The sequence below is a fragment of the Actinomadura sp. 3N407 genome, assembly GCF_052245875.1.
GTDB lineage: Bacteria > Actinomycetota > Actinomycetes > Streptosporangiales > Streptosporangiaceae > Spirillospora.
Window position 1 is genome coordinate 170473 of the sequence record NZ_JBQQBP010000002.1, and the last position, 55113, is coordinate 225585.

Annotated in this window: 55 protein-coding genes (2 of these 55 cut by a window edge); 24 read left to right on the forward strand and 31 right to left on the reverse strand. The window is 71.9% G+C overall.

The features are described 5' to 3' along the window. Positions 1–365, reverse strand: the start of a protein-coding gene (locus ACTWPP_RS04865) for a branched-chain amino acid ABC transporter permease (protein ID WP_443102856.1). Its footprint begins 508 nt before the window's first position; 365 of the gene's 873 nt are visible here — the first part of the coding sequence; the start codon lies at positions 363–365; its stop codon lies beyond the left edge, outside the window. Between the two features lie 122 nt (positions 366–487). Here ACTWPP_RS04865 and ACTWPP_RS04870 point away from each other — a divergent pair, with 122 nt between their 5' ends. Together ACTWPP_RS04870 and ACTWPP_RS04875 are read left to right on the forward strand one after the other, a co-directional pair. Continuing rightward, on the forward strand, positions 488–2098 hold the full coding sequence (locus ACTWPP_RS04870; RefSeq protein ID WP_443102857.1) for a class I adenylate-forming enzyme family protein: 1611 nt from the start codon (positions 488–490) through the stop codon (positions 2096–2098). A 110-nt stretch (positions 2099–2208) separates the two neighbouring features. Then, on the forward strand, positions 2209–2943 hold the full coding sequence (locus ACTWPP_RS04875; RefSeq protein WP_443102858.1) for a FadR/GntR family transcriptional regulator: 735 nt from the start codon (positions 2209–2211) through the stop codon (positions 2941–2943). A gap of 7 nt (positions 2944–2950) precedes the next feature. Here the strand turns inward: ACTWPP_RS04875 and ACTWPP_RS04880 are convergent, their stop codons facing one another. The 11 genes from ACTWPP_RS04880 to ACTWPP_RS04930 all read right to left on the reverse strand — a co-directional run bounded on the left by ACTWPP_RS04880 (position 2951) and on the right by ACTWPP_RS04930 (position 14122). Beyond that, on the reverse strand, positions 2951–3277 hold the full coding sequence (locus ACTWPP_RS04880; protein WP_443102859.1) for a hypothetical protein: 327 nt from the start codon (positions 3275–3277) through the stop codon (positions 2951–2953). 35 nt (positions 3278–3312) lie between these two features. Then, positions 3313–4578, reverse strand: coding sequence for an amidohydrolase family protein (locus ACTWPP_RS04885; RefSeq protein WP_443102860.1), 1266 nt, complete (start codon positions 4576–4578; stop codon positions 3313–3315). Next, positions 4575–5372, reverse strand: coding sequence for a class II aldolase/adducin family protein (locus tag ACTWPP_RS04890; protein ID WP_443102861.1), 798 nt, complete (start codon positions 5370–5372; stop codon positions 4575–4577). The genes ACTWPP_RS04885 and ACTWPP_RS04890 overlap by 4 nt, the downstream gene beginning before the upstream one ends. A 15-nt stretch (positions 5373–5387) precedes the next feature. Then, positions 5388–6614 (reverse strand): ABC transporter substrate-binding protein, encoded by a 1227-nt coding sequence (locus tag ACTWPP_RS04895; protein WP_443102862.1) that lies wholly within the window; start codon positions 6612–6614, stop codon positions 5388–5390. A gap of 11 nt (positions 6615–6625) precedes the next feature. Further along, positions 6626–7825, reverse strand: coding sequence for a zinc-dependent alcohol dehydrogenase (locus ACTWPP_RS04900; RefSeq protein ID WP_443102863.1), 1200 nt, complete (start codon positions 7823–7825; stop codon positions 6626–6628). 36 nt (positions 7826–7861) lie between these two features. Beyond that, positions 7862–8407 carry an HD domain-containing protein gene (locus ACTWPP_RS04905; RefSeq protein WP_443102864.1) on the reverse strand — a complete coding sequence of 182 codons (546 nt, stop codon included), beginning with the start codon at positions 8405–8407 and terminating at the stop codon, positions 7862–7864. Between the two features lie 8 nt (positions 8408–8415). Next, the gene (locus ACTWPP_RS04910; RefSeq protein ID WP_443102865.1) at positions 8416–10080 is read right to left on the reverse strand and encodes a thiamine pyrophosphate-binding protein; all 1665 of its coding nucleotides are present in this window, start codon (positions 10078–10080) and stop codon (positions 8416–8418) included. A 518-nt stretch (positions 10081–10598) separates the two neighbouring features. Beyond that, entirely contained in the window at positions 10599–11975 is a 1377-nt protein-coding gene (gdhA, locus tag ACTWPP_RS04915; protein WP_443102866.1) for an NADP-specific glutamate dehydrogenase, read from the reverse strand. 180 nt (positions 11976–12155) lie between these two features. Then, positions 12156–12809 (reverse strand): DUF4360 domain-containing protein, encoded by a 654-nt coding sequence (locus ACTWPP_RS04920; RefSeq protein WP_443102867.1) that lies wholly within the window; start codon positions 12807–12809, stop codon positions 12156–12158. Positions 12810–12822: 13 nt separating this feature from the next. Then, complete coding sequence (locus ACTWPP_RS04925) at positions 12823–13476, reverse strand: DUF4360 domain-containing protein (RefSeq protein ID WP_443102868.1); 654 nt, start codon at positions 13474–13476, stop codon at positions 12823–12825. Positions 13477–13768: 292 nt separating this feature from the next. After that, positions 13769–14122: a DUF488 domain-containing protein gene (locus ACTWPP_RS04930; protein WP_443102869.1), complete on the reverse strand. Its 354-nt coding sequence runs from the start codon at positions 14120–14122 to the stop codon at positions 13769–13771. Positions 14123–14226: 104 nt separating this feature from the next. Here ACTWPP_RS04930 and ACTWPP_RS04935 point away from each other — a divergent pair, with 104 nt between their 5' ends. Then, positions 14227–15471, forward strand: a complete 1245-nt coding sequence (locus ACTWPP_RS04935; RefSeq protein ID WP_443102870.1) for an MFS transporter — start codon at positions 14227–14229, stop codon at positions 15469–15471. Between the two features lie 22 nt (positions 15472–15493). Here ACTWPP_RS04935 and ACTWPP_RS04940 read toward each other — a convergent pair whose 3' ends face one another. After that, entirely contained in the window at positions 15494–15802 is a 309-nt protein-coding gene (locus ACTWPP_RS04940; protein ID WP_443102871.1) for a hypothetical protein, read from the reverse strand. An 85-nt stretch (positions 15803–15887) separates the two neighbouring features. Between ACTWPP_RS04940 and ACTWPP_RS04945 the strand changes: the two genes are divergently transcribed. Beyond that, positions 15888–16085, forward strand: coding sequence for a hypothetical protein (locus tag ACTWPP_RS04945; RefSeq protein ID WP_443102872.1), 198 nt, complete (start codon positions 15888–15890; stop codon positions 16083–16085). 65 nt (positions 16086–16150) lie between these two features. Here the strand turns inward: ACTWPP_RS04945 and ACTWPP_RS04950 are convergent, their stop codons facing one another. The 3 genes from ACTWPP_RS04950 to ACTWPP_RS04960 all read right to left on the reverse strand — a co-directional run bounded on the left by ACTWPP_RS04950 (position 16151) and on the right by ACTWPP_RS04960 (position 19380). Beyond that, on the reverse strand, positions 16151–16951 hold the full coding sequence (locus ACTWPP_RS04950; RefSeq protein ID WP_443102873.1) for a hypothetical protein: 801 nt from the start codon (positions 16949–16951) through the stop codon (positions 16151–16153). Positions 16952–16960: 9 nt separating this feature from the next. After that, entirely contained in the window at positions 16961–17236 is a 276-nt protein-coding gene (locus tag ACTWPP_RS04955) for a hypothetical protein (protein WP_443102874.1), read from the reverse strand. A 218-nt stretch (positions 17237–17454) separates the two neighbouring features. Continuing rightward, positions 17455–19380, reverse strand: coding sequence for an ABC transporter transmembrane domain-containing protein (locus tag ACTWPP_RS04960; RefSeq protein ID WP_443102875.1), 1926 nt, complete (start codon positions 19378–19380; stop codon positions 17455–17457). An 85-nt stretch (positions 19381–19465) separates the two neighbouring features. Here ACTWPP_RS04960 and ACTWPP_RS04965 point away from each other — a divergent pair, with 85 nt between their 5' ends. Next, a complete protein-coding gene (locus ACTWPP_RS04965; protein WP_443102876.1) occupies positions 19466–19882 on the forward strand; it encodes a MarR family winged helix-turn-helix transcriptional regulator in 417 nt (138 codons plus the stop codon). A 216-nt stretch (positions 19883–20098) separates the two neighbouring features. Then, complete coding sequence (locus ACTWPP_RS04970; protein WP_443102877.1) at positions 20099–21325, forward strand: PucR family transcriptional regulator; 1227 nt, start codon at positions 20099–20101, stop codon at positions 21323–21325. Between the two features lie 105 nt (positions 21326–21430). On the opposite strand, the gene ACTWPP_RS04975 is transcribed toward ACTWPP_RS04970, so the two are convergent. Next, positions 21431–22351: an alpha/beta hydrolase family protein gene (locus ACTWPP_RS04975; protein WP_443102878.1), complete on the reverse strand. Its 921-nt coding sequence runs from the start codon at positions 22349–22351 to the stop codon at positions 21431–21433. Positions 22352–22788: 437 nt separating this feature from the next. Between ACTWPP_RS04975 and def the strand changes: the two genes are divergently transcribed. After that, positions 22789–23328, forward strand: coding sequence for a peptide deformylase (gene def / locus ACTWPP_RS04980; RefSeq protein WP_443102879.1), 540 nt, complete (start codon positions 22789–22791; stop codon positions 23326–23328). A 36-nt stretch (positions 23329–23364) separates the two neighbouring features. Here the strand turns inward: def and ACTWPP_RS04985 are convergent, their stop codons facing one another. From ACTWPP_RS04985 to ACTWPP_RS04995, 3 genes are all read right to left on the reverse strand, one after another. Continuing rightward, positions 23365–24981, reverse strand: coding sequence for a CocE/NonD family hydrolase (locus tag ACTWPP_RS04985; protein WP_443102880.1), 1617 nt, complete (start codon positions 24979–24981; stop codon positions 23365–23367). Between the two features lie 77 nt (positions 24982–25058). Next, positions 25059–26195 (reverse strand): hypothetical protein, encoded by a 1137-nt coding sequence (locus tag ACTWPP_RS04990; RefSeq protein ID WP_443102881.1) that lies wholly within the window; start codon positions 26193–26195, stop codon positions 25059–25061. A gap of 59 nt (positions 26196–26254) precedes the next feature. Continuing rightward, positions 26255–26857, reverse strand: a complete 603-nt coding sequence (locus ACTWPP_RS04995; RefSeq protein ID WP_443102882.1) for a DJ-1/PfpI family protein — start codon at positions 26855–26857, stop codon at positions 26255–26257. A gap of 390 nt (positions 26858–27247) precedes the next feature. On the opposite strand from ACTWPP_RS04995, the gene ACTWPP_RS05000 reads away from it, so the two are divergent. After that, positions 27248–27400: a hypothetical protein gene (locus ACTWPP_RS05000; RefSeq protein WP_443102883.1), complete on the forward strand. Its 153-nt coding sequence runs from the start codon at positions 27248–27250 to the stop codon at positions 27398–27400. Here ACTWPP_RS05000 and ACTWPP_RS05005 read toward each other — a convergent pair. Continuing rightward, positions 27384–27965 carry an ATP-binding protein gene (locus ACTWPP_RS05005; protein ID WP_443102884.1) on the reverse strand — a complete coding sequence of 194 codons (582 nt, stop codon included), beginning with the start codon at positions 27963–27965 and terminating at the stop codon, positions 27384–27386. The two genes, ACTWPP_RS05000 and ACTWPP_RS05005, sit on opposite strands and share 17 nt — an antisense overlap. Positions 27966–28296: 331 nt before the next feature. Here ACTWPP_RS05005 and ACTWPP_RS05010 point away from each other — a divergent pair, with 331 nt between their 5' ends. The 4 genes from ACTWPP_RS05010 (at position 28297) to ACTWPP_RS05025 (ending at position 31697) form a co-directional block, all read left to right on the forward strand. Further along, positions 28297–29694, forward strand: coding sequence for a sensor histidine kinase (locus ACTWPP_RS05010; protein WP_443102885.1), 1398 nt, complete (start codon positions 28297–28299; stop codon positions 29692–29694). A 113-nt stretch (positions 29695–29807) separates the two neighbouring features. Beyond that, positions 29808–30677, forward strand: a complete 870-nt coding sequence (locus ACTWPP_RS05015; RefSeq protein WP_443102886.1) for an arylamine N-acetyltransferase family protein — start codon at positions 29808–29810, stop codon at positions 30675–30677. A gap of 203 nt (positions 30678–30880) precedes the next feature. Beyond that, positions 30881–31432 (forward strand): hemerythrin domain-containing protein, encoded by a 552-nt coding sequence (locus tag ACTWPP_RS05020; RefSeq protein WP_443102887.1) that lies wholly within the window; start codon positions 30881–30883, stop codon positions 31430–31432. Positions 31433–31490: 58 nt separating this feature from the next. Next, entirely contained in the window at positions 31491–31697 is a 207-nt protein-coding gene (locus ACTWPP_RS05025) for a hypothetical protein (RefSeq protein ID WP_443102888.1), read from the forward strand. Positions 31698–31819: 122 nt separating this feature from the next. Here ACTWPP_RS05025 and ACTWPP_RS05030 read toward each other — a convergent pair whose 3' ends face one another. Further along, positions 31820–32011 carry a hypothetical protein gene (locus ACTWPP_RS05030; protein WP_443102889.1) on the reverse strand — a complete coding sequence of 64 codons (192 nt, stop codon included), beginning with the start codon at positions 32009–32011 and terminating at the stop codon, positions 31820–31822. Positions 32012–32023: 12 nt separating this feature from the next. Further along, positions 32024–32380, reverse strand: a complete 357-nt coding sequence (locus tag ACTWPP_RS05035; RefSeq protein WP_443102890.1) for a DUF3140 domain-containing protein — start codon at positions 32378–32380, stop codon at positions 32024–32026. A gap of 150 nt (positions 32381–32530) precedes the next feature. Between ACTWPP_RS05035 and ACTWPP_RS05040 the strand changes: the two genes are divergently transcribed. Continuing rightward, a complete protein-coding gene (locus ACTWPP_RS05040) occupies positions 32531–33364 on the forward strand; it encodes a phosphoribosylaminoimidazolesuccinocarboxamide synthase (protein ID WP_443102891.1) in 834 nt (277 codons plus the stop codon). Positions 33365–33375: 11 nt separating this feature from the next. Then, on the forward strand, positions 33376–33741 hold the full coding sequence (locus ACTWPP_RS05045; protein ID WP_443102892.1) for an Mth938-like domain-containing protein: 366 nt from the start codon (positions 33376–33378) through the stop codon (positions 33739–33741). 123 nt (positions 33742–33864) lie between these two features. On the opposite strand, the gene trxA is transcribed toward ACTWPP_RS05045, so the two are convergent. From trxA to ACTWPP_RS05060, 3 genes are all read right to left on the reverse strand, one after another. Then, entirely contained in the window at positions 33865–34179 is a 315-nt protein-coding gene (trxA, locus tag ACTWPP_RS05050) for a thioredoxin (protein WP_443102893.1), read from the reverse strand. Then, entirely contained in the window at positions 34061–34585 is a 525-nt protein-coding gene (locus tag ACTWPP_RS05055) for a MerR family transcriptional regulator (RefSeq protein ID WP_443102894.1), read from the reverse strand. Before ACTWPP_RS05055 ends, trxA begins: the two co-directional genes overlap by 119 nt. Positions 34586–34701: 116 nt before the next feature. After that, complete coding sequence (locus tag ACTWPP_RS05060; RefSeq protein ID WP_443102895.1) at positions 34702–36075, reverse strand: carbohydrate-binding protein; 1374 nt, start codon at positions 36073–36075, stop codon at positions 34702–34704. Between the two features lie 297 nt (positions 36076–36372). Here ACTWPP_RS05060 and ACTWPP_RS05065 point away from each other — a divergent pair, with 297 nt between their 5' ends. Continuing rightward, positions 36373–37317 carry a DUF5996 family protein gene (locus ACTWPP_RS05065; RefSeq protein ID WP_443102896.1) on the forward strand — a complete coding sequence of 315 codons (945 nt, stop codon included), beginning with the start codon at positions 36373–36375 and terminating at the stop codon, positions 37315–37317. 16 nt (positions 37318–37333) lie between these two features. On the opposite strand, the gene ACTWPP_RS05070 is transcribed toward ACTWPP_RS05065, so the two are convergent. Further along, complete coding sequence (locus tag ACTWPP_RS05070) at positions 37334–38329, reverse strand: nitronate monooxygenase (RefSeq protein ID WP_443103407.1); 996 nt, start codon at positions 38327–38329, stop codon at positions 37334–37336. A 146-nt stretch (positions 38330–38475) separates the two neighbouring features. On the opposite strand from ACTWPP_RS05070, the gene ACTWPP_RS05075 reads away from it, so the two are divergent. Beyond that, on the forward strand, positions 38476–39384 hold the full coding sequence (locus ACTWPP_RS05075; RefSeq protein ID WP_443102897.1) for an NAD(P)-dependent oxidoreductase: 909 nt from the start codon (positions 38476–38478) through the stop codon (positions 39382–39384). 12 nt (positions 39385–39396) lie between these two features. Here ACTWPP_RS05075 and ACTWPP_RS05080 read toward each other — a convergent pair whose 3' ends face one another. The 3 genes from ACTWPP_RS05080 to ACTWPP_RS05090 all read right to left on the reverse strand — a co-directional run bounded on the left by ACTWPP_RS05080 (position 39397) and on the right by ACTWPP_RS05090 (position 43036). Continuing rightward, entirely contained in the window at positions 39397–39774 is a 378-nt protein-coding gene (locus tag ACTWPP_RS05080; RefSeq protein WP_443102898.1) for a zinc-binding dehydrogenase, read from the reverse strand. 126 nt (positions 39775–39900) lie between these two features. Next, complete coding sequence (locus tag ACTWPP_RS05085) at positions 39901–41148, reverse strand: cytochrome P450 (RefSeq protein WP_443102899.1); 1248 nt, start codon at positions 41146–41148, stop codon at positions 39901–39903. 121 nt (positions 41149–41269) lie between these two features. After that, positions 41270–43036 carry an acyl-CoA dehydrogenase family protein gene (locus ACTWPP_RS05090; protein WP_443102900.1) on the reverse strand — a complete coding sequence of 589 codons (1767 nt, stop codon included), beginning with the start codon at positions 43034–43036 and terminating at the stop codon, positions 41270–41272. A gap of 91 nt (positions 43037–43127) precedes the next feature. On the opposite strand from ACTWPP_RS05090, the gene ACTWPP_RS05095 reads away from it, so the two are divergent. Beyond that, positions 43128–43859 carry a PaaX family transcriptional regulator C-terminal domain-containing protein gene (locus ACTWPP_RS05095; RefSeq protein WP_443102901.1) on the forward strand — a complete coding sequence of 244 codons (732 nt, stop codon included), beginning with the start codon at positions 43128–43130 and terminating at the stop codon, positions 43857–43859. Positions 43860–44003: 144 nt separating this feature from the next. On the opposite strand, the gene ACTWPP_RS05100 is transcribed toward ACTWPP_RS05095, so the two are convergent. Next, complete coding sequence (locus ACTWPP_RS05100) at positions 44004–44672, reverse strand: lysophospholipid acyltransferase family protein (RefSeq protein WP_443102902.1); 669 nt, start codon at positions 44670–44672, stop codon at positions 44004–44006. A 155-nt stretch (positions 44673–44827) separates the two neighbouring features. On the opposite strand from ACTWPP_RS05100, the gene ACTWPP_RS05105 reads away from it, so the two are divergent. The 7 genes from ACTWPP_RS05105 to ACTWPP_RS05135 all read left to right on the forward strand — a co-directional run. Continuing rightward, positions 44828–45808 carry a hypothetical protein gene (locus tag ACTWPP_RS05105; RefSeq protein WP_443102903.1) on the forward strand — a complete coding sequence of 327 codons (981 nt, stop codon included), beginning with the start codon at positions 44828–44830 and terminating at the stop codon, positions 45806–45808. 86 nt (positions 45809–45894) lie between these two features. Further along, a complete protein-coding gene (locus tag ACTWPP_RS05110; RefSeq protein ID WP_443103408.1) occupies positions 45895–46563 on the forward strand; it encodes a TetR/AcrR family transcriptional regulator in 669 nt (222 codons plus the stop codon). A gap of 21 nt (positions 46564–46584) precedes the next feature. After that, complete coding sequence (locus ACTWPP_RS05115) at positions 46585–47244, forward strand: response regulator transcription factor (RefSeq protein WP_443102904.1); 660 nt, start codon at positions 46585–46587, stop codon at positions 47242–47244. A gap of 147 nt (positions 47245–47391) precedes the next feature. Further along, positions 47392–50076, forward strand: coding sequence for an AAA family ATPase (locus ACTWPP_RS05120; RefSeq protein ID WP_443102905.1), 2685 nt, complete (start codon positions 47392–47394; stop codon positions 50074–50076). 217 nt (positions 50077–50293) lie between these two features. Further along, the gene (locus ACTWPP_RS05125) at positions 50294–52198 is read left to right on the forward strand and encodes a sensor histidine kinase (RefSeq protein WP_443102906.1); all 1905 of its coding nucleotides are present in this window, start codon (positions 50294–50296) and stop codon (positions 52196–52198) included. Positions 52199–52208: 10 nt separating this feature from the next. Further along, complete coding sequence (locus ACTWPP_RS05130) at positions 52209–53126, forward strand: hypothetical protein (protein WP_443102907.1); 918 nt, start codon at positions 52209–52211, stop codon at positions 53124–53126. Then, positions 53123–55113, forward strand: partial view of an HAD-IB family hydrolase gene (locus ACTWPP_RS05135; protein ID WP_443102908.1) — the 5' portion only. It continues 355 nt past the right edge of the window; only the first 1991 of its 2346 coding nucleotides appear in the window; the start codon lies at positions 53123–53125; its stop codon lies off the right edge, out of view. The genes ACTWPP_RS05130 and ACTWPP_RS05135 overlap by 4 nt, the downstream gene beginning before the upstream one ends.

Here is a 55113-nt window from a genome sequence, read left to right on the forward strand (position 1 = left end):
CCCGGCATGAGCTGCCGTCCGAACAGGGTGCCGGCGAGCTGCTCGACCGCGAACAGCACCGCGACCACCGCGATGAGGGACGGCAGTTCACCGCCGCCCGTGCGCGCGTCGATCGGCCGGACGAGCGCGATCTCGGTGACCACCGCGAGCACCCCGGCGATCGCGATGCCGAGCACGGCGGCGAACCCGAGCGGCCAGCCCTGCTTGACCATCAGCCACGAGGCCGTCAGGCCGGAGAACATCGCGAACGGGCCGAGCGCGAAGTTGAAGAAGTCGGCTCCTTCGAGGACGAGGTAGTAGCCGAGGGCCACCAGCCCGAAGAAGCACCCGACATGGACGACCGAGACCCACAGTTGCGCTGACATCACGCTCCTTCCGGCCGTGTTCTGCCGGCCGCGTCTGTGGGATCTTATGTTTAAAAGAAAGCTATGACAATGCTCACGACGCTGCTAACTTCGGGGCAGCGTGCGAACCCGGGGAGGCATCTGTGACCAGTCCTTTCGCGACCGGCCCCTTCGAAGAGGCGACCGTCGCGGCGTACCGGGCCGCGGGCTGGTGGGGGGCGGAGACCGTCGCCGACCACGTCCGGCGGCACGCCGCGGAGCGTCCCGGCGACGCCGCCTACGTGACCCCCGGCGAGACGCTCACCTGGTCGCGGTACGCGGAGAACTCGACGACGCTGGCGCGCCACCTGGCCGCACTGGGCCTGGCGCCGGGCGAGCGTGTCGCGACTCTGCTTCCGGACGGCCCGGCCTGGCATGTCGCGGCCGTGGCCGCGGAGAAGGCCGGGCTGATCCTGGTCGGCGTGGGGGCGCGGGCGGGCCGCCGCGAGCTGCGCCACCTGCTGGGACGGACCGGCTCACGGGCCCTCGTCACCCTCGCGGACCATCGCGGCGGACCGTCCGCCGCCCTGGTGGACGAGCTGCGCGCGGACGGCGTCGACCTCGTCCACCACGTCGTCGTCGACCGCCTCGGCGTCCCCGCCGGCGCGCGAGACGCCGACATCACCGGACGCGCGCTCGGCCCGGACGACTTCTCCATGCTGAACTCGACGTCGGGCACGACCGGGCTGCCCAAATGCGTACCGCACACACAGAACCGCTGGTTCTACTTCCACGAGCTGGCCCGCCGCGCGGGCGCGCTGGACCCGTCCGACGTGTTCATGGGCGCGGTTCCGTCCCCGTTCGGGTTCGGGCTGTGGACGGCGCACTTCTCCCCCGCCGCGCTCGGCGTCCCCACGGTCCTGATGGAGCGGTTCGACGCGCACGCGGCGCTCGACCTGATCGAGCGGCACCGGGTGAGCGTCCTGCACTGCGTGAGCACGCAGTTCATCATGCTGCTGAACGCGCAGGCCGAGCGGGAGCGCGACCTGACCTCGCTGCGCTGCATGTTCACCGGCGGCGAGGCCGTCCCCTACGACCGGGCGGCGCGGTTCGAGGACGCGACGGGCGCGAAGGTCCTGCAGTTCTACGGCTCGAACGAGACGGGCGCGCTCAGCCACACCAGCCTGGACGACACCCGTGAGCACCGGCTGCGCACCGCCGGGCGGATCATCCCGGAGATGCGGGTGCGGCTGTTCGACCCGGCCGACGGCTCCGACATCACGGGCGGCGGCCGTCCCGGGCAGCCGGGCTGCAAGGGGCCCGCGACCTGCCCCGGCTACTACGACGACCCGAAGGCCGACGAGGCTCTGTTCACCACGGACGGCTGGATGCTCATGGCCGACCTCGTGGAGATCGACGACGAGGGTTACCTGCGCGTGGTGGGACGGCTCAGCGACCTGATCATCCGGGGCGGCAAGAACATCAGCGCCGCCGCCGTGGAGGAGGAGGTCTGCACCCATCCGGCGGTCGCGCTCGCGGCGGCCGTCGCGATGCCGGACGAGGTGTTCGGCGAGCGCGTCTGCGTCTACGCCGAGCTGCGTCCGGGCGCGTCGCTCACGCTGGACGATCTCACGGCGCACCTGACCGGACGCGGCGTCTCGCGCGAGTGGCATCCCGAACGGCTCATCGTCGTGGACGATCTGCCCCGCTCGTCCGGCGGGAAGGTCGCCAAGGGCGAGTTGCGCGATGACGTCCGGCGCCGCGTCGCACGCTGAACGGCCACGGGATGGGCGCGGGGCCGCCGTCCCGTGTCTCTCCTTTGCAGGTGCTAAGATTTAGATGTTAACGGTCTGGTTAAGTTCATCTCACTCATGACGGGAGACCGGTGGAGGGAACGCGCCCGGCGCGCATTCGCCAGCCCCGCCTCGCCGACATGGTCGCCTCCGTCCTGCGCGAGCGGATCGTCAGCGGCGAGCTGGCCGACGGCGAGCTCATCGGTCCGCAGGACGACCTGCTCGCCGAGTTCGGGGTCAGCAAGCCGTCCATGCGGGAGGCGCTGCGCATCCTGGAGTCGGAGGGGCTCATCACCGTCCTGCGCGGCAACAAGGGCGGCGCGATCGTGCACGTCCCGCGCACCGAGACGGCGGCGCAGGCCATCGACCTGGTGCTGCGGACCCGCCACTCCGCGCCGGACGACATCGCCGTCGCGCTGGTGCGGCTGGAGCCGGTGTGCGCGGGCCTGTGCGCCGAACGCCCCGACCGGGCCACCAGCGTCGTCCCGGCGCTGGAGGCGGCACAGCGCGACGTGGAGGCGCACCTGGACGACCCGCTCGGCTTCACCCGCGCCGCCCGCGGGTTCCACGCCCAGCTGGTGTTCGGCTGCGGGAACGCCGCCATGGCGGTGGCCGTCGGCGCGCTCGAACGGCTCTGGACCGCCGCCGAGGAGGAATGGGCGGGCAGCGCCGCCGGACGCGGCGAGTTCCCCGGAATCGACCAGCGCGCCCAGGGCATGACCGCGCACCACCGGCTGATCAAGCTGATCGCGGCCGGTGACGCCGCGGGCGCCGAACGCGCCGCGCGGCGTCACCTCACCGCGGCCCAGTGCCACGTCCTCGGCTGACCGGCACCTACGCCGACCAGGCGATGGGGAGGGCGGACGGGCCCCACATCATGAACGAGTCGACGCGTGTCGGCTCGCCGGCCAGGCGGAGGCCGGGTAGGCGCCCGCCGAGCAGCTTCAGCGAGATCCGCGCCTCCCGCCGCGCCAGCGCCGCGCCCGGGCACAGGTACCGGCCGACGCCGGACGACAGGTGACGGCGCCGGGTGAACCGGCGCCCCTCGTGCTCGGCGGTGAGGAGGCCGGTGAGCAGGTCGTCGGGCGGCGCCCCGCACCGCGGGGTCGGCGGCGTTCTGGCCCGCCATGAACCGGTCGTGGTCCCCGGAGGCACCGGCACCCGGCGAGCGCATGATCGTCATGGTGGTCTCCCGGTCAGAACGCGTTCGGGTCGGCCTGGACCTCGGCCGGGACGGGATGCCGGTACAGCTCGGCGGCGTTCTGCCAGGTGAAGCGGCGCACGTCCGCCTCGGGAAGCCCGCCGATCTCCGACTCGATGACGGCCTGGGTGTCCGGCCACGTCGAGTCGCAGTGCGGGTAGTCGCTCTCCAGCAGGATGTTCTCCACGCCGATGCGGTCGCGCTGCACGAACGACGACTGGTCCTCCACGGCGCAGAACCAGAAGTTGCGCTTGAGCACCTCCGCCGGGGTGAGGCCGATGTCGGGCGTCCACGTCCCGTACATGTCGTGGTAGCTGAGCATGTGGTCGAGCCGGTCCATCAGCCCGGCGACCCAGCCGATGCCGCCCTCGCTCAGGCAGATCTTCAGGTCGGGGAAGCGGACGGGCAGCATCGAGTACAGCCAGTCCACGGCGGCGAACATCGCGTACCCGAAGAACAGCACGCCGACCGTGTCCGGCGGTGCGTCGTCGGCGGTGGCGGGTGACGTCCCGGACGACCCGATGTGCAGGTTGACGACCGTCCCGGTCTCCGCGCAGGCCCGCATGACCGGGTCCCAGTACCCGGTGTGCAGGGACGGCAGCCCGAGCTTCTGCGGCGCCTCCGAGAACGTCACCGCCTTGAATCCGCGCTCGGCGTTGCGGCGGATCTCCTCGGCGCCGAGCTCCGGGTCGAGCAGCCACGGGATCTGGCAGGGGATGATCCGGTCCGGGTAGGTTCCGGCCCACTCCTCCAGATGCCAGTCGTTCCAGGCGCGGACGGAGGCGAGCGCCAGCTCGGTGTCGGACGTGGTGAGCTGGAGCCGCTGCCCCGCGAACCCCGGCAGGAACGACGGGAAGTTCAGCGACGCGTAGATCCCGCCGAGGTCCATGTCCTTGATGCGGTGGTGGATGTCCCACGCGCCGCGCCGCATCTCGTCGAACCGGGACGGCTCGAAGCTGTACTCCGACACCGGCCGCCCGACGACCGCGTTGAACCCGACGTTCGGGAAGTCGTTGCCGTCGTAGACCCACACCTCCGCGCCGCCGTCCTTCTCCACGACCTTCGGGGCACGGTCGGCGAACTTGGCCGGCAGCCGCCCCTCGAAGGTGTGCGGCGGCTCGACGATGTGGTCGTCCACGGAGATCACGGTGTAGGCGCGTTCGCGGGGCTCGGGCTCGGGCAGCCACGTGGGGCCCTCGGCGCCCTTGCCTCCGGTGGTGAAGCCGGTGTCGGCCGCGAGGTCGTCCAGGTTGATGCTCATGAGTCCACCACCTCCGGGTGGTCGCGGAGCAGCGCGCGGACCGCGCCGTTCCAGAAGAAGTCGGTTCCGCGTTCCAGGAGCGACGCCTTCATGCTTCGTCGCAGGCTAGGCGCCACGAGGGTGTGATCCCGCCCGGAGACCAGCACGTCGTACATCAGCCGGCACTGCCGGTCGAGGGTCGCGGCCCGGTAGGTCGCCTCCTCCACCGACGGGCCGGTCACGATCACGCCGTGGTTGGCGAGCAGCACCACCGACTTGTCACCGATCCGGTCGGCGAGGTCGGCGCCGAGGTCGGCCGTGGCGACCTCGCCCGTGTACTCGTCCACGAACGCCAGGTCGCCGTCGAACATCGACCCGGTCTGGTGCAGGAACTCGGGCAGCACGCCGAGCGCGGCCAGGACGGTCGCGTGGTACGGGTGGTTGTGCACCACGACCCGCACGTCGGGTCGGCGGCGGTGCAGCTCGGTGTGGATGTGGATGGCGGGCGTGACGTCCCATTTGCCTTCCAGGACCTCCGCGTCCGGCGACACCCGGCAGATGTCGGACGCGGTGATCTCCTCCCACCACAGTCCCCACGGGTTGATCCACAGCTCCTCGGTGCCGTCCACCCGGGCGGTGATGTGGCCCGCGATGTTCTCGGTGAAGCCGGAGCGGCCCAGGATCCGGAACGAGCACGCGAGCTTCTGCCGGTCGCCGAGGTCCCTCCCGATCGGCGGCATCACCTGGGGCGTCCACTCGGCGGCGCCCCCCGCGACCGGGTTCGGCGCGGGCGTGCGCTCGACGTCCGTTGTCACGGCCCCTCCTTTCTGTCAGCCACAGGCCGGCTGGTAAACGGGCCACTGACGGCCCGGTTCGCTGTTCTCGAACTGCATGAGGATCAGGCCGCACAGCCCGTCGGTGCCGCTGTGCTTGCCGGGCTTGAACGACAGCGTGTAACCCTTCTGGCCGAACGAGGCCGGGTAGCCGGACACCTGCTCCAGTCCCTTGTTGATGGCCTCACCGTCCACCTCCGGCCCGGCCTTCTCGATCGCCTTGGCGAGCATCCCGATCGCGTCGTACGCCTGCGCGTCGAAGGCGGTGATCTCGAAGTCCTCGCCGCGCTTGCTCGTCAGGAACTTCTTCAGCGCGACGGTCTGCTCGTTCTCCTCGGTGGTGGACCCGACGAAGACGAGCCCGTCCAGCGCCCCCGGCTTCGCCTGCTTCCACAGCTGGGGCTGGTTGCCGATCGACGCGAGCGAGAAGCGGTCCATGTCGGGGATGAGCTGGTACGCGGTGTTGTGGACGAGCACCTCCATCTGGCCGCCGAGCGCGGCGACGAGCATCGCGTCCGGCCTCGCCTGCTTGATCTTGGTGATCTGCGCGGTGACGTCGCTGGCGTCCACCGGGGCCGTCTCGTTCGCGACGACCTCGATACCGGCGTCGCGGATCGGCGTCATCAGCGCCTTCTCCATCCCGGCGATGGACGCGCTGTCGTCCTTGAGCAGGGCGAGCCGCTTGTACCCGGCCTGCTTGAACGCCTGGGCGTAGACCTTGCCGAAGTCCTCGGTCGGGTTGGCGAGCGAGTACGCGTAGGCGCCCTCGGGGCCGTCCCCGATGCCGGGGGTGATGTTCACCGGCGCGATCGCGGGCACCTTCTGCTGCTTGAGCAGCGTCTGGACCTGCAGGACGGACTGCCCGCCGGAGTTCATGACGATGGCCTGCGCGCCCTCGCTGATCAGCTGCCGGACGACGGTCGGCGCCTTCGTCGCGTCGTTGTCGTCGCTCTTGACGACCAGCTTGAGCTTCTTGCCGCCGATGCCGCCCTTGTCGTTGATCTGCGCGACCGCGTCCTTGATGGTGTCGCCGACGATCCCGGCGTACGCGGCCGCGCCGCCGGAGAGGTCCTCGTCCATCCCGATGACGATGGTGTTCTCGTCGGCCTGCGCCGATCCGGAGCCGGACGCGCACGCCGTGAGCGAGAGCGCGGGCAGCGCCGCCGCGAGCAGGACGGTCGCCTTGCCCGCCCTGCCGCCGGGCCTCGGGGCGATTCTTGCCATGGGGGTCCCTCCTAGGGATGGGTGGGAGTCGGGGGGACGGTGTTCGGGGTGATGGTTCCGGGGGTGATGGAGTCGGGGTCGGGGGTGATGACGACGCTGACCGGGGCGGTGCCCGGACGGTTTCCGGCGAGCGTCTCGATGGCCTCCGCCGCGTCCTGGAGGGCGAAGGTGTGCGTGACGAGGCGGTGCAGCGGGCGGCCGCCCGCCTCGATCAGCGCGACGGCCCGCCGGAACGAGGTGTGCCCGACGGCGCGGACGCCCTGGACGCGCAGCCCCTTGATGACGACGTCGTCGCTGACCCAGCCGGGCACGGGCTTCCCGCCCTTGAGCCCGGCGAGGATGACCGTCCCGCCGGGCCGGACGATCCGCATGGCGTCCAGCACGGTGGTCGGGTCGTGGGACGCGACGTCGATCACCACGTCGGCCGGGGTGCCGCCGGTCAGCTCCAGGACCTTCGCCGGCACACCGCCGTCCCCGGCCCCGTCCCCTTCGCCCGCCACCACGACGGCGGTCGCGCCGAGGTCGAGCGCCAGGTCGAGCTTGTGCCGGTCGGCCGCCAGCCCGGTGACGATCACGGGGTCGGCGCCCGCCGCCCGCGCCGCCGGCACGCAGGCGAGGCCCCGCTGCCCGGCGCCGAGCACGACCACGCAGTCGCCCGCGCGGGTGCCGGGCACCTCCACGCCCCACTCGACCCCGGCGGCCAGCGCGTTGAACGTCGCGGCGACCACCGGGTCCACGGTGTCCGGCACCCGGTGCACGACCGAGTTGGGGTGCAGGTACATGAGGTCGGCGAACCCGCCCCACAGCGCGGGCGGGATCTTGGCGGGGATGAACCCGTAGCTCATCGGATAGTGGTCCCATCCGGCGCACAGCACGTACCGGCCCGTCCGGCAGTCGCGGCACGCGCCGCACGGCAGCGCCGGCTCGACCACGACCCGGTCGCCCTCCGCGAGCCGCCAGCGCCGCGCCGCCCGCGCGCCGATCGCCGCGATCCGGCCCACCGGCTCATGCCCCGGGACGAACGGCGAGGTGGGGCCGATGGAGTCGAACAGCGCTCCGCCGTACTGCTCCACGTCCGTCCCGCAGATCCCGCACGCCTCGACGCGCAGGAGCGCCTCGTCCGGCCCGATGTCCGGGAGCGGCAGCTCCACCAGGTCGAGGCGACCCGGGGAACGCTGGAGGACGGCGTTGGCCGTGCCCGCCCCGCTCATCCGGTGCCCGCCCTGCTCATCCGGTGCCCGCCCCGCTCACTTGGTGATCGTCCTGATGCCGCCGAACACCCGCCGGACGCGCGGCGCGAAGTGCTCCAGCGGCGGGGTGTCGAAGCCGGGGTCGAAGGCGACCTGGTCCCACTCGTCGGCGAACCGGAGGGCCTCGGCGTACCAGGGCTCGTCCCTGAACGCCTCCCGCTCGGCCGGGTCCCAGCCGAAGTGGTGGCCGTAGTGCGCCGCCTCGAACGTCTGGTGGGCATGGACGACCCGGTAGATCTCCTCGCACACGTACGGCCGCAGGATCTCGGCGGCGACCGCCGCGTGGTTGGCCGTGGAGATCACCTTGCCCATGTCGTGGCACAGCGCCGCGACCACCATCTCGTCGCCCGCGCCCGCCGCCTCGGCGTGCGCGGCGGTCTGCAGCGAGTGCTGGAGCTGGTCGACCGCGAACCCGTCGCTGAACGACGACAGCGCGGCCACCATCGGCAGCACCCGGTCGGGCGCCTCGTCCTGCGTCCTGAGGGTCTCGCGGCGGATGTGCATCCACTCCTCGCGGGTGCCCTCGTCCATTCGGGTGAACATGTGCCTCCTTACCGGTAACGCGGCCGGAAGTCCGGCTCCGCGGGGTCGAGCCCGTTCTCGTGCTCGGCGAACCAGCGCGTCCGGACCGCCCGGGTCAGCCGCGTGTCGACGAGCACCGGCCCGGACGGGTCGGCGATCAGTCCCTTGAGGTCGTCCAGCTCACCGGGCGTCCGGACGGTCACGGCCTCCGCGCCGAACGCGCGGGCCACCGCCGCGAAGTCGGGGCGCGGGATCAGCGACAGCCCGGTGTCCATGCCCCGGTGCAGCATGTTGTGGTACTCGTAGCCGAACGCCCCGTCGTTCATGACGACGACCACGAGCCGCAGCTCCCGCCGCACCGCCGTGTCCAGTTCGGCGAGGTTCATCATCAGCGCTCCGTCGCCGGTCACGGCGAGGGTCACCCGGTCGGGCCGGGCGGTCGCCGCGCCGATCGCCGAGGCGAGCCCCAGCCCGATCGACCCGAAGTTGACGGGGAACACGAACCCCGGCGGGTCGGGCACCGACAGGCCCCGGCACGGCTCCGACAGCGCGGCGTGCCCGCCCTCGACCACCAGCGTCCGCTCACGCGGGACGATCCGGTCGAGCGCGGCCACCACCGTGTGCGGGTCGAGGCCCGTCTCGTCGCTGCCATCGGGGTACTCGGACTCGTAGGAGGAGGCGGCGAGCCGCCGCGCCGTCTCGTCCGTCCGCCACCCGGTCTTCGGTGCGGCCGTCTCGGCGAGCATGGTCGCGAAAGCCCCGGCGTCCCCGAGTATCCGCAGGTCGGCGGGCACCCAGGCGCCGAAGACCTCCGGCCGGACGTCGTTGTGCACGATCACCGGGTCGCCGGCGAGCATCCGGCCGCCGTCGACGGTGAACGAGTTCAGTCCGGCGCCCACCGCGAGCAGCAGGTCGGAGCCCCTGATCAGCTCCCGCCCGATCTTCGTGGCGAAGCCCCCGCACACGCCCACGTCGAACGGCTCACCGGCGAAGAGGCCCTTGGCCTTCAGCGTCGTGGCCAGCAGCGCGCCCGCCCGCTCGCCCAACGCGACCAGCGCGTCCTTCGCGGCGACGGCGCCGCGCCCGGCCACGATGACCGGCCGCTCCGCCCGCGCGAGCGCCTCCGCGACCCGCGCGACCTCCTCGGCCCGCGGCGTCGGCGCCGGCGTGCGGTCTTCCCGGAACGTTCCGGGCCCGTCCCCGGCGGCGAGGGCCAGCAGCGGGGTCGGGACGTTCAGGACGATCGGCCGCCGCTCGGTGAACGCCCGCCGGACGGCGAGCACCACGTCCCCCACCGCGGACTCCGCCGAACGCACCCACTGCACGCCCGCCCCGGTCGGCCGGACGACGTCCTCCTGGTCGATGTCCTGCGGGTTCCGGCGGTCTCCCGGTGGCGTGTCGGCGGCGACGAGCAGCATCGGCGTCCCGGCCCGCGCGGCCTCGGTCAGGGCGGTGACCGCGTTGGTGAGCGCCGGGCCGTGCGTGACGGTCGCGACGCCGAGCCGTCCCCCGGCGCGGGCGTACCCGTCCGCCATCAGGACGGCACCGTCCTCCCGCGCCGCGGCGACGTACTCCGCGCCGTGCTCATGGACCAGCACGTCCAGGATCGGCAGGTTCCCGTCGCCGAGGACCCCGAACAGGCACGTCACCCCGTGCGCGGCGAGCGTCCCCGCCACCGCCTCGGCCACTCGCATCCGCGCCTCCCAACGCACACCGCATTGGTAGGGACTATCTTATAAAAGAAAGACATCAGTCAAGGGTTCGTCGCACGGAACCCGTCCGGCTGAGAGCCGCGGACATGGCTGAAGCACCCCGCGCGCACTGCGGCCGGACCTCGTTCACTGCGATGGAGTGCGTGGCCGCTGCGCGGCAGGTGGCGCTCGATGCGGAGAAAACGTCGCCCGGCGAGCTGCGTCCGGGGACGAGAAAGTACTGGGGCGCGGACGTCTTCAGAACGGTGAACCCTCATGGCGACCGTGCGCAGTTCCCCCCGCCCGGCGCCCGGCGGCGCGACCGCGAAATCAGAGTCGCGGTTCAAGGAGGCGCATTGCGGCGGATCGCGATCAGAGGTGATCTTGGGCTTGGGCCGGTGGACGTTCGGTCAGTGTCCAGTTTCGCCGAGTGGCGGGGGATCTTGCGGTGGAGCGTGGTCGCTCCGGTGGGAAGGACGGGGGCGGCGCCCTCGCCGTTGAAGGCGGCCGTTCCGTCCGGGCTAGATGAGGCCCTGGGCGAGCATCGCGTCGGCGACGCGTTCGAAGCCCGCGATGTTGGCGCCGACGACGTAGTCGCCGGGGGCGCCGTAGCGTTCCGCGGTCTCGTAGCAGATGTCGTGGATGCCGATCATGATCCCGGCCAGTTCCTCCTCGACGCGGGAGAACGTCCACGACGCGCGGGCCGCGTTCTGGCGCATCTCCAGCGCGCTGACCGCGACACCGCCGGCGTTGGCGGCCTTGCCCGGCCCGAACGCGACTTCGGCCTTCTGGAAGATGTGGACGGCCTCGGGCGTCGTCGGCATGTTCGCCCCCTCCGAGACGGCCTTCACGCCGTTGCGGACGAGGGTCATCGCCGCGTCGGCGTCCAGCTCGTTCTGCGTCGCGGACGGCAGCGCGATGTCGGCGGGGACGTCCCATACACAGCCGCCGGGTACATACCGGGCCGCGGCGCCGCGCAGGTCGGCGTAGTCGGACACGCGGCCCCGGTCGACCTCCTTGACGTGCTTGAGGAGATCGAGGTCGATGCCCTTCTCGTCCAGCACGTAGCCGGCGGAGTCGGACACGGTGACCACGTTGGCACCGAGCTGCTGCGCCTTCTCGACCGTGTAGATCGCGACGTTCCCGGAGCCGGACACCGCGATCTGCTGGCCGTCCAGGTCCTCGCCGCGCCGCCGCAGCATCTCGGCCGTGAACAGCACGTTGCCGTAGCCGGTCGCCTCCGTCCGGCCCGCGGACCCGCCCCACAGCATGCCCTTGCCGGTGAGCATCCCCGCCTCCCACCGGTTGGTGACGCGGCGGTACTGGCCGAACAGGTAGCCGATCTCGCGGGTCCCGACGCCGATGTCACCGGCGGGGACGTCGGTGTGCTCGCCGACGTGCCGGTACAGCTCGGTCATGAACGACTGGCAGAACCGCATGACCTCCTCGTCCGAGCGTCCGTGCGGGTCGAAGTCGCTGCCGCCCTTGCCGCCGCCGATGCCGAGCCCGGTCAGCGCGTTCTTGAAGACCTGCTCGAAACCGAGGAACTTCACGATGCCGAGGTTCACGGTCGGGTGGAAACGGAGACCGCCCTTGTAGGGGCCGAGCGCGCCGTTGTACTCGACGCGGAAGCCGCGGTTGACCTGGACGCGGCCCTGGTCGTCCTGCCACGGCACCCGGAACATGATCTGGCGTTCCGGCTCGACGAGGCGCTCCACCAGCTTGGCGGCGGCCAGGCCGGGGCGCGCCGCCAGCACCGGCCCGAGGGTCTCCAGCACCTCGTGGACGGCCTGATGGAACTCCGCCTCGCCCGGGTCACGGCGCAGCACCCTGTCATAGGTCTCCTCCAGGGCCGACAACGTCTCGGGTGGGGCCGGCAGGCGGGGGGCCAACGGCATGTGTAGATCCCTTCCTCGAAGTCCCCTCCACTCTAAATCGTGTTCCTCACCGCCTGTGACGGGCCCCTTCGCAGGTCCGGGCCGCTGCGGCCGCGGATCCGGGGGTCCTCCCGGGACGCGGACGGACAGAACCGGGCCGCGCCCTCCCTGGGTGAGAGCGCGGCCCGGCGGGACGGTAGGTCAGCGGGCGGGGCACTTCTTCCACGCGAAGTGGTAGGTGGTCTTGACGCTGCCGTCGGCGGAGTCGAACGCCATGAAGCTGGTCTTCGACGGGTCCGAGCTGCCCCTGTACACGCGCAGCTCCGTGTTGATGTTGAAGTTCCGGTCCTCGCCGCAGGGCTTGTAGACGAGCTCGGTGACGTCGGTCCGGTCGGAGAACTGCCAGTTGTCAGAGAAGCTTCCCTTGATCGTGTGGCCGACCGACGTCGTGTCCGACAGGCCCTGGTGGTAGTAGCTGGCCTGTTCCATGCCGGACGCGCCCGCCTGCAGGTGAGCGAAGCCGCGGTAGTCCGCGCCGGCGATCGCGTACGTGAACCCCTGGGGGACGTGGACGCGCAGGTTGATCTGGCAGTTCTTGCGGAAGTCCGTCGGGTCGGAGTTCCCGCCGGTCTGGGCGAGGTAGTCACTGTAGGTGACGGTGAACGCGGTGTTGTCGCTCGCCGAGGCGACCGCGGCCGTCCCCGCGGCACAGCCGGACCCGTTCACGGTGAGCACGTCGATGACGATCCGGTCCGGCGGCGGGGAGTCGCTCGCGGCGGCGGACGCGGCGGGGGTCGCCGACAGCGGCAGCGCCAGGGCGGCGAGGCCGGCCGCCGACGCGGTCAGTTTGCGCATCGGTTTTCTCCTTTTACAGCGGGGGGCATGTCTTCCAGGCGAAGTGGTAGGTGGTCTTGATGGAGCCGTCGGTGGAGTCCATCGAAATGAAGCTGGTCTTCGACGGATCCGAGGTGCCTCTGAGGACCCGGAGCTCGGTGTTGATGTTGAAGTTGCGTTCTTCACCGCACGGCTTGAAGACGAGCTGCGCCACATCGTTCTCGTCCGTGAACTGCCAGTTGTCGGCGTACTCGCCCTCCAGCGTGTGGCTGATGGCGGACGTCTGCGGCATGCCCTGGAAGTAGTAGCTCGCCTTCTCCATGGCGGTGGCGCCGGGCTGCAGGAAGGCGAACCCCCGGTAGTCCGCGGACGCGATGGCGTAGGTGAACCCCTGCGGGACGTGCACCTTCATGTTGATCTGGCAGTTCTTGCGGAACTCCGTCGGACTGGAGGAACCCCCCGTCACGGCCATGTAGTCGCTGTAGGTGACGGTGAACGCCTCCTTGTCGTCCGACACGGCGACGGCGGCCGTCCCCTCCGGGCAGCCGGACCCGTTGACGGTCGCGATCTCGATCGTGACCCCGTCGGGTCCGGGAACCCGGAACGAGCCGGAGGCGGAGGCCGGTGCCGCTGTAACGGCGGCCAGGGCCAGTGCGGCGGCAGCGGAAATGGCGATCCCTTTACGCATGCGATTCCTCCTCGCTGGAGCCTGCGCAAAGGGAGCGTAAACTTCGCAGATCAGAGCGGTCAATCAGGACTTTTCAACAGTGGAAAAGAATGCAAGATGCCTTGACGGCGCCCCGAGCAGGCAATTTGGAATTTCCAACGCCATGCATTTTGAAAGGAGCGTTCCATTAAGCGCTCCGCCAATTTCAATGGCTGCGTACAGAACGCGTAGAAGACGTCCTCCGGCCCGCCCCGTCTGGTAGAGGGGCGGCGGGCCGGGGGACGGACACCGCCGGGCGTACGGCCGCCCGGCCCTAGCCGCCGCGCAGGCGGGACGCCAGGACGGCGGCCTGGCTGTGGTCGATGTCCTTGGTCGCGGTCAGCAGGGTGACGGGCCCCTGACCCGCGAACTCCCGCAGGCGGTCGAGGGCGGCCGCACGCTCGGGGTCGTCCAGTTCGGCCTCGTAGCGGCGAGTGAACTCGCCGAACCGGTCGACGTCGTGGCCGTACCACTTGCGAAGCTCGGTGGACGGGGCGACGTCCTTCTCCCACTCGTCCAGGCGCGCCTTCTCCTTCGACAGACCCCGCGGCCACACCCGGTCAACCAGGATCCGCCGGCCGTCGCCGGACGAGACCGGGTCGTACACCCGGCGCAGTCGTACCTCCATGTCTCCTCCCAGCCCCGTCTATACCCACACGTCCCACCACCGCCGGCCTGCCGGACACCACCGGCCCCGGGGGTTTGTCGGTGCCGGCGTCTAAGGTCCCGAGCGTGGCGGACGCGGGCAAGGCGCGGGTGCCGCTGTGGCGGCTCACCCCGACGCAGCGGCTGCTCGAAGGGGGCGCGCTGCTCAACTCGCTCGCCTTCTTCGCGGCGATGCCGTTCGCGCCGCTGTACCTGAGCGAGCACACGGGCCTGGGCAAGCCCGCGGTCGGCGCCGTGGTCGGGGCCGTCGCGCTCACCGCCGCGTTGGGGGGGCTGCTCGGCGGGATGATCGTCGACCGGCTCGGCGCGGTCCCGCTCATGCGGGCCGGGCTGGTGTGCTACGTCGCCGTGTACGGGCTGCTGGCCTCGGTCCGCGGCGCCGCGGCGATCATCGTGCTGTTCCTGCTGCTGGGCGGGGCGCGGCTGATGGTGGAGCCGGGCGCGAAGAAGCTGCTGTCGCACGCGGCGGACGACGAGGGCCGCATGTTCCGGGTGCGGTACATGACGCTGTGCGCGGGCGCCATCGGCGGTCCCGCGATCGGCGGCGCGCTCTACCACGTCGGCCCGGTGGCGTTCTTCGCCGTCCCGGCCGTGTTCTACGCGTCCTACCTGGTCCTGGTGCTGGTGCGGAACCGTGATCTGGTGGCGCTCCGGCCACCGGCGGGCGACGGCGCCGCGTCCTCCCCGTCCGCCCGGGAGTCGGCCGGGGCGGTGCTCCGGGACCGGCGGCTGCTCGCGGTCGTCGCCGGCGGGATCGTGGTCTTCTTCGTCTTCTCCCAGCTGGAGTCGATGATCCCCCTGTACATGAAGGGCCAGTACGGCGACAGCACCGAGGCCTACTTCGCCGTGCTGTTCATCGCCAACGCCGTCCTCGCGCTGGCCTTCCAGGTGCCGATCGACCGGATGTCGGGCAAGCTCGGCCGCAACACCATGATCACGCTGGGCGCGGTGAACTTCACGGTCGCGTACGCGTGCTTCTGGGCGGCCCCCTGGGGGGCGGCATGGCTGTACGCCGGGATCGTCTTCTGGACGATCGGCGAGGGCGTCCTGCTGCCGATGCCGGACATGGCCGTCCACGAGATGGCGTCCGACGAGCACAAGGGCGCCTACTTCGGCCTGTCGGAGGTGCGCCAGCTCGGGTTCTTCCTCGGCCCGTTCGCCGGCGGCTTCCTGCTGGACGCCGGGACCACGCCGTACTTCATCGTCATGGGGACGTCCATCTTCCTGTGCGTCCCGCTGCTGATGCGCAGAACCTCCAGGGTGCCGGAGAGCGCCGGGCAGCCCCCGGTGGAGGTGGCGGCGAACGGCTGAGCCGGTCGGCGGCCGGGCGTGGTCACGGACCGGGACGGCGGGCGCCGCCGGGATCGGCTGCGGAAGGGTTCCCCGGCGGAGCGGCCCGGCGGGTGGCGTCCCCGCGGCCGGTGGCGGTCCGGTCGGCGAACTCGGCGGCGGCGGTCCGCCGGGCGAACTCGCCGGCGAGGGCACGGCAGAGGACGTCGTCGTCTGGACGGTTCCGTTCGAGGTATCCGAGGGCCTCGGCGAGTTCTCCGGCGGTCAGCTGCCGCACCGGCTTCACGGCCCAGCGCGGAAGCGCCGGATCCGGACGGCCGGCGGGCGGCGCGGCGCGCGGTTCGGTGTTCACGTTTTCAAAGCCTTTCCGTTTCGGTCTGCGTAACGTGCGGCGCGGCGGCGGGTGACGCATTCGCCGGCTCGAATAGGATCGCCGCGTGCATTGGTGGAGCCAGCAGGCCTGTGACGCGGCCGCGGAGGCACAGGCCGCCGATCCCTCGCCGCGAAACCTCATGGCGGCCGCCCAGGTGCAGGCGATGGTCTCGATGGCGGAGGCGCTGCACCGCATCGCCGCGGCCCTGGAGGAACAGGGCGCCGCCGAAAGCGTCCCGCCAATGCCCGTCCGGCCGAAATAGCACGGGACGAGGTCAGCAAAATACCGGTGCACCCGCCGGGGGGCGCACCGGTATTTCACGCAGTTTCAGGCATCGCTGAACGACTTGCGTTCCGTCCTGCCGTTGGTGCTCGCGGCGAGGCGGGAGGTCTTGGCGACGGGCGGGCGCGGCGGGGCGGTCTCCGTGGCGTACTCGGTGTCGGGCACCGGGGAGGCCGACCGTTCGTCGGACGCGGCCGGGCGGGGCTCCTCGCGCGGACGGTCCCGCAGCCGCCGCGCGGCCTGCCTGAGGGCGCGCTCGCCGACCAGCCGGGTCAGCTCCAGGCCCCAGCAGTCCAGCTTGTCGGCGTCGGTGAGGTCGTCGCGGTGGCTGAGTTCGGCGGCGAGCCCGCCGAGCCGCTGCGCCTCCGACAGCTCGAACTCCCGCATGAGGTGGCAGCACAGTTCGGCGAGGGCAGCGTGGTCGCGTTCGAACGACAGCCCCGACAGGTCGTTGTGCGACAGCCTGCTGAGCGCGCGTTTGCGTTCCAGCTCGCCGTCGGCGATCCGGAGGATGCCGTTGAGGAGGGCGATGGGGCCGGTGCCGATCGCCCTGCTCTGGGCGGGGCCGAACGACATGCGCAGGACGGCCGCGGAGCCGACCCCGGCGGTGATCACCTGGATTACCGCCAGGCTCGCCGGGGGCGTGGTGACGGGCAGGCCGAACGTCCAGCCGGAGGCGGTCACCGCGATCAGCGCGACGATCGCCGCGCTGGCGTTGACGAAGAGGAACAGCAGCCCGCCCGGTGAAAGCATGGCGGCGAACGGCTTGTCGCGGTAGCGCGCGACGAGTTCGGCGAGGCCGATCGCGCCGCCGATCAGGGCGGCGATAAGCATCTCGATGGTCATGACCTTCCTCTACGCGCTGCGGGCGGTCAGCCGGCCGAACGGGGACTCCTCGGGCCTGCCGCGCCGCGACAGCAGGGGCGCGGCGCGTTCGGGGCGCTCGGGGCGCTCGGGGCGCTGCCGGGAGGCGAGTTCGGCGCGCTCGACCTCCAGGAAGACCAGCAGCCATTCCGCGGGGCCGGCGGCGAGTCCGGTGTGGGTGCGCATCGCCTGCTCGCGTGCGCCGAGAAAGGCCAGGAGCCATCCGGTGGGCCCAGACGTCCCGGCGGCTCGAATTCGTGAATACATGGGGGAGACCATTCCGCAGCCAGGCCCGGAAGTCGACTTCCGCCGCGTCAAGTTTTCGCGGCGCGGTCCGTTCGGGTACGCCATTGCCGTTACGCCGGAAACATCCCGCACCGGCCGGCTGATCTTCTCCCCATTGGCCGGTCGACAATTCCGTTTGGACGAGCCCGGGAATTCCTTTACGAAGAATTCCGGTTGTGCCCCGCGGTGGAGATCGCGTTTCAGGCGGCGGTGAGCGTCTCGTCCCGGGAGACGAGCGCGGCGTAGCGGCCGCCGAGCGCGAGAAGTTCGTCGTGCGTGCCGTGTTCGGCGACGCGCCCGTGGTCGAGGACGATGATCTGGTCGGCGTCGCGGACGGTCGACAGCCGGTGCGCGATGGTGATCGTCGTGCGTCCCTCGGCGAGCGCGTCGACGGCCGACTGGACGGCGTGCTCGGTCCGCGTGTCGAGTGCGCTGGTGGCCTCGTCCAGCACCAGGATCGGCGGGTTGCGCAGGATCGTGCGGGCGATCGCGAGACGCTGCTTCTCGCCGCCGGAGAACCGGTATCCGCGTTCGCCGACGAGGGTGTCGTAGCCGTCCGGGAGCCCGCTGATGTGGTCGTGGATCTGCGCGGCGCGGGCGGCGGCGTGCAGTTCGGCGTCGGTCGCGCCGGGCTTGGCGAACCGGAGGTTGTCGGCGACGGACGCGTGGAACAGGTACGTCTCCTGGGAGACGACGCCGACGGCGGCGGCGAGGTCGGCGAACGCCATGTCCCGCACGTCGACGCCGTCGATGGTGACCCGGCCGGACGTGGCGTCGTACAGGCGCGGGACGAGGTAGCTGAGCGTCGTCTTGCCCGATCCGGTCTCGCCGACGACGGCGAGCGACGTGCCCGCAGGGACGGTCACGTCGATGCCGGTCAGCGCGTCCGCCCCGGGCTCGTAGGAGAAGCCGACGCGCTCGAAGCGGACGTCGCCGCGGACGCCCGGCATCGGGCGCGGCTCGGCGGGCTCCTCAAGGTCGGGCTTCAGGTCCAGGTACTCGAAGATGCGGCCGAACAGCGCCATCGAGCTCTGCACGTCCACGGAGGTCTGGAGAAGCTGGACGGTCGGCCGGAACAGGCTCGTCTGGAGGGTGGTGAACGCGACGAGGGTGCCGATCGTGATGAGGGGGCGTCCCTGCGCGGCGGTGAGCCCGGCGGCCAAGTAGGTGAGCGCGGGCATCGCCGACATGACGATCTGGATCGTGGACTGCCGCCACCGTCCGGCCATGCCGGCGCGGATCTCCAGGTCGGCGAGGTCGCGTGACTCGTCCGCGAACCGGTCGGTCAGCGCCGGGGAGCGGCCCATCGTGCGGCCGAGCAGGATGCCGCTGACCGACAGCGACTCCTCCACGATCGCCGACATCGCGGCGAGCTGCCGCTGCCGGCGGGAGGTGATCTTGCGGCGTTCGTTGCCGACGCGGCGGCTGATCCAGACGAAGAACGGCAGGGTGGCGAGGGAGACGAGGGTCAGCCGCCAGTCCAGCGCGGCCATCGCGATGACGGTCGCCGTGACGGAGGTGAAGTTGGAGACCAGGGACGTCGCGGTCGAGGTGACCGTCGCCTGCATCCCGCCGATGTCGTTGGCGATCCGGGACTGGACCTCGCCGGTGCGGGTGCGGGTGAAGAACGCCAGCGGCATCCGCTGGAGGTGCGCGTAGACGGCGGTGCGCAGGTCGTGCATGACCCGCTGGCCGACGCCGGTGGAGATGTAGGTCTGCAGGACGCTGAACACGCTGGTCGCCACCGCGACGGCGATCATTCCGGCGGCGAGCAGGGTGAGCAGGCCGGTCCGGCCCTGCGGCAGCGCGACGTCCAGGATGTGGCGCAGCATGAACGGGGACGCCAGCGCGACGAGCGACGACAGGCCGACGAGCAGGCCGACCACGGCGAGCCGGCCGCCGTAGGGGCGGAAGAGGCGCAGGATGCGCCGGCGGTCGAACTCCCGGAGCTGTGCCGTGTCTCCGGATCGCGCCGGGTCTTCGGTGGGTGTCGGCTCCTCGGACCGGTCCGGCTCTTCGGTTCGCGCCGGCTCTTCGGCGGGCGTCGGCTCCTCGGATCGGGTCGGATCTCGGGGTTTCGCCAGTTCTGGGGGTTCTTCGGGTTCCGTTGGTTCTCGGGGCTTCACGAGCGGCTCCTCCTCGGGGTCGATCCAAGGATAACTGAGCCTGGCTCATAGTTATTCCTCCATATTATGAGCTAGGCTCTGTCGCATGGAGGACGACCTCGCCGACCTGTTCCTGCGCGCGTCCAAGCGGATCCGCCACCACCAGGTCGGGATGCTGGCGCCGCTGGGGCTCACCCCGTCGCAGGCGCGGGCCTTGCGCACCCTCGTCGACGCCGGGGAACCGCTGCGCATGGTCGACCTCGCCGAGAATCTCGGCATCGTCCCGCGCTCGGTGACGACGCTCGTGGACGCGCTGGAGGAGTCCGGGCTCGTGACCCGTGCGCCGGACCCGTCCAGCCGCCGGTCCCTGCTCGTCCGGCCGACCGGGGAGGGACGCGCCGTTCGCGAACGCATGGCCGGGATGCGGCGGGAGGCCGCGCGGGAGGTGCTGTCGCCGCTCTCGGACGAGCAACGCGAAACCCTTCGTGACCTGCTCACCGTCATCGACAGGGCGGCCGGCTGACCGCGGGCGGTCCCGGTGCCGGAGCCGCCGTGTACGTATGCGGGGCCCTCCGGAGACTGTCAGCCGGTTGATAATCGGGCAGCGCCGAAACTTTCCGTCCGCGCCTATCGTGCGGCGTCCTCACGACCGAGCCTGTAAGAGCGGTTGCCCGGGGGTCTGGGGTAACCCAGGACGACGTCCAGAACGTTCGGGGGTCGGTGTTCTAGGAGGGCGCCCATGAGTCGGACCAGCTCGTCCCCTGCCTCGGACTTCCCGCTTTCCGGTGTCCCGGTGGAACTCGCCGACCCGATGCTCCCCCACCTGGAGGCGGCGGCGGTGGAGATGATCGAGGAGATCCAGTCGCTCGTGCCCGAGTACGCGCGGCCGCCGGACAGCCGCTACGGGCGGCGGATGCGCTGGGCCGTGCAGGAGAGCGTCCGGCAGTTCGTGGACGCCATCGGCCGCCCCGACATGGAATGGGCGCCCGTCACCGCCATCTTCGAGGGGATCGGCGCGCACGAGGCCCGCAAGGGGCGCAGCCTGGACGGCCTGCAGTCGGCGATCCGCGTCAGCGGGCAGGTCGCCTGCCGGCGGTTCATCAAGGACGCGCGGCGGCTCGGCTGGTCGCTGGACACCCTCGGCAAGATCACCGAGTCGCTGTTCGTGTACCTGGAGCGCATCGCCAGCGCGGCCGGACAGGGCTACGCGCAGGCGCAGGGCGAGCTGGCGGGCGAGCGGGAGCGGTTCCGGTGGCGGCTCCGCGATCTGCTGATCATGGATCCGCCGGCCAGTGCCGAGGCGATCGGGGAACTGGCGCGGGCGGCCGGCTGGCCGGTGCCGAAGACCCTCGCCGCCGTCGCGGTCGGCCCGGACCCGGCGCAGGCCGTCCCGGTGCTGCCGCCCGCGTTCCTCGTCGACTGGCACGCCCCCGGCCCGTACCTGATCTGCCCCGACCCGGACGGCCCCGGGCAGGACCGGCTGTTCGCCGCGATCAAGGGGACGCGGTCGGCGGCGATCGGGCCGACCGTCCCGCCGTCCCGCGCCGCGCTGTCGCTGCGCTGGGCACGGCGGGGACTGGCGCTGGTCGAGCGGGGCGTGCTGCCCGGCAAGGAGCCGCTGCGCTGCCTCGACCATCTGCCGAGCCTGGTGGCGGCGCAGAGCGAGGAGCTGATCGACGTCGCGCTGGGCTCCCGGCTGGCGCCGCTGATGCGGCTGCCGCCGCACCGGCGGGACGCGCTGTCGCGGACGCTGCTGACGTACATGGAGAACCGCGACAACGCGGTGGCGGCCGCGGAACGGCTCATGGTGCACGAGCAGACCGTCCGGTACCGGATCCGGCGCCTTGAGGAGACGCTCGGCAGCGTCCTGCTCGACCCCGGCCGCCGCATCGAGCTGCTGCTCCTTCTGCACTACCTGGTCCGGCTCGACCCGGGCGACCGGCGCCTGTCTCCCGGCGACCCGTGAGTTCCCGCCCGCTCGCGGGAACGCATGAGCTCGCGGGAGCGCATGAGGAACGGTGGTGACGGCCTCGCGCCGGCCGTCACCACCGTTCCCGGAAACCGGCGGGGGTCAGCCGGTGGGGCAGGTGCCCGCGTATGCGGCGATGTCGCCGTTCGGCGCGGGGGCGGGGCAGAGGAACTGCTCGTAGCGGGCGTCATCGTCGACGAACCGCTTCATCCACGCGATGGAGTACTTCGCGATGGTGGTGTGCGGCGAGTTGAACGTCATGTGCCCGGCGTTCCGCAGTTCCAGGTACGCCTTCTCGGGTGCGGCGGTGAGGCTGCCGAAGAACGGCTCGGCCATCGAGCCGGCCGGGGCGATGAAGTCGTTGTCCGCAGCAATGATCATCGTGGGGACCCGGACGTTCCCCCAGTCGCCGTTGATGTTCCAGGGCGCGAGCGGAATCGCCGCCTGCAGTGACGAGCGGTCGTCGGCGGCCTCCAGCGTCCCGCCTCCCCCCATCGAATGCCCCATGACGGCGAGGCGGGAGGAGTCGACGCGGTCCTTCACCTTGCTGTCGCCGGTGAGGTAGTCGAGCGCGGCGAGGAGCTGCTCACCGCGGGCGGCGGGCACGTCGAAGAGGCTGTTGGTCTCCAGGGTCATGACCACGAAGCCCTGGGACGCCAGGCGCGGGCCGTACCAGCCGATCAGCGCCTCCGGGGAGACGAAGCCGGGCGAGACGGCGATGGCGCCGAAGGTGCCCTGGCTCAGGTCGGTCGGCGCGTAGATCGTGCCCTGGTTGAACCCGTCTCCGCTGCCCGCCGGAACATCGATCTCCTCGATGTCGAACGGGCCCCTTTCCGCCGTGATGCTCCGTTCCGTCGGCGCGGGGCCGCGCTCATACGGATTGGCGGCGAGCTGAATTGCGGCGGGACGTTCGGGGGCGGCGGCGTGGGCGGATACCACGCCTCCGGCGGACAGGACGGCGCCCGCGGCCAGCACGGCGGCCGCGGGGAGCACTCGGAACGCGTGCGCCAGATGCTTGTTCATCGGGGGGCGTACCCTTCACTAGCCGAACCGCGAGGGATGAGAAATTCGCGGTTCCGAGAATTGTGGGACGCCCGGCCGGCATTTACTGCTGACGCGCCGACGCCTTTTCCCCGCAGGCCTTATAGTGAACTTACAAATGCCCCGGAACGGACGGAGGGGTCACTCCCCCCGAAGTGACCCCTCTCCCCCCGTTCCGCCGCGTCGGCCCCGGCGCACACAAAGGACCGGCCGCTCCCCCCGAAGCGGCTCGCGCCGACCGTTCAGCGGATGCGTCGAACGTAGCGAGCCGGAGGCGGCGGCATCGAGGCTTCGAACCTCCCGCGTCGACGAGCGGGCCACGGTGTGCGACGAACAGAACACGCTCCGAGTTCATGCGGGCGTTGCGTTTTTGCTCCATCCTGGGAGAAGGACGTGACGGGCCGGGAGGAGCGCGGGCGATGGCGGGACAGGTGCGACCGATCACGCTGGTGGGGACTCCGGTCCTGCATCAGCCTTGCCGACCTGTCGAGGACTTCGACACGACGCTGCGGGAACTGGCCGACGACATGTTCGCCAGCATGTACGAGGCGGAAGGTGTCGGCCTGGCCGCGAACCAGGTCGGTGTAAACCTGCGCGTCTTCGTCTACGACTGCCCAGATGACGACGGTGAGCGGCACAAGGGGGCCGTCGTGAACCCCGTCCTGGAGTTGCCGGCGCTGGAGAACCGGCGCCTGGATGACGACGACGAGGGTTGCCTTTCCGTACCGGGCCCGCACGCGCGCCTGGCACGTCCCGACCATGCGACCGTGCACGGCTTCGACGTCACCGGACGGCCGGTCACGGTGGAGGGGACGGGCCTGCTCGCCCGCTGCCTCCAGCATGAGACCGACCACCTTGAGGGCAGGCTCTACATCGATCGGCTGTCTGCCCGTTCGCGCAAGAAGGTCCTGAAGGAGTTCGAGGCGCTCCGCGCGGAAGCCGACGCCCTGCCAGGTTGACGCCCTGCCAGGTTGACGCCCTGCATGGGTTGACGTTCAGGCACCCCACACGGGGAGATGGACGGCGGACGGGCGCGCCGGGTCGCGGAAGACCTCGAAGCGGGTGCGGTGCGACGCGACGGCCTGACCGGCGGGTTCGCCGGTGCCGTGGTTGCGCGCGAACCGGGGGAACGCGCCGCCGGCCAGCATGACGCGGAGCCGGTGCCCGCGCAGGAACCGGTACGCGGTCGGATGCATCTCGATCTCCGCCCGGACGATGCCGTCCGGTTGGGTGTGGCCGGGTGTCAGGCGCAGGATTCCGTCCGTGACGTTCCTGGAGACGCCTTCGCGGTCGACGTCGCACAGGCGGATGAACAGGTCGCCGTGGCCGGTGTCCGTGCGGACGTGGACCGTCGCCGAGACCGGCCCGATCAGGTCGAGGTCGCGGTCCAGGGCCGCGCCGGTGAACAAGACCACGTCGTGACGGCGTTCGATCGGGGTGTTGTCGCGCTGTCTGCCCTTGCCCGGCGACAGCAGCGGGCCGCCGACGGTCGGTGTGGGGTCGAGCGGGTCGTACGTGAACGTGGCGGGCCCGAGGTCGGCCTCACTTGGCTCATCCCAGGAGAGGTTTCGGGTCAGGTGGAGCGGCGTGGGTTTGGCTTCAGGCGGAGGCCACTGGTCGAAGTCCAGCCAGCGGTCGGCCTTTTGCAGGTGAAGCCTCACCGGCGATTGGCGTAGCCGGGCCATGTCGCCGTTGAGGTGGGCGTCGAGCCAGGACACCTGGTCGGCGAGCGTCGCGCGGAGGGCTTTCGTGTCGTGTCCCCATGGGCCGATGGTGATGCGGACGTGGCGCCCGGCGGCGTGGAGGGCGGCGAAGTCGCGGAGCTGACCGCGGAGGAAGAGGTCCCACCAGCCCGTCACCATCGTGGTGGGCGCTGTGGTTCCGGGGACCGCGGCGCTGTGGTCGGTGGCCTTCCAGAAGTCGTCGCCGGGCTCGGCGTGGGCGGTGACCTCGCGCAGGAACGGTTCGGGACGTCCGATCGCGGCGATGTCGGCCTCGCCCACCGGCAGGTGCCGCATCGCCCGGCGAACGCGCCTGCTGTGCAGCGGACGCTTCGTGTCGTCCCGGGTGCCCATCGACGACGACCAGACGAGCGTGTTGTGCAGGGCCAGCGCACCACCCGGGTAGAACGAGCTCACGAATTCGGACGCGGTGATGCCGAGCGCCAGCGCCTCCAGGGGCGGGTCCGCGTAAGGCGCGACCGCCCACTCGGTGAACCCGAGGTAGCTCGCCCCGGCCATCGCGACCCGGCCGTCACACCACGGCTGCGCGCGGAGCCACTTGAGCGTCGCGAGGCCGTCGTCCTTCTCGTTGTGGAAGGCGCGGAACTCACCGCCCGATCCGCGGACGCCGCGCACGTTCTGGACGACGACCTGGAGGCCGCGCCGCGCGAGCACCCCCGCGAACAGCCGGATGACCGGCTGCCGTTTGCCGTACGGGGTCCGGATCAGCACGACGGGCAGCGGCCCGGCGCCGCGCGGACGGTGCACGTCGGCGACGAGCGTGACCCCGTCCGGCATGGGCACCCGCAGGTCACGCGCCGTCCCGACGTCCGGTGCCGGCGCTTCGGGGAGGCCGAGGAGGCGGTCCGCGAGTCGTCCCCAGACGGCCATCGGACGCCCCCTCCCGTGGTTTGGATCAACCCGTGGTGTGGATTGACCCCTGGTCACAGCATGGCGGACGCGCGGCACTAACCGGCGCGCTCGCCGCTCTCGGGTGCCAGAAGGCGTTCGTATTCGTAAAGGACGCGGGCGAACTCGCCCGTCGGTATCTCGCAGGCGTGCCCGGGCAGCCACAGATGCTCCAGGCGGACGGTCTGAACGTCCAGCCGTAGATGGCAGGCGTTGCCCGTGTGCTCCCAGCCCGGACGTGCGGCACGCACCACTTCCAGATGGTGGCGGTGGCTCTGGACGTCATGGAGCAGGAACGCGGTCAGGACGTGGCGTGGCCCGTACACCGACGAGGTGAATCCACTCGCGGCCGACGCGGCAGACTGCAGATCGACGCCGGAATCGGCCAGCTCTGGGAAGAACACCCTCACGTGTTGCACGACGCCCCCGACCGCGATCGGCTGGCAGGGGAGGCGCAGTACCGCGTCCGGGTCGATGTAGCCGTGCACCGGGACGCCCGCGACATAGCCGCACCACGCTCCCGGAACGGCCGTGAGGAACCGGGCCTGCGGCATGGCGTTGCCCAGTTCGGCCATGAGCCGTTCTGGGTCGATGCCACGCGGCATGAACGTTTTGGTGCCGCCGCGCAGCCGCGTTCCCGTCTCGTCCAGGACGGCGAGGTCCGCCCAGCACGCACCTGAGCCGGTCCCGAGGACGCCGTGCGGGAGGCAGGCGTCCGGGTGCGGCGTGAGACCGGCCATGTCCTCGAGGACGGCGCGCGGTGTCTGGATGAGGCCCCAGCCCCGCGTCCGGTGGGAGACGGAGCCGAGGGCCAGCGATGTGGCCACCGGCTCCCCGGACCGCGCCTCGCCCAGCGTCCGTTCGAGGCTGCGGCGGCTCCGCAGCGCGCCGACCTCCTGGAGGTACTCGTCCAGGCACCGCCGCAGGACGGCGGGGTCGAGGTCGCACGAGGCCCACCCGCCGACGTCGCGCACGTGGACGATCGTTCCGTCGAAGTCGAGGCGGTGGTAGCGGTAGAGCTCCTCCCATGGCTCGAACCGGTCGCCGCGCAGCCGTCCCTGGGCGCGGACGATCGCGGAGATGTCCTCACCCAGATCGTTGAGGAGGAAGTCGCGCAACGGAGCATGCAGGGGATCGGTCTCCACCGCCACCCGCACCCCGTCGCTGCGGAACCGCACCGGGAGCGATATCGCCATTCGGGTGATTATGCCGATAAGCGAAGATCATCACCGGTTTGGCGGAATGTTCGTTCCGATCACATCGGTTCGTCAGCAAGATACGGCGGGGCGGGCTCGTACTGGATGTAGCGGCGAACCGACCGTGCGTGGTCACGGCCGTGGATACGCCCGATCAGCCAGAGGGCCATGTCGATGCCCGCCGAGACGCCCTGGCTCGTCACAAGGTCGCCGTCCACGACGTAGCGCGCGTCCCGGACGACGGTCACGTCACCGCGCGCCTCCAGGGAGTCCTCCGACGCCCAGTGGGTCGCGACCCTCCGCCCCTTCGCTGGACCCGCGGCGTGCAGCAGGAACGAGCCGGTGCACACGCTCGTCACCCAGTCGGCCTGTTCGGCGACCTTCGCTATCCAACCCGTGACGGACGAGTTGAACGGCTGGGTCTCCCTAGCACCGCGCCCACCGGGGACCAGGAGCACATCCAGCTTCGGGTGGTCGTCCAAGACATGGTCCGGCACGACCCGCATCCCCTTGGCACAGCGCACAGGCTCGGACCGCTCGGCGACCAGTACCGCCCTGTCGTCTTCCTCGCGCAACATCGCCGACGCCGTGAACACCTCCCACGGACCGACGAAGTCCAGTTCCTCCGCGTCCTCGAAGACCAGCAGCCCGTACGTCGTCATGGTGCTCCCCCGTTCCTGTGAACCGGTCTCCGTGGCCGGACCCCGGCGCTCGTGTGCCGACGAGCATGCCCCAGGCTCCTCGCGACCGGGTCACGGCGTCAACGACGGCGGTCTCCACCCGCACGGCACGGCCATCGGCGGATCACCATTCATCCGCCGAAATTAATGGTTGACACCATCGAAGAGCTGTGGCTAACTCTTACCCATGAAGCTTTGATACTTCTCCGGTTGAGCCGCCCGCCGGCAACGTCCCCGGGCCCGCTCCCGTCACTCGGCACCACCGCCACATCCGCATCACACCGGCTGTGACCTGTGCCGCCTTGCCGCACACCCTCTTTTCCATCGGCCCTTTCATGGCCGAATTCAAACATGCCCGGAGGTATTCACTTCATGCGTGCCTTGAACAACCCCGAACCCAATCCCTTCGCCAAGTCCAAGAAGAAGGGAAAGCGGAGGAACCCCGACTTCAGGTCGGCGAATTTCGCGAACAACCGGCGCAACGCCCGGCAGATGCCCACCCGGCAGCTCAACCGGGGCCGCTGAGCGGCACCCGGCCCCGGCCCCGCCCCTCGGCGGCCGGGGCCGGGAACTCCGCCCACACCACCGTCCGGGCACCCTCGACGCGGAACCCCCAGCGGGACGCGAGCGCCTCCACGATCCGCATCCCCCGCCCGGTCTCCGCGCCCACCTCCTCCTTGACGTGCGGCCGTGCCCCGGCCGCCCCGTCGTCGGCGACCTCGAGCCGGTACACCCCGTCCCCGGCCCGAAGGACGAGCGTCACCTCCCCGCCCTCCCGACCGGACGCGGTATGCGTGATCGCGTTGGCGACCGTCTCGCTCGCCACCATGACCATGTCGTCCAGCACCGTGCCGCCCGGGACCGTGCCATCCGCGCCGCCCGCGACCGTGCCATCCGCGCCGCCCGCGACCGCGCCGCCCGCGACCGTGCCATCCGCGCCGCCCGCGACCGTGCCGTCCGGGATCATGCCGTCCGGTCCGAGGCGGCCGCCCACGACCTCCCGGACGAAGCTCCGAGCACACCCGACGGACCGCCGCACCCCCGGCAGCGTGATCTCTCCGATCACCGCGCAGTCCCGTGCCTCGCCCACAGCCCCGCCTCCCCGTCGCCGGGACCGGCCGGCCGCGAGGCCCGCTTCTCCAGCGCCGACCCGACCAGCAGCTCGCAACCCGTCCTCGACGCCCACCGAGACGGCTCCCTTCGCGTCCGGAAAGTCGCCCGTCACCCTCGCTGTACGGCCGGGAACCCGGCTACCGTTCACGCCCCGGCGAACGTTTCCCCAGATCGCACCGCCCGCCCGGCGGCGCGGACGGCACGTCCGTCACACCGGGTGCGGCGGAGGCCCGTGAGCCAGATCACTTACCCTGAGCTAAGGACGGTCACTCTAAGTATCGGACCGTCCGGAATTCGGGGGATCGGCTGTGACTACGGAGAGACGGGAACGCGTCCGCCATTGGCGGGCCCTCCTGTTCTTCTCGGTGCGGGCGCGCGCGACGGTCATCACCGTGGCGGTGTCGGCGCTGATCCTGGCACTGGTGTTCATCCTGCTGATGCTGCTCGCGCGGGACTGGACGGAGAACAGGGTCTGGCGGATGTCGGAACGCACCGTCGAGCGGATCGTGTACGACATCGTCCAGGGGAAGGACGGCCGGGTCCTCGCCCCCCGGCCGGGCGAGACGCCGATGGTGCAGATCGTGGACCCGGAGGGCCGGGTCGCGGCGGCCGGGCCCGGGCTCCGCGGGCGTCCGGCGCTGGCCAAGCGGGCCGTGGCGGACGGCAAGCTGCTCGTCGACGGCAGGAGATGCCCGGACTTCCTGGACGAGTGCGTGTGGGTCTTCGGTCTGCGGGTGCGGACGTCGCCGTGGGGGCCGGGCGTGATGGTCGTCGCGGCGACGCCGCTGCCGAGCCTGCTGAACGTGTGGGTGCTGCCGCTGTCCATCGCGCTGGTGACGGCGGGGCTCCTCGTCCTGATCGCCTGGTGGACGTGGTACACGATCGGGCGGGTGTTCGTCCCGGTCGACCAGATCCGGTCGGGCATGGCGGCGTTCAGTGCCGAGGGCCTCGGCCACCGGGTGCCCGTCCCGCAGACCGGCGGCGAGATCCAGTCCCTCGCCGAGACCGTCAACACCACGCTCGAACAGCTGGAGGAGGCGAGGGTCCGGGAGCGCCGCTTCGTCTCCGACGCCTCCCACGATCTGCGGAACCCGATCGCCGGGCTGCAGATGCAGCTGGAACTCGCGCTGGAGGAGCCGGACGACTGCGACTGGAAGCCGATGGTCCGCTCGGCGCTGCACGACACGCGGCGGCTGAACGACATCGTCATCGACCTGCTGGAGCTGTCCAGGCTCGACTCCCGCTCCCCGGTCCCGGTGGAGCGGATCGACCTCGCCGACCTCGCCCGCCGCGAGGTCGAACGCCGCTCCCCCCGCGTCCCCATAGAGACGCGCCTGGCGTCGGGCGTGACCGTCCGGGCGAACCCGGTGCGGCTGGCCCGGGTACTGAACAACCTGCTGACGAACGCCGAACGGCACGCCGAGACGCGCATCGAGGTGACCGTCGCGCGGGCCGGCGCCGACGCCGTCGTCGAAGTGCTCGACGACGGGGCCGGCGTCCCGGAGGAGTCACGGGAGCGGGTCTTCGAGCGGTTCGCCCGGCTTTCTGCGTCACGCACCCGCGATCCGGAGGGCACCGGCCTCGGCCTGCCCATCGCCCGCGAGATCGCCGAGGTCTACGGCGGCTCTCTCCGCATCGCCGACAGCCCCCGCGGCGCCCGCTTCGTCCTCCGCCTCCCCCTCGCCGACCGGCAGCCCGCCGCCTGACCGGGTACATCCGGCGGGCCGGGCCCGGAGGCCGCCACGAGGATGACCGGGAGGATTCCGGCGGATTCCGGTGTTGGCACCGGCATGAGCGCGGTTCGAGGCGAGAGGAAATCATGACCGAGGATCTCGGATACGGGTGGCAGGGCGACCTCATCGACCTGCCCGCCTATCTGAAGCGGATCGGCCACGACGGCGACCTGGCCCCCACGGACGGCACGCTGCGCGCCCTGCACCGGGCCCACACCACCACCATCCCGTTCGAGAACCTGGAGATCATGCTCGGCCGGCCGGTCGACCTGTCGCTGGACGCCGTCCAGGCGAAGCTCGTGGAACGTCCGCGCGGCGGCTACTGCTTCGAGCACAACCGGCTGTTCGCGGCCGTCCTGGAGAAGCTGGGGTACGAGGTCACCGCGATGTCCGGGCGGGTGACGCTGGGGGCGCGCGGCACCCGCCCGTCCACGCACGCGCTGCTGCACGTCCGTCCGCCGGGCCGGTCGCGGGACGAGCCCGCCTGGCTGTGCGACGTCGGTTTCGGCGCCGGGCCGCTGGAGCCTCTGCGGTTCCGCGACGGCGAGGAGGTCGAGCAGGACGGCTGGGGCTTCCGGCTTCAGAAGGGACGGACCGTCGCCACATGGAGCCCCGTCACGGTCGGCTGGGAACTGCACCAGCGCGGCCCGGACGGATGGGTCCAGCGCCACACGTTCGCCACGAACGAGACGTTCCGCATCGACTTCGATGTGCTCAACCACTACGTATCGACCAGCCCGCGTTCGCCGTTCACGACCCGCCCGTTCACGCAGAAGTTCTCGTCCGACGCCCTCCACGTGCTGGACGGGACGAAGCTGACCACCACCCGTCCGGACGGTACGGCCGAGACCCGCGCGCTCACTCCCGAGGAACTGCCCGAGACCCTGGCGACCTATTTCGGCATCGTCCTGGAAGCCGAGGACGTGCCCCGCCTCATCACGTTCCTGCGCCGCTGAACGCCCGGCGTCAGGTCCGGAAGCCCGCCGATCCCGGCCCAGATGCCCGCTGAGCAGCATGTTCCGGCCCACTCAGCGCCCGCCGCCGCACACTGCGCAGCGGCGGCGCCGTACACCCGCGCCTTCGGCGCCGATGGTTGAAGCCCGCCCTCGGGGTACCGCCAGCCAGGGGACACCCGGCTAGAACCCAGTAGGAGGAAACCATGGCCCAACAGGCCGAGAACGTTGTTGACCTGCTGCTCTCGCAGCACGAAGAGATCCGCAACCTCGCCTCCACGGTGGAGAAGAGCAGCGGTGAGACCCGCAGAGCCGCCTTCGACCGGCTACGCGAACTGCTCGCCGTCCACGAGACCGCGGAGGAAGAGGTGGTCCACCCGTTCGCCCGCCGCGCCATCGACGACGGCTCCCACATCGTGGACGAGCGGCTGGAGGAGGAGAACGAGGCCAAGGGCGTCCTGTCGCGGCTGGAGAGGCTCGACCCCGACTCGGCGGAGTTCCAGGAGATGTTCTCCGACTTCCACAAGGACCTGGAGGCGCACGCCTCGCACGAGGAGAGGGAGGAGTTCCCGCGCCTGCGCCAGGAGGCCACCGACGAGCAGATGCGCGGCATGGCGAAGGCCGTCCGCGCCGCCGAGGCGGTGGCCCCGACGCACCCCCACCAGGGCGTGGAGTCGCCCGCCAAGAACATCATGGCCGGGCCCATCGCGGCCGTCGTCGACCGCGTCCGCGACGCCATCGGCAAGGGACGCCGCTGAACACGCCCGAAGCGGCCCGCCCGCGAGCGGGCCGCTCGGGCCGGCCACAGGAGGGGTGATGGGCGAACACGAAGCCCAGGGGCACAAACGCGACGAGGACAAGCCGCTCGCCGACCGCCGCGCCGAGGGGAACGCCCCCCAGGAGGAGGATCACGACTTCGGGGACGAGCACGCGCCCGGCCCCACCGACCCGCCGATCGCCGAGGCCGAGACGCCGGGCGGCGAGGACGAGGGCTACAGCTCACAGACGGAGATTCCCGAATAGGTCACTCGTAGTCGTCGCCATGGTCGGAGCCGACCGTGACGCCGACGATGTCGGGCAGCTCGTCGCCGCACACGAAGGCCGCCCCGGGGCGCCCCCCGGGGCGGCTTCCGTTCTCCCCCTGCTCAGTCGGGATGCGGCGGCTGCTGGTCGGGCGGGGTTCCGCCGCCCTTGCCGCCGCCCTTGTTCCCCTTGTCGGTGCCGTGCGCGTGGCCCTTCGCCCGCGTCGACTTCGGGTCGGTCGCCTCCGGCGCCGGCTCGTTCGTCACCTGGGTCCGCTCCGACCGCCGGATCTCGGGCTGCTGCGGGTTCGGCATGATGCACGCCTCCTATGCGCTGGACGGGTCGGGACGCAGCGGGTCGTGCCCCACGCTCATGAGCGCGTGACGCCACTCCTCGTCCCGTTCCGCATTCGGCGGACGGTTCTCCAGCCGGTCCTCCACGAAATCCACGACCTCCTGCATCACCTCGGCGTCGCCCTCGGTCAGGTCCACCTTCCGCTTGCGCAGCACGTCGACCACGCGGGCGCCGAGTTCGGAAACACCCGGGCTCGGACCGGCCGGGAACGCCTCCTCCCCCGAGGCGTCGGTGAGCAGCCACGTCCGTAGCTCGTCGGAGGTCATGTTGACGAGCCGGTGGAAGTCCTCCCAGGCCAGCTCCGCCTCAGCCGGAATGCGATCGTTCATCGATAACTCCCTGTCGGCCGTTCAACCCCGCCCTACCCGTGTCCCATCGCCTCATTCACCTCGCCGGGGGCGGCCGGGGCCTTTTGTGCCAGACTCCTGCGGGCAGGACCTCCGAGGTCGGCCGGACGGATCGCGAGCTGAGGGAGCACCATGGAACTCGTCCACTCGGGCAAGGTCAGGGACGTCTATGCGGACGGGGACGAACTGATCCTCGTCGCGTCCGACCGGGTGAGCGTGTACGACGTGGTGCTGCCGACCCTGATCCCCGACAAGGGGAAGATCCTCACGCAGCTGTCCCTGTGGTGGTTCGAGCAGCTCGCCGACGTCGTCCCGAACCACATCGTGTCCGCGACGGACGTGCCGGACGAGTGGGCGGGACGGGCCGTCCGCTGCCGCCGCCTCACCATGCTGCCCGTCGAGTGGATCGCCCGCGGCTACCTCGCCGGCCTGGGCCTCAAGGAGTACGAGAAGAACGGCACCGTCTCCGGGATCCCGCTGCCGGACGGCCTGGTCGAGGCGTCCAGGCTGCCCGAGCCGATCTTCACCCCGACGACCAAGGCCACCGAGGGCCACGACGAGTTCATCACCTACGACGACGTGGTGAACGAGATCGGCGACGACACCGCCGCCCGGCTCCGCGGCGTCACGCTGGAGATCTACCGGCGCGGCGCGGCCATCGCCGCCGAGCGCGGCATCATCATCGCCGACACCAAACTGGAGTTCGGACGCGCCGCCGACGGCACCCTCACCCTCGGCGACGAGGTCCTGACCTCGGACTCCTCACGTTTCTGGCCCGCCGGCCAGTGGCGGCCCGGCGGCCCCCAGCACGCGCTGGACAAGCAGTTCGTCCGCGACTGGAGCAGCACCCTCGACTGGGACCGCACCCCTCCCGGCCCCGCCATCCCCCAGGACGTCGTGGACGCCACCCGCGCCCGCTACATCGACGTCTACGAACGCCTGACCGGCCGCCCCTGGCAGTCCTGAGGAGCCCTCTGATGGCCACATCACCACCGATCACCCACATCTCATGGGGGCGCATGGAGGTCGAAGGCCTCCCGCCCGGCAAGGACTTCAAGCTGTATCCGGGCGGCGGCCGCCCCTGGGACTGGTCCGAGACCGGCACCCGTCACTCCCCGGGGATCCAGCCCGCCGACGTCCGGGAACTTCTCGATCACGGCTGCACGGTGATCGTGCTCAGCCGCGGCATGGAGCTGCGCCTGCAGACCATGCCCGAGACCCTGAAGCTCCTGGAAGACAGCGGGACCGAAGTGCACATCGAGGAAACGACCGCAGCCGTGGCGCTCTACAACACCCTGCTCGAAACCACCCCGGTCGGCGGCCTCTTCCACTCGACCTGCTGATCGTCCGCCCGCTCCCCTCGAGGAGCGGATCGCGTCGAGGAGCGGATCGATCCTAGGCCCGGGAAGCCGTGCCCGAGGCCCCCCGGCGCTGGGGCCGCCCCCGATCCGCGTGGCGGCATCGGTTCAGAAGAGGCCGTTCAGGTCGGCGAGGAGGCGGCGTTTGGGCTTCGCGCCGACGATCTGCCGGACGACCTCGCCGTCCCGGTAGAGGTTGATGGTGGGGAAACCCATGACGCCGTACCGCGCCACGATCTCCGGGTGGTCGTCGCCGTTGAGCTTGGCCACCGTCAGGCGGTCGCCGTACTCCGCCTCGATCTCCTCAAGGATCGGCGCGATCATTTTGCAGGGGGGACACCAGTCCGCCCAGAATTCGACCAGTACCGGCGTGCCGGCGCGGAGAACTCGATCGTCGAAGTTCTCTGTCGTGAGGGTGAGCATTCGTCGCCTCCGGGAAGTCCGATGACGGCGCGGACGTGCCCGGGGAAAGGACACAGCCTGGGCAAGCCCGCGCCAGTTGGTCCGCCACTTCGGCCCGTCGCCGGATGAGGGTGCGGATCTCGGTGTCGATCTCGGTGAGCTTGCGCTGGTAGACCGCGACCGATTCCGGGCAGGCGGCGCCGTCGTCGTGTCCCGCGCGCAGGCAGTCGACGAACGGGCGGGTGTCGTCCAGCGTGAAACCGGCCGCCAGCAGGGAGCGGATCTCCGAGACGAGCCGCACGTCGGCTTCCTCGTACTGCCGGTAGCCGTTGGCCGCGCGCCGCGCCGGCAGCAGCCCCTGCTCCTCGTAGTAGCGCAGCGTGCGCGTGCTCACCCCCGCCCGCGCCGCCAGTTCCCCGATCCGCATCCGGCCCTCCTCGTCTCATGGCCGATTGCGACGCTACTCCTTGACACCGGCGTGAAGGTCAAGCCCGGTTCGCGGGACGGGCCCGGCGGCATCCCGCCGGGCCCGTGCCGGGAACGTCAGCGGCCCTGGAGGGCGCGGACGTTGTCGCCGAACGTCCAGCCCTTCGACCCGTCCCAGTTGATGGACCAGGTCATCAGGCCTTTCAGCCGGCCGTTGTAGTGGTTCCAGGCCTGGGCGACCAGGCCCGTCGACATGTGGCCGCCGCCGGCGCCCGGCTGTGCGGGCAGGCCCGGCACCTGCTTGTCGTAGGGCACCCGGATGGTGGTGCCCTGGATGACGAGGCCGTCGTTCAGGCAGTCGGTCTGCGCGACGAAGCCTTGGACGGTCCCGGCGGAGTAGGAGTCGCCGGAGCAGCCGTACATGCTGCCGTTGTAGTACTGCATGTTGAGCCACCACAGCCGGCCGTTGTCCGCGTACTTCTTGATGATCGGCAGGTAGGCGCCCCAGATCGAGCCGTAGACGACGCTGCCGCCGGTGACGTACGCGGTCTCGGGCGCCATCGTGAGCCCGAAGTTGGACGGCATCCGGGCGAGCACACCGTCGATGATGCGGATCAGGTTGGCCTGCGACGCGGACAGCTGACCGATGTCGCCGCTGCCCGTCAGGCCCGTCTCGATGTCGATGTCGATGCCGTCGAAGTTGTACTTCTTCAGGATCGGCACGACCGTCTCGACGAACCGGTCCGCGACGGAGCTGGAGCTGAGGTCGATGCCGGCGGTCGCGCCGCCGATCGACATCAGGATGGTGGCGCCGGCCGCCTTGGCCGCGCACATCTCCGCCGGGGTGGCGACCTGCACCGTCCGGTCCATGCCGTCCTCCCACAGGACGGTGCCGTCGGAGCGGATGACGGGGAACGCCGCGTTGATCACGTTGTAGCCGTGCTGCCTGATCACGGGGTTGTCGATCGGGGTCCAGCCGAACGGCGGGTGGACGCCGTTGGACGCGCCGTCCCAGTTCTCCCAGTAGCCCTGCAGCACCTTGCCGGCGGGCTTCGGCTTCACCGGGCAGGTCTCGTCACCGGGGGGCGGCGTCGTGGGCGGGGTCGTGGGCGGGGTGGTCGGGGGCGTCGTGGGTGGCGGGGTCGGCGGGGTGGTGGGCGGTTGGGAGCCGTCGCAGGCGCCGAGGTCACGCCACAGCGTCGGGGTGGCGGCCGGGTTCCAGCCGGCGCCCGGGTGTGCGGTGTGGGCGACGATGGCCTCGTACCCTCGGCCGCTGTAGGCGACCTCGTCACCGACCGCGTAGGCGTTCCCCTCCGCCCAGGCCGGGAAGGTGCAGGCGACCAGGGACGTGGGCTGGGCGGACGACGGCGCGCTGAACACGACCAGTGCGCCGACCGACAGGACGACCGCCAGGGCGGCCGAGGTCAGGGCGGCGACGGCCGCCGGCCATCGCCGACGCTCGGCGTTCACGCGCTTGTGCTTCAGTTTCACGGGACTCCTCGGCAGAACGGGACACAGAGGAGCCGGCGCAGAGCCATACGAGTCCCGCGGGCGGGACCCTCCCAGGCGCAAGGCGCATAACCGGCGTGGACGCCAGTAGCAGAGTAACCGCGCCGCCCATTCCCCCGGAAGCCCTCTGTGACGGGGTCCGGGGGCCACGCGGCGTGATGGGGCCCGCCACCTCCCGATTCTGTGGCATTTCGTTACGTCCCCGGTGTCTCCGGAGGTCTCGGACTGGGCAATGTCCGAGGACAGGCGGCATGTCGATCGTGACACGGAGGCAGCGCGATGACCGAGCAGAAGGCGCGGGCGGGCACCTGGCCGCGGCTGCGCGTCGCGGACTGGACGGACACCCGCGACACCCTGCACATGTGGACGCAGATCGTCGGGAAGATCCGGTTGGCGCACGCGCCGCTGCTCAACCACTGGTGGCAGGTCACGCTGTACGTCAGCCCGCGCGGGCTCACCACCTCCTCCGTCCCGTACGGAGACGGGGCCTTCGACATCGAATTCGACTTCGTCGACCACGTACTGCACATCCGCAGCAGCGACGGCCCGTCCCGCCAGGTGGCGTTGGAGCCGAAATCAGTGGCCGACTTCTACGGCCAGACCATGGGCGCCTTGGACGACCTGGGGATCGCGGCGCGGTTCCAGCCTCGTCCCAACGAGGTGGACCCGTCCATCCCGTTCGCCGAGGACCGCCAGCACGCCTCCTACGACCCCGAGGCCGCGCACCTGTTCTGGCGGCAACTGCTGCAGGCGAACCGGGTCATGGGCGATTTCCGGTCCCGGTTCGTCGGCAAGGTCAGCCCGGTGCACCTGTTCTGGGGTGCGATGGACCTGGCCTGCACACGGTTCTCCGGACGGCCCGCACCGCAGCATCCCGGGGGCGCGCCCAACTGCGGGGACTGGGTGATGGTGGAGGGCTACTCCCGTGAGTTGTCCAGCTGCGGGTTCTGGCCGGGCGGAGGCGAGGAAGGCGCCTTCTACGCCTACGCCTATCCCGAACCGTCCGGCTTCGCCGACTACCCGGTTCTCCCGGACGGCGCGTACTACAGCCGCCAGAACGGCCAGTTCCTGCTGCCGTACGAGGCCGTGGCGGACGCCGGCGACCCGGACACCGCGCTGATGGAGTTCCTCGACTCGACCTACGCGGCGGCCGCGACGCTCGGTGACTGGGACCGCGCGGCTTTGGAGGACGACCCGCGACGTTGGGACGGCCACCGGCGGTAGGACCGACGGGCGGGCGTCAGCGGGGAGTGAGGGAGGCGACGAGCCGAGCGGCCGGGGTCTCGGTCGCCTTGCGGAAGGACTCGCCGGCCCACAGGTTGACGCCGTCCGGGTCGCCTTGGGCCACGGACGCCTTGCGCAGGGGCGAGGTCACGTAATGGACGTCGGGGTAGGCGGCCGGTGCGTGCGCCGAGTGTTCGGTGAGGAAGCGGTTCACCAGGCCGCGGGCGGGCCGTCCGCTGAACGCCCTGGTCATCGCAGTCGAGGTGAAGCGGGGGTCGGCCAGTGCCGCCTTGTGGACGGGGTTCGCGCCGCTTTCCGGGCAGCGGACGAACGCCGTCCCGAGCTGGGCGGCGACGGCCCCGAGGTCCAGTATTCCGGCGATGTCGGAGGCGGTGGCGAGGCCTCCGGCGGCGATCAGAGGCTGCTCGGTGACGGCGCGGACGTTCTGGAGGAGGGTGCGCAGCGGCACGGGGTCGCCGGACGTGTTGGTGAACGAGCCGCGGTGTCCGCCGGCCTCGGAGCCCTGGAGGCAGAGCGCGTCGGCGGCGGACGCCCGGCGGGCCTCGTCCGCGGTGGTCACGGTGACGATCACGACGGCGCCGCGCCGCTGGAAGGCCTTGATGACGTCCTGGCCGGGGCAGCCGAAGGTGAAGCTCACGTAGGGCGGCGGGTCGTCCAGCAGGTCGGCGATCTTGGCGTCGTAGCCGTCGTCGCGGGCGGACGGGGTGCCCGGGGAGACGCCGAGGCGTTCGGCTTCGGGGGCCAGGCGGTCGCGGTACGCGGCGACGGCGGCCGGGTCGATCTCGTCCGGCGACGGCATGAAGACGTTCATCCCGAACGGGCGGGACGTGAGCCGCCGTGTCGCGGTGATGTCCGCGCGCATGGCCTCGGCGGTCTTGTAGCCGGCGGCGAGGAAGCCGAGGCCGCCCGCATCCGACACGGCGGCGGCCAGCTCCGGCGTGGACGGCCCGCCCGCCATCGGCGCCTGCACGATCGGGAGTTCCGGCCACATGTCGTTCACCTGGTCTCCGGTTGTGAGGGGGCGCCGCGCAGCGGGCGCCGGCCTGCCGAGGCCGCGCGGCCTCCGGGTGCGGCTCCCCCCGGCTTTGCCCTATGCGTCATCATCGGCACGATAAACGGTGGACGGAGGGGGGCGGCATGCGGGTGTTGCTGCACTACGACATGGACCACGATGAGGCGGGCCTGGACATCGTGAGCTGTTCGGAGCAGGACGACGAGCGGTTCGCGGAGCTGCTGCCGGACACCGAGGTCCTCTGGCATGTGCTGCGTCCGCTCACCGCCGCCGACATGGACCGGGCACCGAAGCTGAGGCTGATCCAGAAGCTCGGCACCGGGGTGAACACGATCGACCTGGCCGCCGCCGAGGAACGCGGGATCGCGGTGGCCAACATGCCCGGCCAGAACGCGCAGGCCGTCGCGGAGACGAGTCTGCTGCTGGCGCTGGCGACGTTGCGGAGGGTCGTCCCGTTCGACGCGCGGACGCGGCGCGGCGAGGGCTGGCCCGCCGACCGGTCCCTGGTCGGCGGCGAGCTGGCGGGACGGACGGTCGGGCTGCTCGGCGGCGGTCAGATCGCGAATCTGCTGCGCGGGATGCTGGAGGCGATCGGCGCGACCGTCCTCTACACGTCCCGGAGCCCGCGCCCCGGCGACCCCGCCTGGCGGGAGCTGGACGATCTGCTGAGGTCGAGCGACATCGTGTCGGTCCACGTTCCGCTGACCGGCGAGACCCACCATCTGCTGGACGCGGAGCGGCTCGCGCTGCTGCCGGAGGGCGCGATCGTGGTGAACACGGCGCGCGGCGCGGTCGTCGACGAGGCGGCGCTGGTGGCGGCGCTGCGGTCGGGGCATCTGGGCGGCGCCGGGCTGGACGTCTTCGAGGAGGAGCCGGTGGCCGCGGGCAACCCGCTGCTCGCCCTCGGCAACGTCGTCGTGATGCCGCACGTGGCGTGGCTGACCGGCGAGACATGGGACCGGTACTTCGCGGTCGCGGCGGACAACTGCCGCCGCCTCATGCGCGGCGACGGCCTCCTCCACCGCGTCGTCTAGCGGCGGGGGCGTCTAGGGGATCAGGACGGGCTTGACGACCTTGCCGGACTGGGCGTCCGCCTCCGCCTGGTTGATCTGGTCGAGCGGGTAGGACGTGATCAGTCGGTCGAACGGGAAGCGGCCCTGCCGCCACAGCTCGATCATCCTCGGGATGAAGGTCTGCGGGACGGTGTCGCCCTCGATGATGCCCTTGACCGTCCGTCCCATCAGCAGGAGGTTCGCGTCCAGCGTGTATTCGGCGGCGCCGACGCCGACGAGGCCGCAGACGCCGGTGGTGCGCAGCGACGCGACGGCCGTCGAGACGACCTCGGGGACGGCGGTGGTGTCGAACGAGTACTGCACGCCCTCGCCGCCGGAGAACGCCCGGATCTGCCCGGCGATGTGTGGCACATGCCGGCGCCCGCGATCCGCACGAGGACCTCGCCGGGCCCGGGGTCGGCCAGGTCGAGGGATTCGATCGTGTAGGGCGCGTCTGCGGCGCGCAGCACCGCGGCGTTGATCTGCACCAGGGGTTCCTTAATCCAGGGAGTAGCGGACCGGCAGGCGCTTGAGGCCGCCGACGAACGTGGTGGCGGTGCTCTCCGGCGCCCCGGCGAGCTCGACCGACCCGAGGCGGGGCAGCAGTTCCTCGAAGAACGCGCGGACCTCGATGCGGGCCAGTGCGGCGCCCAGGCAGTAGTGGACGCCGAACCCGAACGCCAGGTGCTTGTTGGGGTCCCGTCCGACGTCGAAGCGGAACGGGTCGTCGAAGGCGTCCTCGTCGCGGTTCGCGGACGGGTAGGACAGCAGCACCGCGTCGCCTTCGCGGATCGTGACGCCGCGCAGCTCGTAGTCCTCGGTGGCGGTGCGCATGAACTCCTTGACGGGCGTGACCCAGCGGATCATCTCGTCCACGGCGAACGGCATCAGCTCCGGCTTCTCGCGGAGCCGGTCGAGCTGGTCGGGGTGCTCGATCAGGGCGTGCAGGCCGCCCGAGATCGTCGCGCTGGTCGTGTCGTGCCCGGCGGTCGCGACGATGACGTAGTAGGAGGCGGTGTCGAAGTCGTTCAGCGGCTCGCCGTTGACGCGTGCGTTGGCGATGGCGGACGCGAGGTCGTCCGTGGGGTTCTTGCGGCGCGCCTCCGTCAGCTCCTGGAAGTAGGCGAAGAAGTCGAGGAGGACCTGGAGCTTCTCCTCGTTGGACGCGCCGCGCTGGAACTCGTCGTCATCGCCGCCGAACAGCTCCTGCGTGAGCTTCAGCATGCGGTCGAAGTCGCTTTCGGGCAGGCCGAGCAGCGAGAGGATCACATACAGCGGGAAATGGACGGCGACCTCCTGCGCGAAGTCGCATTCGCCGCCGAGGTCGACCATCCGGTCGACGTACCGTTTCGCCAGTTCCTTCACGCGCGGTTCGAGGGCCCGCATGGCGCGCGGCCGGAACCAGTCGGCGCCGATCGCCCGGACGACCCGGTGGTCGGGGTCGTCCATGTGGATCAACGTGCGCAGCGCGATGCCCTGCTCCGCCCGCTCCCGGTTCATCTGGTCGAACTCGGCGGTCGCGAGCAGCGGACGCGGCGCGTTGAGGAACAGCTGATGGTTGCGCTCGACCTCCAGCACGTCCTCATGCCTCGTGACCGCCCAGAAGGGGTTGTAGCCGGGCGCGTCCACGAAGTGCACCGGCGATTCTCGGCGCAGCAGCGCGAGCGACGCGTGCAGGCGGCGATCGTCGGCATAGGCCTGCGGGTCGGCGAGGGCGAGGCCCGCCTCGTTCACGGTCAGCGTCACTGCTCGACTCCTCCGTCACGCGCCTCTGGGGAACGGGGCACGCCGCTCTGGGCAACGGGCCGCCCCCAGGAACCTACGGGGCCGAATCTCGTTCGGTCAACGGCCGTGACGGAGCGCCGGGCTATTCGCGGCCGTCGATGAACGCGCCGTCGGCCAGATCCTTGAAGCGTTCGAGATCCTCCGCCGGGGCGTCGATCCCGCGCAGCGGACCGGCGTCGGCGAGGTGGCTCCGAGCGTAGAGCCGCGCGACGAGCGCCTTGCGGTCGGACCCCGAGTCCGCACGCTCCCACCCGGCCTGCTCCAGCAGCAGCGCCGCCGCGTACACGTCGGCCATGTACTGGGCCAGCGGGAAGAGCCGCGCCTCGGCGACCGCCCTGTCGAGCCCGCGCCACTTCTCGATGGCCTGCCGGACGTGCCCGATGCGCTCGCCGACCAGATCGGCGGTGGCGTCGTCCCCCTCGGGCGCCCGCCGGACGGCCTCGGTGAGCCGGTCGAGGAACGGCTCGTGCGCGTCCTGCCGCTCGACGGCGCGGCGCACGTCCAGGCACAGGATGTTGTCGCCGCCCTCCCAGATGGGGTTGACCTGCGCGTCCCGGAGGATCCGCGCCACCGGCCACTGCTCGATGTAGCCGTTCCCGCCGTGCACCTCGATGGCGTCGCTCGCGGCCGTCACGCCCAGCCTGGCCGCCCTCAGCTTGATCAGCGCCGCGCCGATGCGCAGCCGGGGACGTCCCAGGTATCCGTCGAACACGAGCGCCTGGGCGGCCTCGGTCTCCACGATCAGTTCGGCGAGCTTCCGCCGCATCAGCGGCTGCTCGGCCAGCGGGGCACCGAAAGCCTCCCGCGCCCGCGCGTAGCAGAGCGACTCGACGAGCGCCCTCCGCGCGCATCCGAGGCCCATCATCGAGATGCCGAGGCGGGCGCCGTTCGTCAGGTCCATCATCCGGGCGAGCCCCTTGCCGTCGCCGCCCTGCCCGGCGCTCGACGACGGGGCCAGCAGGAACGCCTCGGCGTCGGTGAACTCGATCTCCGCCGACGCCACCGACCGCGTGCCGAGCTTGTCCTTGAGCCGCCGGATCCTGACGCCGTTGCGCGTCCCGTCCCGCCGCTCCTTGAGGACGAGGAACGGCGCGATGCCCCGCACCCCGTCGGCGGCGCCCTCGGACTTGGCCAGCACCACGAACGCCGAACCGTTCGCGTTGGACGCGAACCACTTGAACCCGTTGAGCCGCCACGCGTCCCCGTCTCTGGACGCCGTCGACTCCAGCGCGCCCAGATCGGACCCGCCCGAACGCTCGGTGAGCATCTGCGCGGCCTCGCCGGACATCTCCCCGGCCGCGAACAGTTCCCGCACCCGTGCCTTCACGTCCTCGGGCGCGAACATCTCCGTCAGGCCCACGACCATGTCGCCGCCGGTGCCCAGCGCGCACGCCATGCCGATGTCGGCCTGGTCCAGCAGGTAACTCCAGGCCACGCCCATCGGCGCGGGGTCGACGCCGTTCCGCTTCGCCTCCGCGACGAAGTCGGGCCGCGTGAAGGACGTCGCGACGATGTCGTTCCTCGCCGCCTCGAACGACGGCGGCATGACGACCTCGCTGATGTCGCGTCCCCACCGGTCGTACTTCTCCAGGCGCGGCGGGTTCCGGTCGGTCTCCTCGGCCCGCTCCGCGATCGGGCCGCCCATCAGCGCCCCCATGTCCCGCAGTCTCGGCTCGGCCCAGCCGAACCCGTCCCCCAGATGCCGGCGCATCAGGAACCGCAGCGTGGGGTCGCAGTCGTACCAGTTGAGGCCGGCGGCCCCCCGGTAGCGCTCGGTCGCGTACCGGCGGGCCTTCTCCGCGCCGCCGAACGGGAGCCGGTCGAACGGCTCGATCAGGTAGGACGCCATGTCCCGGACATTACACTTCTTATTCACACGATGGAAGACTGTAATCCCGGCCGGCCGACCCCCGCGCACCCCGATAAGCTCACCAGCAGACATGGACAACCTGGAGATCCGCCCGCTCACCGCACGTTCGGTGGTCCTGAGCACCCTGCTGGGCGTCCACCCGCCCCGGCTCCCCGCCCGCTACCTCGTACGCGTCGGCGACCTGTTCGGCATCGCCGAGGGGACGGTCCGGGTGGCGCTGTCCCGCATGGTCGCCTCGGGCGACCTCGTCCAGTCCGGAGGCACCTACGCCCTCACCGAACGCCTCCTCGAACGCCAGGCCCGGCAGGACGAGAGCCGCCTGCCCCCGACCGTCCCCTGGGACGGCACCTGGGAGATCGCCGTCATCACCGCCGAACGCCGTCCGGCCGCCGACCGCGCCGCCCTCCGCCAGGCCATGTCCGCGCTCCGCCTCGCCGAACTCCGCGAAGGCACCTGGCTGCGCCCCGCCAACCTGACCCGTCCCCGCCCCGGCATCGTCGCCCGCCAGTGCACCTTCCTCTCGGGCCGCCCCGAAGAGGACCCCGCCGTCCTGACCGCCGCCCTCTGGGACCTCGAAACCTGGGCGGCCAAGGCGCGCACCCTCCACACGGCCCTGACCGAGGCGACCACGATCGCCGAACGCTTCACCCTCGCCGCCGCCGTCCTGCGCCACCTCCTGAACGACCCGCTCCTCCCCCCGGCCCTCGTCCCGCCCGGCTGGCCGGGCCCGGACCTCCGCACCGGCTACGAGGACTTCGAGAACGACTTCGAGCGGCTCCTCACCGACCACGTCCTCACGTGACCCGGCCCCGCCGCCGGGATGTGGGCGGCATCCCTACCGGATCGCGTTCGCGATCGCCGGTGTCGTAACCATCGCGGTCCTGACGCTGGTGCTCGCGTCGGTCGCGACGGCGTCGTGACCCGTCACGTCCGGATTCCGGGGCGGTCATTCCTCGTCGGCGCGGGGGTTGTAGGTGCCGGCCCATTCGCGGTCTGAGAGCTTGCAGATGGCGTCCATGACCTCGTCGGTGATGACGCGGCGGGCCCGGCCTGGCGGGAGGTCGCGGTAGCGGGTGAAGTCCATCGGCTCCCCGATGCGGATCGTGGGACGGACGCTGAGCCGCGGGCGCCATGTGCCGAGCGGGATGATGTGGTCGGTCTCCCCGATGGCCACGGGGATGACCTTGGCGCCGGAGGCCATGGCCAGCCAGGCGACGCCCGTGCGGCCCCGGTAGATGCGGCCGTCCGGGGAACGGCTGCCCTCCGGGTAGATGGCGACGCCGCCGCCCGCGTCCAGGACGGCCGCGATCTGCTCCAGAGCGCGGACGGCGGCACGGGTGGGGCCCCGCCTGACCGGGACGTTCCCCAGCGCGAAGAGGCCCCACCGGATCAGCCGTCCGAACCGGCCGGGCAGTTCGAAGTACTCCGATCTGGCCAGGTAGACGAGGCGGCGGCGGACGACCGGCGACAGGGCGAAGCTGTCGGCGAACGACAGGTGGTTGCTCGCCAGGATGAACGGGCCCTCGTCCGGGATGTTGGCCTTGCCCTCCACCTTGGGGCGCAGCAGAAGCCGAAGCACGGTCCCGGCCGTGCGCGAGAAGACGCCGTAGATCACGCGGCCTCCTGCAAGTCGGTAGCGAGGCCGAATCTAGAAAGTCTCCGGGCGGCGCGAATCCGCCATGTGACCGGCGTCATGCGTCCGGGTCTAGTAATTAATCGAACGAGCGATTATTTTCTAGGCCATGGAAGACGTCGAGCGAGGAGGCAGAGATGCATGAGAGGGGTAAGCCCATCGCCGTGATGGTGGTGGCGGCGTTGCTCGGGATGGTGTTCGCGGGATCCTTCCTCGGCGCCCTCCACCGTCCGGAGCCGCACGGGGTGCCCGTCGCGGTCGTCGGCCCGCAGAACGCGGTGGACCGGCTCGGCACGATGATGGACGAGCGCGCGGACGGCGCGTTCGACCTCACCGCGTACGGAAGCGAGGAAAAGGCACGTGCGGCGCTGCTCGACCGGGAGGTGGACGCGGTGTTCGTCCCCGGCCAGGGCGGGGCCTCCCTGATCGTCGCGGGTGCGAACGGGAAGATCGAGAGCGCCGTGCTGACCCAGGCGTTCCACGGGGTCGGGCAGGCGACCGGGCAGCCGGTCGCGGTCGAGGACGTCCGGCCGCTGCCGGCCGACGACGGCAACGGGGCGTCGTCGATGTTCTTCGTGATCACGACGGTCATCCCTGCGTTGATGCTGGCGGTCATGCTCGCGTTCGCGGTGCCCACGGTCGGCTCCGGGCGGCGGATCGGGCTGCTGGCCGCGGGATCGGTCCTGATCGGCGGCGCCAACGCCTGGGTCGCCGCGGGGCTGACCGGCGCGCTCGCCGGGGCGCCCTGGGCGCTGTGGGGCCTCGGCAGCCTGCTGGTGTTCGCGGTGAGTTCGTTCACGGCGGGGGCGCTGCGCGTCGGGGGGCCGCCCGCGGCGGGGCTGACCGTGCTCCTGTTCGTGCCGATCGGCGTCCCGGCGAGCGGCGGTCCCATCGGGCCGCTGTTCGTTCCCGAGTGGTACGCGGCGATCGGCGAGTGGCTGCCCGTGTCGGCCGCGATCAGCGCGGTTCGGAACACCGTCTACTTCGACGGCAGCGCGCTCGGCGGACCGCTGCTCGTGCTCTCGCTGTGGGTGGTGGCGGGGCTGGCGCTCGTCCTGGTGCCCAAGAAGGTGCGGGAGCGGACCCACGCGGCCGCACCGGAACCGGCCGGCTCGTGAAGGAGCGTCAGGGACGGGTCCACCGGAGCGTCCGGTGGACCCGTCCGGCACGCTTCTCCTATGAGACGAGGAGGTGAACGGTGTCCATGAAGTCGGGAGGCCCGGTGCGCCGGCGCCCTGGACGCCCGCCCAAGACTGAGGCCGGGGACACCAAGGCGGCACTCGTCGAGGCGGCGCTGCGGCTCTTCGCGCAGAAGGGGTACACGGGTACCTCGATCCGCGCGATCGCCCGCGAGGTCGGGCTCAGCGAGAGCGTCCTCTACGCACATTTCGCCAGCAAGCAGGACATCTTTGATGCGGCCGTGGCCCAGCTCGGGCCGCAGGGCGTGGTGTCCGGCCGGGAGAGACTCGACCCGGATCTGATCGACGGCGACCCGGCCGCCGCCATCCGGACGCTGGTCGCGCACGTCCTCGACGCCTGGGACTCGCCGAGCGGGCGGCTGTTCGTCAGCCTGATGGTCCGGGACGGCCTCGTCCACAACGCCGGCATCGGCCGCACGATCACGCGGTCGATGTCCGAGATGGCGCCGCTGTTCCAGCACTGGATCGACGCCGGCCGGATCGCGCCCGATCTCGGCCGTCCCGCCGATCTGGCCTGGGCGCTGTTCGGGCCGATCGGCCAAGCGCGGTTACTGTGGTTGCACGCCGATGCCGCGCCCGACGAACGGCGGGAGGCCCGAAACAGGGCGCTGCGACACACCGAACTGTTCATCAGGGCGGTCTTCCGCGAGCATAGGAAGTCCCCGGACGGGTGATCGTGGAGGACGTGATCAGCGATGGCGGGCCTGGACGGTGACTTCTCCCGGGGACCGGTGGAGACGGTGCCCGGGGCGATCCGGATCCTGCTGGCCGAGGACGTCGCGCTCCTGCGCGGCGCGCTGACCGGCCTGCTGGACCTGGAGCCCGACCTGGAGGTCGTGGCGGAGATCGAGAGCGGCGACGCGATCGTCGAGGCGGCGCTGCGGCACCGGCCGGACGTGGCGGTCCTGGACGTCGACCTGCCCGGCATGGACGGCGTCACCGCCGCGGCCGAGCTGCACGAGCGGCTGCCCGAGTGCCGGGTGCTCATCCTGACCGGGCTCGGACGCCCCGGCGACCTGCGGCGGGCGCTGGACGCGCACGCGAACGGCTTCGTCCTCAAGGACGTGCCTCCCGAGGAGCTGGCCGCGGCGATCCGCCGGGTCGCGGCGGGCGAGCAGGTGGTCGACCCGCAGCTCGCGCTGGTGGCGCTGCGCCAGCCGGAGAGCCCGCTCACGCCCCGGGAGGCGCAGGTGCTGCGGCTGGCGGCCGAGGGCGCGGACGTGGACGACATCGCGCTGGCGCTCAGCCTGACGGTCGGCACCGTACGCAACTATCTGGCGAGCTGCATCACCAAGCTGAACGCGCGCAACCGGATCGACGCCGTCCGCATCGCCGGCGAGTTCGGCTGGGTTTGAGCCGTCCCCGGCATGGCCGGATGTGGCCGCGTTCGGCAGGTGTGGCGCCGATGTGAGAAACGCATGGTCGCACCCCCGGGCGATTCACATGCGGATCGGTGAGGGGCGCACTGGGCAGGGCGAACGCGCGATGACACGCTCCGGGGCATGGGGCAGTCGCTGTACGGGCGCGCGGCCGAGGTCGCCGAGATCGATCGGCTCGTGGGACGTGCGCGGGCCGGTGCGGGCGGCGGGGTCCTGGTTCTGCGCGGTGAGGCCGGGATCGGGAAGACCGCGCTGCTCGACCATGCCGAGTCGGGCGCGGCGGGGATGCGCGTCCTGCGCGGCGGCGGGATCGAGGGGGAGGCCGACGTTCCGTTCGCGGCCCTGCATCTGCTGCTCGGCGACGCCGGGTTCGAGGATCTGCCCGCTCCGCAGGCGGACGCGCTGAAGGCCGCGCTGGGGCTCGCCCGGCCGCGCGCGGAGGAGAGGCTTCTCGTCGGGCTGGCGCTGCTGACGCTGCTCGGCGGCCCGGCGGCGGACACGCCGGTGCTGTGCCTGATGGACGACGCGCAGTGGCTCGACCGGGAATCGGCGGACGCGCTGCTGTTCGCCGCCCGCCGGGTCGCCGCCCGCGACGTCGTCTTCCTCATCGCGGTGCGGGACGACGCGGCCGCGTGGCCCCGGACGGGACTCCCCGAACTTCACCTGACCGGCCTCGGCGCCGAGGACGCGCGGCTCCTGCTGGACGAGCGGGCGCCGCACACCGCGGCGGAGCGGCGTGACCGCATCGTCGGGCAGGCGCGCGGCAACCCCCTGGCACTCATCGAGTTCGCCGCCGCCGGGTCGGGGCGGCTCGCCCACGTCCCGGCGGAGTTCGAGCGGGCCGTCCGCGGCCTGCCCGAGCCGGCGCGGGTGCTGCTCGCCGTCGTGGCCGCCGACGACACCGGTGAGCCGGGTGTCGCGGTCCAGGCGGCCCGGCGCCTGGGCGTGCCGTTCGACGCGCTGGAAGCGGCCGAGGAGGCGGGGCTGGTGGCGGTGACCCGCACCGCGATCGGTTTCCGGCATCCGCTGGCCCGCGCCGCCGCCTACCAGGGCGTCCCGGTCACCCGGCGGATCGCCGTCCACCGGGCGCTCGCCGAGGTGCACGCGCGGGCGGGCGACGGGGGCCGGCGGGTCCGGCATCTGGCCGCCGCGGCCCTCGGGACCGACGACGGCGTCGCCGCGGAGCTGGAGTCGGCGGCCGGCGACATCGGGGACCGGGGCGGCCCGTCCGCCGCTGCCTTCGCCTACGAGCGCGCCGCCCGCCTCGCCGGGGAACCGGAGGTGCGCGCCCGGCGGCTGGTGGCGGCGGCGGAGGCGGAACTGGCCGGCGGACGGCCCGGACGGGCCCGGACCCTGGCCGACGAGGCGGCCCGGGCGGGCTCCGCCCAGGAGACGCGGGCGCACGTCGATGTCGTGCGGGCGGGTGTCGAGCTGGAGCACGGCGTGCCGCAGGCCGCCGGGCGCCTGCTGCTGGAACGGGCCCGGAGCTGCGGCGATCGGCGCATCCGCGCGCGGATGCTCGAAGAGGCACTGTTCCACGCGTGGTCGTGCGGTGACCGGGAGACGGCCGTCGAGGCGAGGGACCGGCACGCCGGCGCGTCGGTCCTGGTCCGGGCGCTGTCGGCGCTGCTCGACGATGACGTCGCGTCCGCCCGGCGGCTCTTGGGCGACGCGGGCGGGGAGCCGGACGAGCGGCTGCGGCTGCTCGGCGCCGAGGTCGCCCTCCTGATCGGCGACGACGCGGCCGCCGCCGAGATGTCGGCGCAGCTGGTCGCCCGGTCCCGCGAACGCGGGCGGCTCGCGCTCGTGCCGCGCGCGCTCGCCGTCCAGGCGTGGGCGCGGCTCTTCCACGGCGCGCACGACGACGCGCGGGCGCTGACCCGCGAGGCGCTGGAGATCGCGGAGGAGGCGGGGCAGCGCCGGCAGGCCGCGGCACTACGCCTGGTCCAGGCGCGGCAGGCGGCGATCGAGGGCGACGAGGTCCGCTGCCGCGCGCTGTCCGCCGACGAGCGGGTCGGTGACGCGCTCGGCCTGCTCGCCCTCGGTCTGGGCCGTCCCGAGGACGCCTTCGAACACCTCCAGGACGCGCATCCCGGCTCGCCGGCGCACGCCCCGCCGGTGATCCTCGCGCTCGCCGACGCCGTGGAGGCCGCCGTCGCGTCGGGCCGTCCCGACGCGGGCCACGAGCCGATGGCGCGGCTGGCGGCGTTCGCCCGCAACGCCGGGCAGCCGTGGGCGGACGGTGTCGCCTCACGCTGCCGGGCACTGCTCACGACCGCGCTGCCCACGACCGCGCTGCCCACGACCAAGGCGTCCTCGGCCACGCCGCCCTCGACCACGGGGGACGGCGAGGCGGAGCGGCATTTCACGCTCGCGCTCGCGTCCCACCGGCGGGGCGGGCGGCCGTTCGAACGCGCGCGGACGGAGCTTCTGTACGGCGAGTGGCTGCGCCGGTCGCGGCGCCGCGCGCAGGCGCGGGCGCGGCTGAGCGCCGCGCTGGAGATCTTCGAGCGGCTGGGCGCGGTCCCGTGGGCGGAGCGGGCCCGCGGGGAGCTGCGCGCCGCCGGCCAGGGGGTGCGCGCCGGCGGGGACGATCCGCCGGGGCGGCTGACCGCGCAGGAGATGCAGGTGGTCCGGCTGGCGATGACGGGCGCGACCAACCGGCAGATCGCGGCGCGGCTGCGGCTGAGCCACCGCACGGTCGCCTACCACCTGTACAAGGCGTTCCCGAAGCTCGGCGTCGCGTCCCGCGCCGAGCTGCACCGGTACGTCCCGGCCGCCGAGGCCGGCGCGGACCGCCCCGCCTGACACGTCCCGCCCGCCCCCTGACGCCCACGCCACAAAAATATTCAGTCGCTTATTTCCCTTGATCGTACGGCCCCGGCGTTTCATCATCCGAGGAGACGGCGTTGGGGGGCCGGTGAACGTGGCGCGACGGGACGGATCCGCTCGGCGACGAGACGAGCCGGCGGGGCCTGCACCTGCTTCAGGGGGCCTCGCGGGCCGGACACCGCTGTTCGCGCGCGTGATCACCGGCATGTACCTGGTGCTGATGCTGCAGACCCGGCTGCTGAAGCAGGCCGAGACCGGCCCGTCCCACATGCTGCTGTCGGCCACCATCGTGATCACCGGCATCTTCGGGGTGCAGTGGCTGCTCGTCCTGTACGGCCCGCGCTCGCAGCAGCCCCGCCGGTGGGTGATCGTGACGCATCTGGCGGTGCAGTCGGCGCTGGCGCTGCTGCCGCTGCTGGTGTTCGGCACGCACTGGTATCCCGTCGTGGGCGGGTTCCTCGCCGGAGCGATGCTGCTTCTGCTGCGCCCGCCGCTGTCGTGGTTCCTGGTGGGGCTCGTCGCGGCGGCGGAGGGCCTGCTGCGGTACTACCAGGGCTGGTCTCCGCAGGACGTGTCGTTCTGCGTGATGGCGACGATGAACGTCGGGCTGTCGATGTACGCGCTCACGCGGCTGTCCGGGTTCGTCCGGGAACTGCACGCCACCCGGACGCAGTTCGCGGCGGCCGCGGCGGCGCGGGAGCGGCTGGAGGCGGCGGGCAGCCTGCGCGCGGTGCTGGGAGCGGCGCTCACCCGGGTCGAGATGGTGAGCCGCCGCGCCCGCGAGCGGCTGCCGCTCGACGCGGCCGCGGCCCGCGACGACCTGGACGAGGTGGCCCGCACCGCGCGGCGCGCGGCGACGGACGTCCGGTCGATCGTCGGCGCGCTGCAGGGCCCCTCCCCCCGGCGGCACCGGCCGGGACGCGTGACGCAGTCGCGCCTGGCCTGGACGATCCTGGTGTTCGTGACCGTCGGCTTCGGCTGGCAGCAGGTCATGTACGTCCATACGGGGACGGACGGTTCGTGGCGGGTGACCGGGGCGGCGGCGGTCGTGGCGGTCGCGATCTCGGCGCTGCAGCTCCGGCACTCCTCGACCGTGCTGCGCGGGCGGCGGCCGAGGGCCGGGGCGTGGACGCTGTCCGCGCAGGTGCTGCTGATCTTCGTGCCGTACGCGCTGCTCGGCCCGGAGTGGGCGACGATGGCGTGCCTGGCGACCGGGTCGGTGCTGCTGGTGTCGCGCGGGCGGTGGGCGTGGATCCTGTTCTCGCTGACCATCGTCCTGTGGTGCGTCCCGGCGCTGTGGGCCTCGTACGGGGCGCTGTTCTACCTCTACACGTGCGCGGTCTCGGTGCAGATCGGCGTGGTCGTGTACGCGCTGTACCGGCTCCCGCAGCTGGCACGGGAGGTCGATGTCGCCCGTGAGCGGCTGGCGCGGATGGCGGCGCTGCACGAGCGGCTGCGCATCTCCCGCGACGTCCACGATCTGCTCGGGCTCGGGCTGTCGACGATCACGGTCAAGGCGGAGCTGGCGCGGCGGCTGGTGACCGCCGATCCGGTGCGCGCGGCGGCCGAGCTGGGCGAGCTGGCCGACCTCGCCGAGCGGTCGCGGGCGGACGCCCGCGCGGTCGCCGAGGAGGACAGGGCCCTGTCGCTGCGGGACGAGGCGGTGTCGGCGCGTGCCGCGCTGACCGCCGCGGGCGCCGAGGTCCACCTGAAGCTGCCCGACCTGCGGGACCTGCCGCCGTCCTCCCCGGTGGACGGTACGCTGGCCGCCGTGCTGCGCGAATCCGTCACCAACGTCCTGCGGCACGCGCATCCCGAGCGCTGCGACATCACGGTCACCGTCCACCACGGGAACGTGCGGCTCACGGTCGGCAACGACGGCGTCATCCCGCCGTCGTTCACCGGATCCGACCCCGGCACGGGCAAGGGCCTGTCGAACCTGACCGTCCGGACCGGCGTCCTCGGCGGCTCGCTGTCGGCCGGAACGGACGGGAACGGCGGGTTCACGCTCGTCGCGGAGATCCCGCTCAGCGCGGGCGCGGGGGCGGTGGAAGAGCCCCGTCACATGACGGATTCGCCTCTTCCCTTCCGTGCCTAGCGTTCCCGGCATGACGCAGGATTTCGACCTTGACCGCTATGTGCGCAACTCCAGGGCGGTCGATTTGTCGGGCGTGGCGTGGGACGACATCGCGTCCTACCCGGTTTCGGGCGAGGAGGCCCGCTGCCTGACCTTCATGATGGACATCGAGACGCACACCGTGATGTACGCCCGGGACCTGCTGGCCACGCGGGCGGCGTTCGACCCGGAGATCACGGCGTTCATGAGCTGCTGGATCTACGAGGAGTTCTGGCACGGTGAGGCGTTCTCCCGGTTCCTGGGCGAGGCGGGCTTCACGCTCGCGCCGGACCGGGAGAAGGTGCGCGCCGGTTCGCCGTATCCGACGAAGACGGCCCGCAACGAGCGGATCCGCCGCGCGCTCGGCCGCGGGGTCTACACCGGGCACCTCGTCTCGATGCTCGGCTCGGCGCTCACCAGGGAGTTCATCGCCATCCAGATGACGTGGGGCGCGATGAACGAGCTCAGCGCCATCAACAGCTACCAGGCGATGATCGAGAAGACCGAGAATCCGGTGCTGCGCGACATCCTGCAGCGCATCATCAAGGACGAACGCCGCCATTTCGCGTTCTACCGGGCGCAGGCGCGGCTCCGGCTGGAACGCAGCCCGCGGGCGCGGCGCCTCGCCAGGTGGGCCATGGAACGGCTGTGGGCCCCGGTGGGGACGGGCCTGCGCCCGCAGGAGGAGAGCGACTTCTCCCTCGTGTGGCTGTTCGGCGACCAGGCGGGGCTCGACCGGCTGCGCCGCATCGACGCCACCATCGCCGGGCTGCCCGGGTTCGCCGACGCGACCCTCGCGGAGGACGCGAGGCGCCGCTCACTGGAGCGCCTGCCGCGCCACCGCATCCCCCAACTCGCCTCCGACTGGGCGCTCGCCCATGCCGGCGTACACAGGGAGCAGGCAGCATGAGCGAAGCGAACCGGGGAGAGCGGGGGGTCGCCCCCTCACGGGAAACCGGCATGATCAGCGGCCTGGCGGGGCGTACCGTCCTGCTCACAGGCGTCACCGGGTTCATCGGGCAGGCCCTCCTGGAGCGCCTGCTGTCCGGATACCCCGACACGCGGATCGTCGCGCTGCTGCGGGAGCGGCCCGGCGTCACCGCCGACCAGCGGCTCGACGAGGTGATCGCCAAGCCGGTGTTCGCGCCGTGGCGGGAGCGGGCCGGCGAGGACGCGGCCCGCGAGATCGTGCGGGAGCGGGTGCGGGTCGTCGCGGCCGACATCACCGAGTCCGTGCCGGAGCTGCCGGACGATGTGGACGTGCTGATCCACGGCGCGTCCATCGTGTCGTTCGACCCGCCGATCGACGAGGCGTTCGCGACCAACGTCGTCGGCACGATCAACCTGTACGAGTCCGCCAGGCGCGCCGGGGAACGGTCCGGGAAGTCCCCGCACATCGTGCACGTCTCCACCGCCTACGTCGCGGGCTCCCGCAAGGGCGTCGTCCCGGAGACCACCCTCGACCACGCCGTCGACTGGGCCACCGAGCTCGAGTGCGCGGTCGACGCGCGCCGGTCCGTCGAACGCGACTCCCGGCGGCCCGAGGTCCTCGGCCGGCTGCGCGCCGCCGCGCTCCGCGAGCAGGGCAAGGCGGGCCCGACCGCCGTCGCCGCCGACACCGAGCGCCGCCGCCGCGAGGAGGTCGACACCAGGCTGACCGACTACGGGCGGGAACGCGCCCGCAGCCTCGGCTGGCCGGACGTGTACACGCTCACCAAGGCCCTCGGGGAACGCGCCGCCGAGGACACCGCCCGTGAGCTGCCGCTGTCGATCGTCCGCCCCGCGATCGTGGAGAGCGCGCTGCGGCACCCGTACCCCGGCTGGATCGACGGGTTCAAGATGGCCGACCCGCTGATCCTCGCCTACGGGCAGGGGATGCTGCGGGCGCTCGCCGGCATCCCGGACGGGATCGTCGACATCATCCCGGTCGACCTGGTGGTGAACGCGCTGCTCGGCGCCGCCGCGGCGGTACCGGAGCCGGGCGCCCCCGCCTACTACCACGTCGGGTCCGGCGCCCGGAACCCGCTCACGCTGCAGCGGCTGGTCGAGATCGTCCAGGGCTACTTCACCGAGCATCCGCTGCCCGGCACCGACGGGCGCGGCGCCATCCGCCCCCGCGAGGTGGCGCTGCTCAGCGACGGCCGCGCCGAGAAGATGCTGGGCACGGCGGAACGCGCGATGGACATCGCCGAACGCGCCCTGCTGCTGCTCCCCAGCGGGGACCGGACCCGCGGCTGGCAGCGCAACCTGTACAAGCAGGGACGCGAGGTGCGGATGCTGCGCCGCTACCGCGACCTGTACGGGGCCTACGGCGCCGCCGAGGTCGTGTACGCCGACTCCGGCACCGTCGCGCTCGACCGTTCGCTGCCGGACGGCGAGGGCTGCGACTCGGCGGTCATCGACTGGGCGCACTACCTGGGCGAGGTGCACTGCCCCGCCGTGACGGCCGCCTTCCGCCTCGCGCCGCCGCACCACCCGGAGCCGCGCCCGGCGCTGACGTCGGGACGGCCGCCCGCGCCCGCAGTGCGGTTCGAGGAGCGGCGGGACGTCGCGGCCGTGTTCGACCTCGACGGCACGATCGTCGCGTCCGACGTGGTGGAGGCGCACCTGTGGGCGCGGCTGCTGGACGTGCCCGTCCGGTCGTGGGCGGGGACGCTGCTGCCCGTGCTGCGGTCCGCGCCCCGCTACCTGCGCACCGAGCACCGAGACCGCGGCGAGTTCCTGCGCGAGTTCGTCCGCCGCTACGAGGGCGCGAACGAGGCGCAGCTGCGCGCCCTCGCGCGGCAGCGGCTGGGGGACGTGCTGCTGCGGCGGGCCTGGCCGCAGGCGATCCGCCGGATCCGCGGGCATCGCGCCGCCGGGCACCGCACGGTGCTGCTCACCGGGACCGTGGACGT

What these genes read in the sequence shown, in the direction of transcription:
- ACTWPP_RS05070 (WP_443103407.1), bottom strand. Translation starts at nt 38,329, where the DNA reads ATGTGGCCGGAACTCCCGATCGTGCAGGCGCCGATGGCGGGCGGGCCG.
- ACTWPP_RS05120 (WP_443102905.1), top strand. Translation starts at nt 47,392, where the DNA reads ATGGGGCAGTCGCTGTACGGGCGCGCGGCCGAGGTCGCCGAGATCGAT.
- ACTWPP_RS04885 (WP_443102860.1), bottom strand. Translation starts at nt 4,578, where the DNA reads ATGAGCATCAACCTGGACGACCTCGCGGCCGACACCGGCTTCACCACC.
- ACTWPP_RS04910 (WP_443102865.1), bottom strand. Translation starts at nt 10,080, where the DNA reads ATGCGAGTGGCCGAGGCGGTGGCGGGGACGCTCGCCGCGCACGGGGTG.
- ACTWPP_RS05020 (WP_443102887.1), top strand. Translation starts at nt 30,881, where the DNA reads ATGGCCCAACAGGCCGAGAACGTTGTTGACCTGCTGCTCTCGCAGCAC.
- ACTWPP_RS05045 (WP_443102892.1), top strand. Translation starts at nt 33,376, where the DNA reads ATGGCCACATCACCACCGATCACCCACATCTCATGGGGGCGCATGGAG.
- ACTWPP_RS04970 (WP_443102877.1), top strand. Translation starts at nt 20,099, where the DNA reads ATGAGTCGGACCAGCTCGTCCCCTGCCTCGGACTTCCCGCTTTCCGGT.
- ACTWPP_RS05130 (WP_443102907.1), top strand. Translation starts at nt 52,209, where the DNA reads ATGACGCAGGATTTCGACCTTGACCGCTATGTGCGCAACTCCAGGGCG.
- def (WP_443102879.1), top strand. Translation starts at nt 22,789, where the DNA reads ATGGCGGGACAGGTGCGACCGATCACGCTGGTGGGGACTCCGGTCCTG.
- ACTWPP_RS04990 (WP_443102881.1), bottom strand. Translation starts at nt 26,195, where the DNA reads ATGGCGATATCGCTCCCGGTGCGGTTCCGCAGCGACGGGGTGCGGGTG.
- ACTWPP_RS05095 (WP_443102901.1), top strand. Translation starts at nt 43,128, where the DNA reads ATGGACAACCTGGAGATCCGCCCGCTCACCGCACGTTCGGTGGTCCTG.
- ACTWPP_RS04895 (WP_443102862.1), bottom strand. Translation starts at nt 6,614, where the DNA reads ATGGCAAGAATCGCCCCGAGGCCCGGCGGCAGGGCGGGCAAGGCGACC.
- ACTWPP_RS05110 (WP_443103408.1), top strand. Translation starts at nt 45,895, where the DNA reads ATGAAGTCGGGAGGCCCGGTGCGCCGGCGCCCTGGACGCCCGCCCAAG.
- ACTWPP_RS05025 (WP_443102888.1), top strand. Translation starts at nt 31,491, where the DNA reads ATGGGCGAACACGAAGCCCAGGGGCACAAACGCGACGAGGACAAGCCG.
- ACTWPP_RS05115 (WP_443102904.1), top strand. Translation starts at nt 46,585, where the DNA reads ATGGCGGGCCTGGACGGTGACTTCTCCCGGGGACCGGTGGAGACGGTG.
- ACTWPP_RS04950 (WP_443102873.1), bottom strand. Translation starts at nt 16,951, where the DNA reads ATGACCATCGAGATGCTTATCGCCGCCCTGATCGGCGGCGCGATCGGC.
- ACTWPP_RS04965 (WP_443102876.1), top strand. Translation starts at nt 19,466, where the DNA reads ATGGAGGACGACCTCGCCGACCTGTTCCTGCGCGCGTCCAAGCGGATC.
- ACTWPP_RS04900 (WP_443102863.1), bottom strand. Translation starts at nt 7,825, where the DNA reads ATGAGCGGGGCGGGCACGGCCAACGCCGTCCTCCAGCGTTCCCCGGGT.
- ACTWPP_RS05040 (WP_443102891.1), top strand. Translation starts at nt 32,531, where the DNA reads ATGGAACTCGTCCACTCGGGCAAGGTCAGGGACGTCTATGCGGACGGG.
- ACTWPP_RS05090 (WP_443102900.1), bottom strand. Translation starts at nt 43,036, where the DNA reads ATGGCGTCCTACCTGATCGAGCCGTTCGACCGGCTCCCGTTCGGCGGC.
- ACTWPP_RS04955 (WP_443102874.1), bottom strand. Translation starts at nt 17,236, where the DNA reads ATGTATTCACGAATTCGAGCCGCCGGGACGTCTGGGCCCACCGGATGG.
- ACTWPP_RS05015 (WP_443102886.1), top strand. Translation starts at nt 29,808, where the DNA reads ATGACCGAGGATCTCGGATACGGGTGGCAGGGCGACCTCATCGACCTG.
- ACTWPP_RS04995 (WP_443102882.1), bottom strand. Translation starts at nt 26,857, where the DNA reads ATGACGACGTACGGGCTGCTGGTCTTCGAGGACGCGGAGGAACTGGAC.
- ACTWPP_RS05035 (WP_443102890.1), bottom strand. Translation starts at nt 32,380, where the DNA reads ATGAACGATCGCATTCCGGCTGAGGCGGAGCTGGCCTGGGAGGACTTC.
- ACTWPP_RS04930 (WP_443102869.1), bottom strand. Translation starts at nt 14,122, where the DNA reads ATGGAGGTACGACTGCGCCGGGTGTACGACCCGGTCTCGTCCGGCGAC.
- ACTWPP_RS05030 (WP_443102889.1), bottom strand. Translation starts at nt 32,011, where the DNA reads ATGCCGAACCCGCAGCAGCCCGAGATCCGGCGGTCGGAGCGGACCCAG.
- ACTWPP_RS04925 (WP_443102868.1), bottom strand. Translation starts at nt 13,476, where the DNA reads ATGCGTAAAGGGATCGCCATTTCCGCTGCCGCCGCACTGGCCCTGGCC.
- ACTWPP_RS04975 (WP_443102878.1), bottom strand. Translation starts at nt 22,351, where the DNA reads ATGAACAAGCATCTGGCGCACGCGTTCCGAGTGCTCCCCGCGGCCGCC.
- ACTWPP_RS04985 (WP_443102880.1), bottom strand. Translation starts at nt 24,981, where the DNA reads ATGGCCGTCTGGGGACGACTCGCGGACCGCCTCCTCGGCCTCCCCGAA.
- ACTWPP_RS05055 (WP_443102894.1), bottom strand. Translation starts at nt 34,585, where the DNA reads ATGCGGATCGGGGAACTGGCGGCGCGGGCGGGGGTGAGCACGCGCACG.
- trxA (WP_443102893.1), bottom strand. Translation starts at nt 34,179, where the DNA reads ATGCTCACCCTCACGACAGAGAACTTCGACGATCGAGTTCTCCGCGCC.
- ACTWPP_RS05065 (WP_443102896.1), top strand. Translation starts at nt 36,373, where the DNA reads ATGACCGAGCAGAAGGCGCGGGCGGGCACCTGGCCGCGGCTGCGCGTC.
- ACTWPP_RS05000 (WP_443102883.1), top strand. Translation starts at nt 27,248, where the DNA reads ATGCGTGCCTTGAACAACCCCGAACCCAATCCCTTCGCCAAGTCCAAG.
- ACTWPP_RS05105 (WP_443102903.1), top strand. Translation starts at nt 44,828, where the DNA reads ATGCATGAGAGGGGTAAGCCCATCGCCGTGATGGTGGTGGCGGCGTTG.
- ACTWPP_RS04905 (WP_443102864.1), bottom strand. Translation starts at nt 8,407, where the DNA reads ATGTTCACCCGAATGGACGAGGGCACCCGCGAGGAGTGGATGCACATC.
- ACTWPP_RS04920 (WP_443102867.1), bottom strand. Translation starts at nt 12,809, where the DNA reads ATGCGCAAACTGACCGCGTCGGCGGCCGGCCTCGCCGCCCTGGCGCTG.
- gdhA (WP_443102866.1), bottom strand. Translation starts at nt 11,975, where the DNA reads ATGCCGTTGGCCCCCCGCCTGCCGGCCCCACCCGAGACGTTGTCGGCC.
- ACTWPP_RS05075 (WP_443102897.1), top strand. Translation starts at nt 38,476, where the DNA reads ATGCGGGTGTTGCTGCACTACGACATGGACCACGATGAGGCGGGCCTG.